Annotated in this window: 53 protein-coding genes and 1 pseudogene (1 of these 54 only partly in view); 27 read left to right on the top strand and 27 right to left on the bottom strand. The window is 65.7% G+C overall.

Translation table 11 applies throughout. The annotated features are described in order from the left end of the window. The 5 genes from ccoP to NFW05_RS16545 form a co-directional block, all read left to right on the top strand. Positions 1-423, top strand: the 3' end of a protein-coding gene (gene ccoP, locus NFW05_RS16565) for a cytochrome-c oxidase, cbb3-type subunit III (protein ID WP_295309531.1). Its footprint begins 510 nt before the window's first position; 423 of the gene's 933 nt are visible here — the last part of the coding sequence; the start codon falls outside the window, past its left edge; it ends in the stop codon at positions 421-423. A gap of 196 nt (positions 424-619) precedes the next feature. Next, entirely contained in the window at positions 620-2,032 is a 1,413-nt protein-coding gene (gene ccoG, locus NFW05_RS16560; RefSeq protein ID WP_295309528.1) for a cytochrome c oxidase accessory protein CcoG, read from the top strand. After that, complete coding sequence (locus tag NFW05_RS16555) at positions 2,029-2,580, top strand: FixH family protein (protein WP_295309525.1); 552 nt, start codon at positions 2,029-2,031, stop codon at positions 2,578-2,580. The genes ccoG and NFW05_RS16555 overlap by 4 nt, the downstream gene beginning before the upstream one ends. A 5-nt stretch (positions 2,581-2,585) precedes the next feature. Continuing rightward, positions 2,586-2,726, top strand: a complete 141-nt coding sequence (locus tag NFW05_RS16550) for a DUF3149 domain-containing protein (RefSeq protein WP_295309523.1) — start codon at positions 2,586-2,588, stop codon at positions 2,724-2,726. 38 nt (positions 2,727-2,764) lie between these two features. Further along, positions 2,765-3,475, top strand: a complete 711-nt coding sequence (locus NFW05_RS16545; protein ID WP_295309520.1) for a TonB family protein — start codon at positions 2,765-2,767, stop codon at positions 3,473-3,475. On the opposite strand, the gene NFW05_RS16540 is transcribed toward NFW05_RS16545, so the two are convergent. Further along, entirely contained in the window at positions 3,453-4,016 is a 564-nt protein-coding gene (locus NFW05_RS16540) for an NUDIX hydrolase (RefSeq protein WP_295309517.1), read from the bottom strand. The genes NFW05_RS16545 and NFW05_RS16540 overlap by 23 nt on opposite strands. Before the next feature lie 122 nt (positions 4,017-4,138). Between NFW05_RS16540 and motA the strand changes: the two genes are divergently transcribed. Beyond that, on the top strand, positions 4,139-4,996 hold the full coding sequence (motA, locus tag NFW05_RS16535) for a flagellar motor stator protein MotA (protein ID WP_295309514.1): 858 nt from the start codon (positions 4,139-4,141) through the stop codon (positions 4,994-4,996). Positions 4,997-5,019: 23 nt separating this feature from the next. Continuing rightward, the gene (gene motB, locus NFW05_RS16530) at positions 5,020-5,982 is read left to right on the top strand and encodes a flagellar motor protein MotB (RefSeq protein WP_295309511.1); all 963 of its coding nucleotides are present in this window, start codon (positions 5,020-5,022) and stop codon (positions 5,980-5,982) included. 30 nt (positions 5,983-6,012) lie between these two features. Here the strand turns inward: motB and NFW05_RS16525 are convergent, their stop codons facing one another. Beyond that, positions 6,013-6,621 (bottom strand): glutathione S-transferase, encoded by a 609-nt coding sequence (locus NFW05_RS16525; protein WP_295309508.1) that lies wholly within the window; start codon positions 6,619-6,621, stop codon positions 6,013-6,015. 268 nt (positions 6,622-6,889) lie between these two features. Between NFW05_RS16525 and purB the strand changes: the two genes are divergently transcribed. From purB to NFW05_RS16505, 4 genes are all read left to right on the top strand, one after another. Then, positions 6,890-8,260 (top strand): adenylosuccinate lyase, encoded by a 1,371-nt coding sequence (gene purB / locus NFW05_RS16520; protein ID WP_295309504.1) that lies wholly within the window; start codon positions 6,890-6,892, stop codon positions 8,258-8,260. After that, positions 8,260-8,595: a hypothetical protein gene (locus tag NFW05_RS16515; RefSeq protein WP_295309501.1), complete on the top strand. Its 336-nt coding sequence runs from the start codon at positions 8,260-8,262 to the stop codon at positions 8,593-8,595. The genes purB and NFW05_RS16515 overlap by 1 nt, the downstream gene beginning before the upstream one ends. Positions 8,596-8,597: 2 nt before the next feature. Then, the gene (locus NFW05_RS16510; protein WP_295309498.1) at positions 8,598-8,918 is read left to right on the top strand and encodes a DUF2322 family protein; all 321 of its coding nucleotides are present in this window, start codon (positions 8,598-8,600) and stop codon (positions 8,916-8,918) included. A gap of 113 nt (positions 8,919-9,031) precedes the next feature. Further along, positions 9,032-9,487, top strand: a complete 456-nt coding sequence (locus NFW05_RS16505) for a cytochrome c (RefSeq protein WP_295309495.1) — start codon at positions 9,032-9,034, stop codon at positions 9,485-9,487. 103 nt (positions 9,488-9,590) lie between these two features. Here the strand turns inward: NFW05_RS16505 and NFW05_RS16500 are convergent, their stop codons facing one another. From NFW05_RS16500 to yajC, 4 genes are all read right to left on the bottom strand, one after another. Beyond that, positions 9,591-10,283, bottom strand: a complete 693-nt coding sequence (locus NFW05_RS16500) for a cytochrome b/b6 domain-containing protein (protein ID WP_295309492.1) — start codon at positions 10,281-10,283, stop codon at positions 9,591-9,593. Positions 10,284-10,336: 53 nt separating this feature from the next. Next, positions 10,337-11,281 (bottom strand): protein translocase subunit SecF, encoded by a 945-nt coding sequence (gene secF / locus NFW05_RS16495; protein WP_295309489.1) that lies wholly within the window; start codon positions 11,279-11,281, stop codon positions 10,337-10,339. Between the two features lie 77 nt (positions 11,282-11,358). Then, complete coding sequence (gene secD, locus NFW05_RS16490) at positions 11,359-13,236, bottom strand: protein translocase subunit SecD (protein ID WP_295309486.1); 1,878 nt, start codon at positions 13,234-13,236, stop codon at positions 11,359-11,361. A 61-nt stretch (positions 13,237-13,297) separates the two neighbouring features. Then, a complete protein-coding gene (yajC, locus tag NFW05_RS16485) occupies positions 13,298-13,621 on the bottom strand; it encodes a preprotein translocase subunit YajC (RefSeq protein ID WP_295309476.1) in 324 nt (107 codons plus the stop codon). Between the two features lie 277 nt (positions 13,622-13,898). Between yajC and NFW05_RS16480 the strand changes: the two genes are divergently transcribed. Further along, on the top strand, positions 13,899-15,464 hold the full coding sequence (locus NFW05_RS16480; protein ID WP_295309468.1) for a hypothetical protein: 1,566 nt from the start codon (positions 13,899-13,901) through the stop codon (positions 15,462-15,464). A gap of 15 nt (positions 15,465-15,479) precedes the next feature. Here NFW05_RS16480 and tgt read toward each other — a convergent pair whose 3' ends face one another. From tgt to NFW05_RS16440, 8 genes are all read right to left on the bottom strand, one after another. Continuing rightward, complete coding sequence (tgt, locus tag NFW05_RS16475) at positions 15,480-16,619, bottom strand: tRNA guanosine(34) transglycosylase Tgt (protein ID WP_295309464.1); 1,140 nt, start codon at positions 16,617-16,619, stop codon at positions 15,480-15,482. Positions 16,620-16,703: 84 nt separating this feature from the next. Next, the gene (ppdK, locus tag NFW05_RS16470) at positions 16,704-19,436 is read right to left on the bottom strand and encodes a pyruvate, phosphate dikinase (protein ID WP_295309461.1); all 2,733 of its coding nucleotides are present in this window, start codon (positions 19,434-19,436) and stop codon (positions 16,704-16,706) included. Positions 19,437-19,590: 154 nt separating this feature from the next. After that, positions 19,591-21,213, bottom strand: coding sequence for an NAD(P)-binding protein (locus tag NFW05_RS16465; RefSeq protein WP_295309458.1), 1,623 nt, complete (start codon positions 21,211-21,213; stop codon positions 19,591-19,593). Continuing rightward, complete coding sequence (locus tag NFW05_RS16460) at positions 21,213-22,226, bottom strand: thiamine pyrophosphate-dependent enzyme (protein WP_295309455.1); 1,014 nt, start codon at positions 22,224-22,226, stop codon at positions 21,213-21,215. The genes NFW05_RS16465 and NFW05_RS16460 overlap by 1 nt, the downstream gene beginning before the upstream one ends. Positions 22,227-22,237: 11 nt before the next feature. After that, positions 22,238-23,491: a pyruvate ferredoxin oxidoreductase gene (gene porA / locus NFW05_RS16455; RefSeq protein WP_295309452.1), complete on the bottom strand. Its 1,254-nt coding sequence runs from the start codon at positions 23,489-23,491 to the stop codon at positions 22,238-22,240. Then, the gene (locus NFW05_RS16450; protein ID WP_295309450.1) at positions 23,484-24,080 is read right to left on the bottom strand and encodes a 2-oxoacid:acceptor oxidoreductase family protein; all 597 of its coding nucleotides are present in this window, start codon (positions 24,078-24,080) and stop codon (positions 23,484-23,486) included. Before NFW05_RS16450 ends, porA begins: the two co-directional genes overlap by 8 nt. A 309-nt stretch (positions 24,081-24,389) precedes the next feature. Beyond that, positions 24,390-25,448, bottom strand: a complete 1,059-nt coding sequence (locus NFW05_RS16445) for a MaoC family dehydratase (protein WP_295309447.1) — start codon at positions 25,446-25,448, stop codon at positions 24,390-24,392. Positions 25,449-25,481: 33 nt separating this feature from the next. Beyond that, positions 25,482-26,525: a CoA ester lyase gene (locus NFW05_RS16440; protein ID WP_295309444.1), complete on the bottom strand. Its 1,044-nt coding sequence runs from the start codon at positions 26,523-26,525 to the stop codon at positions 25,482-25,484. 612 nt (positions 26,526-27,137) lie between these two features. On the opposite strand from NFW05_RS16440, the gene NFW05_RS16435 reads away from it, so the two are divergent. Then, positions 27,138-28,001: a MaoC family dehydratase N-terminal domain-containing protein gene (locus tag NFW05_RS16435; RefSeq protein WP_295309442.1), complete on the top strand. Its 864-nt coding sequence runs from the start codon at positions 27,138-27,140 to the stop codon at positions 27,999-28,001. On the opposite strand, the gene NFW05_RS16430 is transcribed toward NFW05_RS16435, so the two are convergent. After that, on the bottom strand, positions 27,979-28,977 hold the full coding sequence (locus NFW05_RS16430) for a patatin-like phospholipase family protein (protein WP_295309439.1): 999 nt from the start codon (positions 28,975-28,977) through the stop codon (positions 27,979-27,981). The genes NFW05_RS16435 and NFW05_RS16430 overlap by 23 nt on opposite strands. A gap of 199 nt (positions 28,978-29,176) precedes the next feature. On the opposite strand from NFW05_RS16430, the gene NFW05_RS16425 reads away from it, so the two are divergent. Then, positions 29,177-29,632 carry an HIT family protein gene (locus tag NFW05_RS16425; protein ID WP_295309432.1) on the top strand — a complete coding sequence of 152 codons (456 nt, stop codon included), beginning with the start codon at positions 29,177-29,179 and terminating at the stop codon, positions 29,630-29,632. A 94-nt stretch (positions 29,633-29,726) separates the two neighbouring features. Here NFW05_RS16425 and NFW05_RS16420 read toward each other — a convergent pair whose 3' ends face one another. The 4 genes from NFW05_RS16420 to NFW05_RS16405 form a co-directional block, all read right to left on the bottom strand. Beyond that, entirely contained in the window at positions 29,727-29,894 is a 168-nt protein-coding gene (locus tag NFW05_RS16420; protein ID WP_295309422.1) for a hypothetical protein, read from the bottom strand. A gap of 94 nt (positions 29,895-29,988) precedes the next feature. Next, on the bottom strand, positions 29,989-30,855 hold the full coding sequence (locus tag NFW05_RS16415; protein WP_295309418.1) for an SPFH domain-containing protein: 867 nt from the start codon (positions 30,853-30,855) through the stop codon (positions 29,989-29,991). Then, on the bottom strand, positions 30,852-31,298 hold the full coding sequence (locus NFW05_RS16410; protein ID WP_295309567.1) for an NfeD family protein: 447 nt from the start codon (positions 31,296-31,298) through the stop codon (positions 30,852-30,854). Before NFW05_RS16410 ends, NFW05_RS16415 begins: the two co-directional genes overlap by 4 nt. A 227-nt stretch (positions 31,299-31,525) precedes the next feature. Beyond that, positions 31,526-31,825, bottom strand: a complete 300-nt coding sequence (locus NFW05_RS16405) for a hypothetical protein (protein ID WP_295309414.1) — start codon at positions 31,823-31,825, stop codon at positions 31,526-31,528. Between NFW05_RS16405 and NFW05_RS16400 the strand changes: the two genes are divergently transcribed. The 12 genes and pseudogenes from NFW05_RS16400 to NFW05_RS16345 all read left to right on the top strand — a co-directional run bounded on the left by NFW05_RS16400 (position 31,824) and on the right by NFW05_RS16345 (position 47,504). Further along, on the top strand, positions 31,824-33,740 hold the full coding sequence (locus NFW05_RS16400; RefSeq protein WP_295309411.1) for a hypothetical protein: 1,917 nt from the start codon (positions 31,824-31,826) through the stop codon (positions 33,738-33,740). The genes NFW05_RS16405 and NFW05_RS16400 overlap by 2 nt on opposite strands. Positions 33,741-34,012: 272 nt before the next feature. Next, complete coding sequence (locus NFW05_RS16395; protein WP_295309408.1) at positions 34,013-35,395, top strand: TIGR03013 family XrtA/PEP-CTERM system glycosyltransferase; 1,383 nt, start codon at positions 34,013-34,015, stop codon at positions 35,393-35,395. Positions 35,396-35,457: 62 nt separating this feature from the next. Continuing rightward, positions 35,458-37,569 carry an XrtA/PEP-CTERM system histidine kinase PrsK gene (gene prsK, locus NFW05_RS16390; protein ID WP_295309405.1) on the top strand — a complete coding sequence of 704 codons (2,112 nt, stop codon included), beginning with the start codon at positions 35,458-35,460 and terminating at the stop codon, positions 37,567-37,569. Next, the gene (gene prsR / locus NFW05_RS16385) at positions 37,566-38,924 is read left to right on the top strand and encodes a PEP-CTERM-box response regulator transcription factor (protein WP_295309403.1); all 1,359 of its coding nucleotides are present in this window, start codon (positions 37,566-37,568) and stop codon (positions 38,922-38,924) included. The genes prsK and prsR overlap by 4 nt, the downstream gene beginning before the upstream one ends. A 52-nt stretch (positions 38,925-38,976) precedes the next feature. Continuing rightward, positions 38,977-41,760 (top strand): XrtA/PEP-CTERM system TPR-repeat protein PrsT, encoded by a 2,784-nt coding sequence (gene prsT / locus NFW05_RS16380; RefSeq protein ID WP_295309401.1) that lies wholly within the window; start codon positions 38,977-38,979, stop codon positions 41,758-41,760. A 50-nt stretch (positions 41,761-41,810) separates the two neighbouring features. Beyond that, complete coding sequence (locus NFW05_RS16375) at positions 41,811-43,091, top strand: nucleotide sugar dehydrogenase (RefSeq protein ID WP_295309398.1); 1,281 nt, start codon at positions 41,811-41,813, stop codon at positions 43,089-43,091. Beyond that, a complete protein-coding gene (locus NFW05_RS16370) occupies positions 43,088-44,149 on the top strand; it encodes an SDR family oxidoreductase (protein ID WP_295309564.1) in 1,062 nt (353 codons plus the stop codon). The genes NFW05_RS16375 and NFW05_RS16370 overlap by 4 nt, the downstream gene beginning before the upstream one ends. Then, entirely contained in the window at positions 44,149-45,069 is a 921-nt protein-coding gene (locus NFW05_RS16365; protein ID WP_295309395.1) for a transglycosylase SLT domain-containing protein, read from the top strand. Before NFW05_RS16370 ends, NFW05_RS16365 begins: the two co-directional genes overlap by 1 nt. 83 nt (positions 45,070-45,152) lie before the next feature. Next, positions 45,153-46,004, top strand: coding sequence for a serine protease (locus NFW05_RS16360; protein WP_295309392.1), 852 nt, complete (start codon positions 45,153-45,155; stop codon positions 46,002-46,004). Between the two features lie 182 nt (positions 46,005-46,186). After that, positions 46,187-46,351, top strand: a pseudogene (locus NFW05_RS16355) (NADPH-dependent F420 reductase); the annotation flags it as partial. Between the two features lie 17 nt (positions 46,352-46,368). Next, entirely contained in the window at positions 46,369-46,710 is a 342-nt protein-coding gene (locus NFW05_RS16350; RefSeq protein ID WP_366918271.1) for a DoxX family protein, read from the top strand. Next, entirely contained in the window at positions 46,710-47,504 is a 795-nt protein-coding gene (locus tag NFW05_RS16345) for a class III extradiol ring-cleavage dioxygenase (protein ID WP_295309389.1), read from the top strand. Before NFW05_RS16350 ends, NFW05_RS16345 begins: the two co-directional genes overlap by 1 nt. Positions 47,505-47,534: 30 nt before the next feature. Here NFW05_RS16345 and NFW05_RS16340 read toward each other — a convergent pair whose 3' ends face one another. The 3 genes from NFW05_RS16340 to NFW05_RS16330 all read right to left on the bottom strand — a co-directional run bounded on the left by NFW05_RS16340 (position 47,535) and on the right by NFW05_RS16330 (position 50,536). After that, positions 47,535-48,605 (bottom strand): toll/interleukin-1 receptor domain-containing protein, encoded by a 1,071-nt coding sequence (locus NFW05_RS16340; RefSeq protein WP_295309387.1) that lies wholly within the window; start codon positions 48,603-48,605, stop codon positions 47,535-47,537. A 328-nt stretch (positions 48,606-48,933) separates the two neighbouring features. Then, a complete protein-coding gene (locus NFW05_RS16335; protein WP_295309384.1) occupies positions 48,934-49,992 on the bottom strand; it encodes an ADP-ribosylglycohydrolase family protein in 1,059 nt (352 codons plus the stop codon). Positions 49,993-50,062: 70 nt separating this feature from the next. Next, positions 50,063-50,536: a PH domain-containing protein gene (locus NFW05_RS16330; RefSeq protein WP_295309381.1), complete on the bottom strand. Its 474-nt coding sequence runs from the start codon at positions 50,534-50,536 to the stop codon at positions 50,063-50,065. A gap of 453 nt (positions 50,537-50,989) precedes the next feature. Between NFW05_RS16330 and NFW05_RS16325 the strand changes: the two genes are divergently transcribed. Next, positions 50,990-51,562: an MEKHLA domain-containing protein gene (locus NFW05_RS16325; protein ID WP_295309379.1), complete on the top strand. Its 573-nt coding sequence runs from the start codon at positions 50,990-50,992 to the stop codon at positions 51,560-51,562. A gap of 240 nt (positions 51,563-51,802) precedes the next feature. Here NFW05_RS16325 and groL read toward each other — a convergent pair whose 3' ends face one another. From groL to NFW05_RS16300, 5 genes are all read right to left on the bottom strand, one after another. Next, positions 51,803-53,455 carry a chaperonin GroEL gene (gene groL / locus NFW05_RS16320; protein ID WP_295309376.1) on the bottom strand — a complete coding sequence of 551 codons (1,653 nt, stop codon included), beginning with the start codon at positions 53,453-53,455 and terminating at the stop codon, positions 51,803-51,805. Between the two features lie 90 nt (positions 53,456-53,545). Beyond that, a complete protein-coding gene (locus tag NFW05_RS16315) occupies positions 53,546-53,836 on the bottom strand; it encodes a co-chaperone GroES (RefSeq protein ID WP_295309374.1) in 291 nt (96 codons plus the stop codon). Between the two features lie 219 nt (positions 53,837-54,055). Next, entirely contained in the window at positions 54,056-55,003 is a 948-nt protein-coding gene (locus tag NFW05_RS16310) for a DMT family transporter (protein WP_295309371.1), read from the bottom strand. Between the two features lie 52 nt (positions 55,004-55,055). Next, positions 55,056-55,778, bottom strand: a complete 723-nt coding sequence (locus NFW05_RS16305; RefSeq protein WP_295309560.1) for an ABC transporter ATP-binding protein — start codon at positions 55,776-55,778, stop codon at positions 55,056-55,058. Beyond that, positions 55,778-56,475 (bottom strand): ATP-binding cassette domain-containing protein (locus tag NFW05_RS16300; protein WP_295309368.1); only part of this gene is annotated, 698 nt, incomplete at its 5' end. The genes NFW05_RS16305 and NFW05_RS16300, both read right to left, overlap by 1 nt.

Below are 56,475 nucleotides of genomic sequence, written 5' to 3'. Positions count from 1 at the left end.
TGGCTCTGGGGGGGCGAGCCCGCGGTCATCGTCGAGACGATCAGCAACGGGCGCAACGGGATGATGCCGCCACATGCCCAGCTGGGTTCGGAGACGATCAAGGATCTGGCAAACTACGTGCGCTCGCTCTCGGGCCTGCCGGCTGACTCGGTGCGTGTGGCCAAGGGTCAGGAAGCCTTCAACAGCGCCGGCTGCTCGGGCTGCCACGGTCCCGACGGCAAGGGCATGCACGCCGTCGGCGCGCCGAACCTGACCGACAAGACCTGGCTTTACGGCAGTTCCGAGGCGACGATCATCGAGACGATCACCAAGGGCCGCAACAACCGGATGCCGGCCTGGAAGGACTTCCTCGGCGAGCCGAAGGTGCATGTCCTCGCGGCCTACGTGATCAGCCTCAGCGAAGGCGGAGCGGGCGGCAAGTAAGCCGGTCGAGGGTCGACTCCGGCGGAGCGGGACTCCTTCCCGGGGGAACGCTCCGCTTTTCATGTGTACGCGGTCCGCGGCGGTCCGCCGCCGCGGACCTTTCGCATCCTCTCTGACGCATATCAAGATCGCGCCGCCTCGAAAGCGTAATATTAGAGTTTGGTGTAATTCTGAAATGGATCGGAGAGCCGAGGTCATGGATCAGCTAGCCGGGAGCAGGCCGAGCGCCGTTCCCGTCAAGGTCGATAGTCTTTACGAAAAGCACAGGACGGTCTACGCGCGCAGCGTCACCGGCACTTTCAACAACTGGCGCTGGGCGATGGTCTTTCTGACCCAGGCGCTGTTCTATGGACTCTGCTGGCTCGACTGGGGCGATCGCCAGGCCGTGCTCTTTCACCTCGTCGAGCGCAAGTTCTACATCTTCGGGCTGATCTTCTGGCCGCAGGACGTCATTTACCTCGCCGTGCTGCTGGTCATCTCGGCGTATTCACTGTTTCTGGTGACCGCCCTCGGCGGGCGCCTGTTCTGCGGCTACGCGTGCCCGCAGACGGTTTACACCGAGATCCTGATGTGGATCGAGCGGAAGATCGAAGGCGATCGGCCGGCGCGGATGAAGCTCGACGCGCAGCCGATGAACGCCCGCAAGCTGCGCCTGAAGGTCACCAAGCATGCACTCTGGCTGACCATCGCGCTGTGGACCGGGATCACCTTCGTCGGCTATTTCACGCCGATCAGGGAACTGCTCGGCGAGATCGTCAGCTTCTCGCTGGGGCCCTGGGAGACCTTCTGGATATTCTTTTACGCCGCCTTCCTGTACATGATGGCCGGTTTCCTGCGCGAGCAGGTGTGCAAGTACATGTGTCCGTATGCGCGCTTCCAGGGCGTGATGTTCGACCCCGACACGCTGATCATCGGCTACGATCCCGAACGTGGCGAACCGCGCGGCGCACGGCGCAAGAAGACGGCGGCAGGCCAGGCGCTCGGCGACTGCGTCGACTGCAGCATCTGTGTTCAGGTTTGCCCGACGGGTATCGACATCCGCAACGGCCTGCAACTCGAATGCATCGCCTGCGCGGCGTGCATCGACGCCTGCGATCAGGTGATGGACAAGGTCGGTCTCCCGCGAGGGCTGATTCGCTATTCGACCGAAAATGCCCTGGCCAGACGCTATACTCGCCGTGAAACCTTCGCCCAGCTGCTGCGCCCGCGGACGCTGCTCTACACCAGCATCCTGCTGGCGATCATCGCGGCCACCGCGTGGAGCCTGGGTCAGCGCGTGCCACTCAAGGTCGACGTGCTGCGCGACCGCTCGACGCTGTCCCGCGAGGCCGACGACGGAAGGATCGAGAACGTCTATCGCCTGCACGTATCGAATACCGACGACCGGGCGCATCGCTATCTGATCGGCGTCAGCGGTCTCGCAGGCATCGAGATTGCTGGCCCCACGGTGGTCGAAGTGCCGGCGGCTTCATCGCGCACCGTGGCGCTCGCGGCGCGCGTCGAACCCGAAGCGGGGACGAGGGGCTCGCACCCGGTGTTCTTCGAACTGCGCGCCGACGATCAGGAGAAGATCGCGGTGCGCGAGAAGACGAGTTTCTTCCTGCCATGAGCACACTGCCTGGCGCACGGAGCACGCCATGGTATCGCGAGCCTTGGCCGTGGCTGCTGATGGCCGGTCCTGCGGTGGTCATCGTCGCCGGGGTGATCACCGCGTGCCTGGCCATAATCAGCAACGACGGGCTCGTCGAAGACGACTATTACCGGCAGGGGCTGGCGATCAATCAGATCACCGCGCGAGACCAGCGGGCAAGCGATCTCGGACTCAAGGCCGAACTGGTCAGTGGTGGTCAGGGCGAACGGATTCGCGCGCACCTGCGCAGTGCGCCGGGGGCTCCTGAGGCGGATTCGCTGGTCCTCTTGCTCACCCATCCGACGCGCTCGGGTCTCGACCAGAAAGTCATCCTGCGCCCGGATGGAGCCAGCCTTTACGCCGGCAGCCTGACGCCGGTGCATGGTCGCTGGCACGTCGTGCTCGAGGATGGCAGGGGGGTGTGGCGGCTCACCGGTGACTGGCTGCCCGACACGCAACCGGTGCTGCGCCTGACGCCTTCAGCCGGTCGGGCGACGTCCGCGAGGGCTGATTCAGAGAGGAAATAGGCAAGATGGCTTGGGATCTGCTTCTGTCGAGTGACTATGGGCTGGCGAGCCTGTTGGTGATCGTTTTCGTGATCTTCATCGCCGCCTGGTTTGCGTGGTTCTTCAGCAGGAAGATCCGCGAGGATCAGGCGCGGAGCGGGCGCTAGGCGCCGTCGCCAGGTAGACGGCTGGCGACCGGGCGTCGATGGCCGAGGAGCCACGCCGCCAGCTGTTGCTCGCCCTGACGGCGTCTGCGCTGGTGCACGTCGTCGTGCTGCTGCCGGCGGTCAGGCTTCTGCCGCTGCGCCTCGAGTTCGCCGCGAGACCGATCGAGGCCGAGATTCAGCGCCCGGCCAGCCCGACGGCGGTGGTCGAACAGCCAACTCCCGCACCTCGGCACAGTGTTGCCCAGCGCCCGGCCGCGGCCCGTCCGTTGGCCGCGCCCGCCGACAAGCGGCGCCTGGCTGTAGCACGAGCGGAGCCGACGGTCCGCGAGGCGCAGGTCGAACCAGCCGAGCAAGCGCCGCTGCCGGGTCCGGCGTCCGATCGTCCACCGGTCGCCGGTGGCCAGGCGCCGGCGGGTGGTCCAGTGCCAGCCCGGGACGGTGTCAGCGCCGACGATCTGCGGCAGTACCGGATCGCCCTCGCGGTGGCGGCGCGTCGCTTCAAGCGCTACCCGGCGCTGGCCCGCGAGCGCGGCATCGAGGGGCGGGTCGAGGTCGCCGTCGATGTCCGTTCGTGGCCGCACGGCCCGGAGCTTTCGCTCGCCCGCTCGAGCGGCAGTGCGCTTCTCGACCGGCAGGCGATCTGGATGATCGAGCAGGCTTCGGCGAGTACGACGCTGCCCGAAGGACTCCGCGGGAGGAACTTCAGCGTGCTGTTGCCCGTCGAGTTCAGTCTCGAGGACGACCGTTAGCAGCCCGGGGAGCGCGCACGATGCTGTCCTCGTGGAAAGTGAAGCGGCCGGAGAGGCGATCGGCGAAGTAGGCGCGCAGGCACATCGTGACGCTCTGGAAGGCGAGTTCGTGCCAGGGCAGCGCGTCTTCGGAGAAGAGCGCGGTTTCGAGGGTCTCGGCCCCGGCGGCGAAGCGTGTGTCGAGCAGTCGCGCGCGGTAGAAGAGGTGCACCTGGTTGATGTGTGGAACGTTGATCAGGCAGAACGCCGGGCCGAGTTCGACCCGCGCGCAAGCTTCCTCGAGCGTTTCGCGCAGCGCCGCCTGACTCGTCGATTCGCCGTTTTCCATGAACCCTGCGGGTAGCGTCCAGAGCCCGTAGCGCGGATCGATCGACCGCCGGCAGAGCAGGATCTGCTCGCGCCATTCGGCGAGACAGCCGACGACGAGTTTCGGATTCTGGTAGTGGATCGTCCCGCAGGCCTGGCACACGTGACGCGGCAGGCTGTCTCCCTCGGGAACGAGCAGGGTCACCCGGCCGCCGCACTGACTGCAGAACTGCATGCTTCGAGCTCCCTGGGTGGCTGTTGGTCGATGATCCAGAAAGTCTATACGATTAGAATGCGCGACAATACGGGCTTTCGAAGAGCGCGGCGGCTTCCCCGCGCGAGGACTGGGGAGAGCGGATGTTCTTGATCGTCGGATACGTGGTCATTCTCGCTTCGGCGTTGGGGACCTATGCCATTCATGGCAGTCTGGCCGCTCTCTGGGTGCCGCTCGAGTATGCGGCCATCGTCGGCCTGACGGTCGGAGGCTTCGTCGCCTCGAACGACATCCGGATCATCAAGGCGACCGTCGGCGCATTGCCCGGGATCTTCAAGGGATCGCGGTTCACCAAGGCGCTGTACGTCGATCTCCTGGCGATGCTCTTCGAGGTCCTGGCCAAGGTGCGCAAGGAAGGTCTGATGTCGATCGAGAACGACGTCGAGAATCCCGAAGAGAGCCCGATCTTCAGCAAGTACCCGGTCCTCTCCGGAGATCATCACGTGATGGAGTTCATCACCGACTACCTGCGAATGATGGTCGGTGGCAACCTGAACGCAATCGAGATCGAGAACCTCATGGACATCGAGATCGAGACCCACCACCAGGAGGTCGAGACGCCGGGCCACGTGATGTCCCGGGTTGGTGATGCGGTTCCGGCATTCGGTATCGTCGTCGCCGTCATGGGCGTCGTCAATGTCATGGGCTCGGTCGGCGAACCGCCCGCGGTTCTCGGCAAGATGATCGGCGGCGCGCTGGTCGGGACCTTCCTCGGGATTCTGATCGCCTACGGCTTCGTCGCGCCGCTGGCCAGCCTGCTGCAGCAGAAGGCCGAGGAAGGCGGGAAGATCTATCAGGTGATCAAGGTCGTCCTGCTCGCCTCGATGTCCGGGTACGCGCCGCAGGTGGCCGTGGAATTCGGGCGCAAGACGCTCGCCGGTCGGGTTCGTCCGAGCTTTCGCGAACTCGAGGAAGAACTCAAGAGCCGTAGGGGCAAGTAGCCCCGTCCCGCCTGGGAAAACGAATGAGCGAAGAGGTCCGGCCGATAGTCATCAAGCGGGTCAGAAAGGTCGCCGGTGGCCATCACGGCGGCGCGTGGAAGATCGCCTACGCCGACTTCGTGACCGCGATGATGGCCTTCTTCCTGCTGATGTGGCTGCTCGGGTCGACGGCGAGCGGCGACCTCAAGGGAATCGCCGAGTACTTCCAGAATCCGCTGAAGATCGCTTCCTCGGGCGGCTCGGGCACCGGAGACAGCTCGAGTGTACTGAAGGGCGGGGGCAAGGACCTGACCCGTTCTGCCGGGCAGGTCAAGGGCGGCGACGTCGACGCGCGCAACAAGACGATGAGCCTCAAGGAAACGAATGCCGAGGCGGCGCGCAAGGAGTTCGAGGAACGCGAGAAGGCGATGCTCGGAGAACTCAAGGAGAGCATCGAGAAGCTGATCGAGAGCAATCCGGCGCTCAGGCAGTTCAGGAGCCAGCTGCTCGTCGACATCACCAGTGAAGGGCTGAGAATCCAGATCGTCGATGAGCAGAACCGCCCGATGTTCGACACCAGCAGCGCCGAACTCAAGCCCTACACGCGGACGATCCTGCGCGAGATCGGCAAGGCGCTGAACTCGGTGCCGAACAAGCTCAGCCTGTCCGGGCATACCGACGCAGCGCAGTACGGTGGCGGGGAGAGGGGATTCTCGAACTGGGAACTCTCGGCGAACCGCGCGAATGCCTCGCGGCGCGAGCTGATCGCCGGGGGAATGGACGAGCACAAGGTGCTGCGGGTGGTCGGGCTGGCCTCGACACTCCTTTTCGACCGGAACGATCCGCTGAGTTCGGTCAACCGCCGGATCAGCATCATCGTGCTCAATCGGCGATCGGAGGAGTCGCTGCTCCAGGAGGACGGCAAGGGCGACGCCGTCGAGGTCGGTGGCGAGGCCGTCGACGGTCGACGGCTCGCCCCGTCGGCCCAGTCGGCGACCAAAGGCTGACCGGGTCGCTGCGCCTTTCGCCGGCCGGCGTCAGCCCTGCGGCACGGTTTCGGCGAAGCCCGGACGCCGGATCAGCTTCGCGTAGAGTCGAGCCAGGTTGGGATGCCTTTCCTGCCAGTCGATTTCCGGGAAGCGGAAGACGAGGTAACCGAGCGCGCAGCCGACGGCGACGTCGGCGAGCGAAAAGTGCGTGCCGGCGCACCACGGATGCTCGGCGAGTTCGCTGGCCATGAATTCGAGGCTGCGGAGGATCTTGTCCTGCTGGCGGGCGGTCCACTCGCTGCTCTGCTGTTCGATCGGGCGCTTGCGCTCGAGGAAGATCAGCGCCGCCGAATCGCATACACCATCGGCCAGGGCTTCCCAGCGCCTCACTTCGGCACGTTCGCGATTCGGCGCCGGCATCAGCTTGTTGTTCGGCGCGACGTTGTCGAGGTACTCGACGATCACGCGCGAGTCGAAGAGCGTGGTGTTGTCGTCGAGGACGAGCACGGGGATTTTGCCCAGCGGATTGACCTCGGCGACCGTGTTCCCGGCCAACCAGGGCGAGTCCAGCTCAAAGTCGTAATCGATCTTCTTTTCGGCGAGGACCACCCGCACCTTGCGGACGTAAGGACTGGTCAATGATCCGACGAGTTTCATCTGCATTTCAACCGTGACTACCTGCGGACGATTATAGCATCGCGCTGCACGGCGTTTACGAGCAGGCCGCGCAGGCGGGTACAATACGCAGCTGACTGGCCCCGCCGTGACGCGGAGGCGACGAAAGAGTCTGCCGGGTCACCGGCCTGTGGCATTGCTCACCCGGTTCACCGTCACCTGCTCGACGTGTCTCGTCGTTCTCCCGCTCGCGCCGGGCGCTGCGGTTCATGTGCACCGATTGCTTACCGACCTCCCAGGGGTTGCCTCGATGTCTGCTGGTACCGAGCTCACCGCGCTTTGCCCGCTCGACGGCCGCTATGCCCGTAAACTCGACGCGCTGCGGCCGCAGTTCTCGGAATACGGACTGATCCGGCGGCGCCTCCAGGTGGAAATCGAATGGCTCAAGGCGCTGGCTGCCGACCCGGAGCTTGCCGACCTTCCTGCGTTTTCGGCACAGACGCTGGCCGACCTCGATGCGCTGGTCAGTGGCTTCGGGCCGGCCGAGGCAGCGGAAGTCAAGGGCATCGAGGCGGTGACCAACCACGACGTGAAAGCCCTCGAGTACTGGATACGGCGCCGCCTGGCCGGCAACCCCGAGGTCACGCGGGTTGCCGAGTTCATCCATTTCGCGTGCACTTCCGAGGACATCAACAATCTCGCGCATGCGCTGATGCTCCGCGAGGCGCGTGACGAGACGATGCTGCCGGGGCTTGACCGGGTCGTCGGATGCCTGCGCGACCTGGCCCATCGCTTCGCCGATCTGCCGATGATGGCGCGCACTCACGGACAGCCGGCGACGCCGACGACGCTGGGCAAGGAAATGGCCAACTTCGCCAGTCGCCTGCTTCGCGCGCGGTCGAGGATCGCCGGTGTCAGGCTGCTCGGCAAGATCAACGGTGCCGTCGGCAACTACAACGCGCATCTCGCGGCCTACCCGGACCACGACTGGGAATCCTTCGCCAGGCGTTTCGTCGATGCACTCGGTCTGGAGTTCAACGCCTACACGATCCAGATCGAGCCGCACGACGCGCTCGCCGAACTTTTCGACGCCTTTGCGGCCGCGAACCAGGTTCTGGTCGATCTGAATCGCGACCTCTGGGCGTACATCTCGCTGGGCTATTTCAGGCAGAAGCCGAAGGCCGGCGAGATCGGCTCGTCCACGATGCCGCACAAGGTCAATCCGATCGATTTCGAGAACTCCGAGGGCAACCTCGGGCTGGCCAACGCGCTGCTCCGGCATCTTGCCGAGAAGCTTCCGGTCTCGCGGCTGCAGCGCGATCTCACCGATTCGACGGTACTGCGCAACATGGGCGTCGCTCTGGGCTACACGCTGCTCGCCTACGACTCGCTGCTGCGCGGTCTCGGCAAGCTCGAAGCCGATCCCGAGCGTCTCGATGCCGACCTCGATGCCAACTGGGAACTCCTCGCCGAGGCTGTGCAGACGGTGATGCGTCGCTACGGCGTGGCCAATCCTTACGAGAGGCTGAAGGATCTGACTCGCGGCAGGCGAGTGTCGCGCGACGACATGCACGAGTTCATCGCCGGTCTGGAAATTCCGCCGGAGGCAAGGCAGGCGCTGCTCGCGCTGACGCCGGGACGCTACGTTGGCCTGGCTTCGAAGCTGGCCAGGAGGATCTGATGATGCAGGAGACGGAAAGCTCGCTGCAGGAAGGGGCCCCGGGCTCCGCTGCGGGCGGTCCGCGGGCGATCGTCTGCCCGGCCTGCGAGCGCCTGCTGCCGGCCGGTTCGACCTATTGCCCGTCGTGCTGCGGCGAGGACGGGCGGCGTGGGGCGCTGCTGCGCGGAGCGATGTTTGGCTGGATAGCCGGCTTTCTGTTCGGCGGTCTGGCCAGCGCCGCCTGGTCGTCGTATGTCGGGCCGGAGCAGACCGCCTGGGCGCCGGTGCTGACGACGACCTTGGGCTGCGCGGTGTTCGGCGTGTTGATCGGCATGATCGTCAATCGGAAAGGCTAGGCGTGGTTTCGTCGTCCGACCGACCCCGGAAGCTGCCCGGGACCTCTCACCTCGCGGCGATCCGTCTGCTCGATGAGGGCGGGGAGATCGTCGCGACGATCGACAACCGGCCCGGCAGTCAGCTGTCGCTGGCGGTCTACAATCACCTGGCCCAGACCTTCGGGGCGATCACTCCCGAGGCAGCGAGGAAAGGGCTCGAACTGTTCGGCGAACACGTCGAGGAGGCGAGGGCCAATCCCGGGAAACATCCGAACATCGATCGACTGCTGGAAATCGCCGATGGCCGGAGGACCTTGCGCGCCAAGCATGTTTTTGCACTCTGAACGCCGTCCAGGCGATCGGCAGGTGTGGGGCGGCGGGTTCGCGCGCGGCGTCCGGGCCGCGAGGCCAGCCCGGACGGGGCGAATGTGTTTTCAACCGTGACGGAGATGTACTGATGAAGAAGTTCGTGACCACCCTCGTCCTTGCCGGTCTTGCCGGCAGCGTTATGGCCCAGCAGGCGCTGAAGCCGGAGGAGATGATCAAGTATCGCAAGGCGGGCTACAACTTCATGGCCTGGAACATGGGCAAGATCAAGGCCAACCTCGAAGGCACGTACAACAAGGATCAGGTCGTCGCGGCGGCGAATGTGATCGCAGCGACGGCGAACTCGGGCATGGGCGCCCTGTTTGGGCCGGGCACCGACAAGGAGGTTGGCGGGCAGACGACGCGTGTCAAGCCGGAGTTCTTCAAGGAGCCGGACAAGGTCAAGGAACTGGCGATGGCCTACATCAAGGAAACCAACGAACTGCAGAAGGTCGCCGCGACTGGCGACGCAGCGGCGGTCAAGGTCCAGTTCGGCAAGACCGGAGAAAGCTGCAAGGCCTGCCACGACAAGTTCCGCAAGGACTGAGCACGCGGCAAGGGCAGGGTCGCCAGCCGGGCGCGAGCGCCGGGGCCGACGGCCAGGCAGGAAGCCGGTGACCAGGTGGGGTCGCAGGTTTGCCGAAAGGTCGCTACCAGGCCGGCGCCGAGGCCGGCGCCGGCGGAGGTGGCGGCAGCCAGCTTCCCGAGCCGAGGTAGACCGCTGCCAGCGCGAGCAGCAGGGCTAGGAGCAGAGCCAGCGGCCCGCCGCCGCTGGCTGGCGCGCCCTGTGCCGGGTCGGCGTCCTTCCAGCCAGTGATCATCGGCTTGACCAGATTGTCCTTCTTCACGTGCGCGTAGAAGCCGATCGCGCCGAGGTGCAGGACGACCAGGACGACGAGCAGGTCCGACGACAGGCGATGGAAGCCGCTCAGCGTGTCGCTGAGATCGCCGTTGATCAGCGGGTACAGCGGGCCCTGGAAGGCGATGTCGTCGTTGGCAAAGAGGCCCGTGCCGACCTGGAAAGCGAGCAGGCCGAGCAGCCCGAAGACCGAAAACGCGCCCAGCGGGTTGTGGCCGAGACCGCGCCACTCGCCGCGCAGATAGGCGGTGAGCGAAGCCGGGGTCGGAAAGAAGCTGGCGAAGCGCGCGTAGGTCGAGCCGACGACTCCCCAGACGAGGCGAAACGCCAGCAGACCGACAATGGCGAGTCCGCAGCGGCCATGCCAGACCATCAGATTCCCGCCGATCTGACCGCTGACGAAAGAAGCGGTGACCAGTGCGACCAGCAGCCAGTGGAAGAGTCGGGTCGGCAGATCCCAGATGCGGAGACGTTGCTGACTCATCGGATGGCTCTCCTCGTCAGGGTGGGAAGGGCGTTCGGGCGTCGATGCTGCCGTCAGACGACGGCCCCATCCCGGTTGGCGCCTTCGATCTGCTTCTTCGGCCGCACGAACTGCTCGCGCGAGACGCCCAGCCACATGACCAGCGGGCTGGCGACGAGCACCGAAGAGTAGATTCCGAAACAGATGCCGATGGTCAGGGCCAGCGAGAAATAGTAGAGCGTCTCACCGCCGAAGACGAGCATCGAGAGGACCATCATCTGCGTGGATCCGTGGGTGATGATCGTCCTCGAAATCGTGCTGGTGATCGCATGGTCGAGCACCTGCGGCGTGGTCAGGCCACGAGTCTTCCTGAACGTCTCGCGGACGCGGTCGAAGACGACGACCGATTCGTTCACCGAATAGCCGAGGACGGCGAGCACCGCAGCCAGGACCGACAGCGAAAACTCCCACTGGAAGAAGGCAAAGAAGCCGAGGATGATCACCACGTCGTGCAGGTTGGCGATGATCGCCGAGACGGAGAAACGCCACTCGAAGCGGAAAGCGAGATAGACGACGATGCCGATCACCACGAGCAACAGGGCGAGTGCGCCATTCTCGGCGAGTTCCCGGCCCACCTGCGGGCCGACGAATTCGACCCGGCGCAGGCTGGCGCCGGGCGCTTCGCTGGCCAGCGCCCCGCTCACCAGTTCGCCGATCCGGGCCGTGTTCTGTTCGTTCCTGAGCGGCAGGCGGATCAGCACGTCGTGACTCGAACCGAAGTTCTGAACCGAGAAGTCGGAAAACCCGGCCTTGCCGAGCCCGTCGCGGATCTTTTCGAGGTTGGCCGCCTGCGCGTAGTTGAGCTCGATCAGCGTGCCACCGGTGAACTCGACCGACAGATGCAGGCCACGGCTCAGCAGGAAGAAGACCGAAAGCAGGAAGGTCAGCAGTGAAATGACGTTGAACCACAGCGCGTGGCGCATGAAGGGGATGTCTTTGCTGATCCGGAAGAACTCCATGGTCCTGCTGTCCCTCAGACGTTGAACACGAATCTATTGTGCGACCGGTCGGCTCGCGCCGGTCTCTCGCCGGTCGCTCATCGGACCGCTGGAGCGCCGGTGTTGCCCGGCTTCCAGACCTGACCGATGGCCAGCGACTCGAGCTTCCGCCGGCGGCCGTAGATCAGGTTGATCATCGCTCGCGAGACGACGACCGCAGAGAAGAGCGATGTCAGGATGCCGAGGCAGTGCACGACTGCGAAGCCGCGCACCGGGCCCGAGCCGAAGACGAGCAGCGCGATGCCGGCGATCAGGGTCGTGATGTTCGAATCGAGAATCGTGCCGAAGGCCCGCTCGTAGCCAGTGTGGATCGCTGCGTGGGGAGTCGATCCGTTGCGCAGCTCTTCGCGAATCCGTTCGTTGATCAGCACGTTCGCGTCGATCGCCATGCCCAGCGTGAGGGCGATCGCGGCGATTCCCGGCAGTGTCAGTGTCGCCTGGAGCAGCGACAGAAGCGCGACCAGGAACAGCAGGTTGGAGGCCAGGGCCATCACCGAGACGAGACCGAACAAGGCATAGTAGGCGATCATGAACGCGGCGATCGCGGCGAAGCCCCACATCGTCGACTGGAAGCCCTTGCGGATGTTCTCCGCACCGAGGCTCGGCCCGATCGTTCGCTCCTCGATGATCTCCATCGGGGCGGCGAGCGACCCGGCGCGCAGCAGCAGGGCGACGTCGTTGGCTTCGACGGTACTCATCCGGCCCGAGATCTGCACGCGGCCCCCGCCGATCTCGGTGCGGATGACCGGCGCGGTGACCACTTCGCCCTTGCCCTTCTCGATCAGCAGGATGGCCATCCGCTTGCCGACGTTGTCCCGCGTGACGTCCTTGAAGATGCGTGCGCCGGCCGAATCGAGCGTCAGATGGACGGCCGGTTCGTGCGTCTGGTTGTCGAAACCTGGCTGGGCGTCGGTCAGGCGGTCACCGGTCAGCACGACCTGCTTCCTGACCAGCAGCGGCAGGCCCCCGCGCTCGACGTAGAGTTCGGTGCCGAAAGGAGGCTGGCCGGCCTGCGCGGCTTCGAGTGCGCCCGGCGTATCATCGACCATGCGGATTTCGAGCGTCGCCGTACGCCCGAGAATGTCCTTCGCCTTGGCCGTATCCTGGACGCCCGGCAATTGCACGACGATCCGGTCGCCGCCCTGCTGGGCGATCACCGGCTCGGCGACACCGAGCTCGTTGATCCGGTTGTGCAGCGTCGTCATGTTCTGCTTGATCGCGAATTCCTGGAGCCGCTTGATCGCCTCGGGTCTGAGCGTGGCGACGAGACGCAGTTCATCGCCTTCGCCCTGCTCGGCGAGCAGCAGGTCGGACTGGTTGTCCTCGACTACCGTACGCGCCCGGCTGCGCGTGTCGGCATCCCGGAAGCGGATGACGAGGCGCTCACCTTCACGGCTGATTCCGGCGTGACGGACGTTCTTGTCGCGCAGCAGCGTCCGCAGGTCGCCGCCGACGGCGTCGAGACGCTTCGTCACCGCTCCCTTCATGTCGACCTGGAGCAGGAAGTGGACGCCGCCGCGAAGATCGAGGCCGAGATACATCGGCAGCGCGCGCAGGCTGGTCAGCCAGCGGGGCGAACTCGACAGCAGGTTCAGGGCGACGACGTACTGCGCGTCCGATGGATCGGGATTGAACTGCCTCTCGAGCACGTCCCGGGCCTGGATCTGCGCGTCGGCCGTGCGCAGGCGCACCTTGACGCCGTTGGTATCGAGGAAGACGCCGCTGTTTTCGATTCCCACAGCTTCGAGAGCGCCGATCACCCGCTCGCGGGTCTTTTCGTCGATCCGGATCGTCGCCTTGGCGCTCGACACCTGCACCGCAGGCGACTCGCCGAAAAAGTTCGGCAACGTATAGATCAGGCCGACGAAGAGCGCGACGGCGACGGTGACGTACTTCCAGAGCGGGTAGCGGTTCATGGGGTCGGGGTGGCAGGGGGCGTGCGGACGGCGCCGGACGGCGGGCCGTCCGGCAGGACGGTCAGAGCGATCTCAGCGTGCCCTTGGGCAGGACCACCTGGACGGCCTGCCTCTGGACGTGGATCTCGACGGCGTCGGCAACTTCGAGACCGATGAACGTGTCTCCGACCTTGGTGATCCGCCCGGCGATGCCGCCGCCGGTGATCACTTCGTCCCCCTTGGCGAGCGCTTCGACGAGCGCCTTGTGTTCCTTCTGCCGCTTCATCTGCGGACGAATCATCAGGAAATAGAGGACGACGAACATCAGAACGATCGGCAGCAACTGCATCAAGCCGCTGGTCGGGTCGGTGGTCGCCGTCTGGGCGTATGCGGTACTGATCAGCACGACAGTCTCCTGGCTCAGGCTGTGGTCAACAAGCGGGCGATTGTAACACTACCGCTGGTACGCCTGCCGCATGCTGTTGGCCGGTTACCCGTCGGGCAGCTTGCCAGGGAAGATGAAGCGGAGCCGGCAGTGCAGGAATTCCTTCGTGTGCGCGTAATATGGTGGCCGTCGAGGAGCGCGGCTGGCCGCGTGTCCCGACATTGGCCCGGGGGGGCCATCGCCGCTGTGCGGCCGCTTCGCTGGACGGGCCGCGTGCAAACTTCATCGCAGGCAAGCCATGGCGACCGTTCGGACAGGGGAGTATGGCCAGAAACTCCGGCTACTGCGCAGCGCATTCTCGCTGCTCGCGGTGCTCGTCGCCTTCGTTCCCGTATTGGCCGTGCGGTACCCGCCGTTTCTCGACTACTACACGCACATCGTGCGTATCGCGATTGCCGCCGACCTCGCCAGTTACGCGGAATTCTACGAACTCAACGACCGGACATCGCCGAACCTCGGCGCCGAACTGATCATTGGCGGTCTCTATCGCCTCTGGCCCATCGAGACCGCTGGCTGGCTATTCGTGCTGCTGACGGTCCTCGTCCTGGTCACGGCTCCGTTCGCCCTGCACAGGGCACTGTCCGGCAGGGAGTCTTCTCCGCTCGGGCCCATGGTTGCCTGTGCCCTCGTTTATAACTTCGTTCTCCAGATGGGTTTCCTGAGCTACCTTCTCGGTCTCGGGCTTGCGCTCTGGGGACTCGCCGTCTGGCTCAGGGTTCGCGGGGGCTCTCCCCTGCGGTCGGTACCGGTGGCGACCATCATCGCCGTGGTCATCTACTTCACCCATCTCGTCGCCTTTGCCGTTTTCGCGCTGGCTCTGGTCGCGCTCGAGGCAGCGGTGGCCTGGGAACAGCGTTCGCTTCGCCGTCCACTTGCGGACTTCCTGCGCGTCATCGTGGCGCTTGTGCCTCCAGTGCTCTGGCAGTTGTTCTTCATTCACCAGTCAGGACAGGTGGTCGTCTGGCGCAACGAGCAGTTGCTGCTGCACAAGGCCCGCCAGGTATTCAACTTCATCGACTCTGGCGCCGTCTCGCCGGGAATCGTCCTGCTTGGTCTGGGTCTTTACCTCGTCCTGGTGCTCCTGCTGGCACGGGTCACGATCCATCGCTGGACGATTCCCGCACTTGGCCTGGCCAGTGCGGTGTTCATCGCCGCTCCGGAGAGCATCGGCGAGGGTTATTACCTGTCCCCTCGGCTTCCGCTGGCCATCGCCTTGCTCGGTCTCGCTTCCTTGGTCGTCTCTTTCGTCAGCATCCGGAGAGAGGCCGCTCTGCTCGGTGTCCTGCTCGCCTTGCTGGGCTGGCAGGCGAGCGAGACGGCCCGCGACTTTCTTCGCTTCGAAGAGCGCATGCAGGCCGTGGTCCGCGATATCGGCAGGGTTCCCGCTGGCAGCGTGGTCGTCGTCATGGTCGACACGAGTGCTCGCCAGTACGGTGCGGCGCCGGTGCAAACGCGGCTCTGGCACGTCGCGTCGCTTGCCTCGTTGCGCCCCGGTACCTTCGTCGCGACGCTTCCAGCCGTCGAGTCGCAGCACTCGATCGTCGTCAGACCCGATTACCGGCCGCTCTACATATGGCAGCGGAAGGTTCCCCGGAGGCTCGTCGCCAACGAGGTCGACAGCTTGCTGTCGGATCTCGAGGTCGCGGCGCCGCACCGGCTTCGCGAGGTCTACGCCGTCGTGCTCACGCCCGCCGGGTTGGCCGAGGAAGTCGCCATGCGTGGTGAACTGGTCAGCAGGAGCGACGACCTCTGGGTGATCCGGCTCCGCCGGCCTTTTGCCTGGGCGGACGGGGCTGCCCTCTGAAACTGCGGTATCCCGTCAGACGCCGTGTGCAGCGACGCTGCCGGCCGCGCCGCCGGCCGAGCGCTCGAAATGGAAACGCTCGATCATCGCTGGCAGCTGGCCGTCGGCGATCGCCGCGCGCATTTCGCGCATCAGCGTCTGGTAGTAATGGAGGTTGTGCAGCGTGCCGAGATGGGCGCCGAGGATTTCGCCGACGCGCTGCAGGTGGTGGAGGTAGGCGCGGGTGAAGTGCCGGCAGGTGTAGCAACTGCAATCCTCGTCGAGCGGCTGCAGGTCGTTCCGGTAGCGGGCGTTGCGGATGCGCACGTCGCCGTGACGGGTGAAGAAGTGGCCGTTGCGCGCGTTGCGCGTCGGCAGCACGCAGTCGAACAGGTCGATTCCCTGCTCGACCGCAGCGACGAGGTCCTCCGGCGTGCCGACTCCCATCAGGTAGCGCGGCCGGTCGGCGGGCAGGCGGGGCGTCGTGTGCGCGAGAATCCGCGCCATTTCGTGCTTCGGCTCGCCGACCGAGAGGCCGCCGATCGCATAGCCGTCGAAACCGATGTCGATCAGTCCGGCCAGCGACTCGTCGCGCAGATCCTCGAACATTCCGCCCTGGACGATGCCGAACAGGGCGTTCGGATTACCCAGTTGGTCGTGTTCGGCCCGTGAACGCTTCGCCCAGCGCAGCGAGAGGCGCATCGAGTCGGCGGTCGCGGCCGGTGTCGCCGGGTACGGCGTGCACTCGTCGAAGATCATCACGATGTCCGAGTCCAGGACACGCTGGATGCGCATCGATTCCTCGGGGGTCAGGAGCATTCGATCGCCGTTGACCGGTGACTGGAAGCGGACCCCTTCCTCGCTGATCCTGCGCAGCGCGCCGAGCGAGAAGACCTGAAATCCGCCCGAGTCGGTGAGGATCGGACGGTTCCAGCCCATCAGCCGGTGCAGCCCGCCATGGGCGGCGACGGTGGTCAGCCCGGGCCGCAGCCAGAGGTGGAAGGCATTGCCGAGGCAGATCTGCGCGCCGACTTCGGCGAGGTCGCGCGGACTCATCGCCTTGACCGTTCCGTAGGTACCGACCGGCATGAACGCCGGCGTGTCCACGGTGCCATGGGCGAGGTCGAGCCGGCCCAGACGAGCCATACCATCATCAGCAAGGACGCGGAACTTCACCGGAGTCTGGACGATCGGGATTGTCGGCCTCTACAGGCGCAAACGGGCACCCCGTCGTGGGGTGCCCGTCGCTTCAGGTGAGGCTCAGCTCGGGTTGTCGATCGCCGCCTGCGCCGCGGCGAGCCGCGCGATCGGCACGCGGAACGGCGAGCAGCTGACGTAGTCGAGGCCGACGCGATGGAAGAAGTCTACCGACGCAGGATCGCCGCCGTGTTCGCCGCAGACTCCGAGCTTGATTCCCGGGCGCACCGAACGGCCCTTGTCGACGGCCATGCGGACGAGGATGCCGACGCCTTTCTGGTCGATCGACTGGAAGGGATCGCGCTCGTACATGCCGTCCTTGAGGTAGCTCGGCAGGAACTTGCCGGCGTCGTCGCGCGAGAAGCCCATGGTCATCTGGGTCAGGTCGTTGGTGCCGAACGAGAAGAACTCGGCCTGGCTGCCGATGCTGTCGGCGACCAGTGCGGCGCGCGGGGTCTCGATCATCGTCCCGAGCAGGTAGTCGAGCTTCTCGCCGCGCTCGGCGAAGACCGCTTCGGCGGTGCGCCGGATCACCTTCGCCTGAGCGTTGAACTCGCGCACCGTGCCGACCAGCGGGATCATGATCTCGGCCTTGACGTCGTAACCCTTGGCCTTCATGTTCAGGCCGGCCTCGATGATCGCCCGCGTCTGCATCTCGGTGATCTCCGGGTAGGTGATGCCCAGGCGGCAGCCCCGGTGGCCCATCATCGGATTGAATTCGTGGAGATCGTCGACACGCATCTTGATCACCGCCAGTGGCACGTTCATCTCGTGGGCCATGATCCGCTGGTTTTCCTCGTCGTGCGGGACGAACTCGTGCAGCGGCGGGTCGAGCAGACGGATGGTCACCGGCAGGCCGCTCATTTCGCGGAAAAGGCCCTCGAAGTCGCCGCGTTGCATCGGCAGCAGCTTGGCCAGCGCACGCCGGCGGCCGGCCTCGTCCTCGGCGAGGATCATCTCGCGTACCGCCTTGATCCGGTCACCCTCGAAGAACATGTGTTCGGTGCGACACAGGCCGATTCCCTTGGCGCCGAAATTGCGCGCCGCCTTGGCGTCTTCGGGGGTGTCGGCGTTGGCCCGGACGCCAAGCCGCTTGTGGCGATCGGCGAGTTCCATCAGCGCGCCAAAGTCGCCGGTCAGCTCGGCTTCCTTGGTCGGCACCTGGCCTTCATAGACATCGCCGGTCGATCCGTCGAGCGAGATCCAGTCGCCTTCCTTGTAGATCTGGCCGCCGACCGACATCGTCCGCGCATGGTAGTCGACGTGCACGGCTCCGGCACCCGAAACGCAGCACTTGCCCATGCCGCGAGCGACGACCGCGGCGTGCGAGGTCATGCCGCCACGCGCGGTCAGGATCCCCCTGGCGACGTTCATCCCGCGCAGGTCTTCGGGCGAGGTTTCCTGACGGACGAGGATCACCGTCCGGCCCTTCCTGACCCATTCTTCTGCTTCGTCGGCGAAAAAGACGATCTGCCCGGTGGCCGCGCCCGGCGATGCCGGCAGCCCGTGGGCGATGACCCGCGCGCCCTTCACTGCGGCGGGGTCGAAGACCGGGTGCAGCAGCTCGTTGAGGCGCTCAGGGTTGACCCGGCGCAGCGCTTCCTTCTCGTCGATGATTCCCTGCTTGAGCATCTCCATCGCGATGCGCACCATCGCCGCACCGGTGCGCTTGCCGTTGCGCGTCTGGAGCATCCACAGGCGGCCTTCCTGGATCGTGAACTCGACGTCCTGCATGTCCTTGTAGTGACGCTCGAGCTTCGTCTCGGCCTGCAGCAGTTGCTGGTAGATCGCCGGCATCAGTTCCTCGAGCGAGGGGAACTTGCTGCGCCGGATGTCCTCGCTGACCATCGCCAGTTGTGCCCAGCGGCGCGATCCCTCGAGGGTGACCTGCTGCGGAGTGCGAATTCCGGCGACGACGTCCTCGCCCTGTGCGTTGATGAGAAATTCGCCGTTGAACAGGTCTTCACCGGTGCCGGCGTCGCGCGTGAAGGCGACGCCCGTGCCGCTGTTGTCGCCGAGGTTGCCGAAGACCATCGCCTGGACGTTGACCGCCGTTCCCCACGACTCCGGGATGTCGTTGAGTTCGCGATAGACTCGTGCCCGGTCGTTGTTCCAGCTCTGGAAAACGGCCATGATCGCGCCCCAGAGCTGCTCCCAGGGGTCGATCGGGAACTCGCGTCCGACGCGGGCGCGGATCAGCCCCTTGAAGCGGGTGACCAGTTCCTTGAGGTCGTTGGTGTCGAGGTCGGTGTCGAGCTGCACCCCCTTCTTTTCCTTGACCATGTCGATGACCACCTCGAAGGGGTCGTGTTCTTCCTTCGAGACCGGCTTGAGGCCCATGACCACGTCGCCGTACATCTGCACGAATCGCCGGTACGAATCCCAGGCGAAGCGCTCGTTGTTGGCCTTGCGGGCCAGGCCGGCGACGGCTTCGTCGTTGAGTCCGAGGTTGAGGATGGTGTCCATCATTCCGGGCATCGAGGCGCGCGAACCCGAGCGCACCGAGAGCAGCAGCGGGTCCGAGGGGTCGCCAAACTTCTTGCCCATTTCCTGTTCGACGAAGGCTATTCCGGCGCGGACGTCGGCTTCGATCAGCCCGATCACGGCGTCCGGACCCTGCTCGCTGTAGACGGCGCAGACCTCGGTACTGATCGTGAACCCCGGCGGCACGAGGATCCCCAGGCGGCACATTTCGGCAAGGTTGGCCCCCTTGCCGCCGAGGAGGTTCTTCATCGTCGCGTCGCCGTCGGTTCGGGCGGCGCCAAATACATACACGTTCTTCGTTTCAGTGGACATAGATACCTCGCGGGTCGGTAAACAAGGGCGGGACACTTCGGGCAGATTGCGCGAAGTGTCCCAAGACGTGATGACCCGGACTGGTCCGCCGGGCCAGGATGCTATTGCGCTGCAGGCCGGCGACGCCCTCCGACGCGCCGCTGCGACGTGGAACTCAGATCTCCTCGGCCTCCATCCGGATCGCGCCGCACGGGCATTCGGCGACACACATGCCGCAGCCCTTGCAGTAGTCGTAGTTGAACTCGAAGCGCTTGCCGGGACCGAGCTTGATCACCGCGTTGTCGGGACAGACCCCGTAGCAGTTGTCGCACTCGAAACAGTTGCCGCAGGAAAGACAGCGGCGTGCCTCGAACAATGCGTTGCTCTCGTCGAGTCCGCCCTGTACTTCGTCGAAGGTCGACTGCCGGCGGATGATGTCGAGCATCGGCCGCACCGTCTTGGGTGCGTCGGCGTAGTACCAGGTATTCAGATTCTCGAAGACGGCCACCTCGTGCTTCGGTGGCGGGACATACTGCTCGCCCCTGAGCCAGGCGTCGATGTTGCGCGCGGCCTTCTTGCCGTGGCCGATGGCCACGGTCACGTTGCGCTGGGCGGGGACCATGTCGCCGCCGGCAAAGATGCCCGCGTGGCCGGTCATCATGTTGCCGTCGACCTGGACGACGCCATCGCTGACCTCGAGGCCCGGAACCCCTTCGAGCAGCCGGAGGTCGACGTCCTGTCCCAGTGCGAGAACCAGCGAGTCGGCCTCGATGGTTTCGAACTCGCCGGTCGGCTGCGGGAAGCCCTTGCTGTCGAGAGCCATCTTCTCGATGGTCAGCGACGACTCTCCGGCCTGTTTGATCGTCGACAGCCACTTGACCATCACGCCTTCCTGGAGCGCCTCTTCGACCTCGAAGTCGTGCGCCGGCATCTTCTCGCGGGTGCGGCGGTAGACGATCAGCGGTTCGGCGCCCATCCGCTTCGCCGTACGCGCCACGTCGATCGCCGTGTTCCCGCCACCGTAGACGACGACACGCCGGCCGAGCAGCGGCTTCTCCTCGCCCTCCATGCTGCGCAGCAGCGAGATCGCGTCGATGATCCGCGCTGCGTCGCCCGCCGGGATCATCGCCCGCTTGCCGATGTGCGCGCCGACGGCCAGGAAGGCCGCGTCGAAGGCTCCCGCGTGCATCGTTTCGAGAATGTTCTCGACCTTGGTGTTCAGGACGACCCGGACGCCGAGGTCGGCGACGCGCTGCATCTCGGCCTCGAGCACGTCGCGCGGCAGCCGATACTTGGGAATCCCGAAGCGCATCATGCCGCCGAGCAGGGGTCCGGCTTCATGAACGGTGACCTGGTGCCCGAGCCGGCGCAGGTGGTACGCCGCCGACATTCCCGACGGACCGGCCCCGACGATCAGCACGTGCTTGCCGCTGTCGCTGGCCGGAGGACTCAGCTTCCAGCCGCGCTTGAGCGCCTCGTCGCCGAGGAAGCGCTCGACCGAGTTGATCCCGACCGGTTCGTCGAGCCGCCCCCGATTGCAGGCGTTCTCACAGGTGTGGTAACAGACCCGGCCCATGATCGCCGGGAAGGGGTTGTCCCTGGTCAGGTGCCGCCAGGCACTCTCGTAGTCTCCCGACTCGGCATGGAACAGCCAGCCCTGGATGTCTTCGCCGGCCGGACACTGGCTGTTGCAGGGCGGCAGGCGGTCGACATAGACCGGCCGTGAAGTCCGCCAGGAGCCTGTCCGGTTGGCCAGCGACGAGCCGGGATCCAGGGTGATTGCAAAGGGTTTGTCCATCAGTTCGCCTCCCGGTCGAGCAATCCGTACTTGCGGATGTTCTTGTCCGCCAGCGCCTGCAGGCGGGCGATCGTCTCCACGGCCGGCTTCTTCCCGAACAGGTGCGCGTAGCGCTTCTGCAGCTTGAGGTACTCCTCGACGGGCTGCGGCCGGCGGATCTTGAGCACGCCGGTGACATCACCGTGCTCGGCCTCGAAGACCGGGAAGATCCCGGTTTCCTTGGCCAGCCTCGCCAGCCGGATCGTATCGTGTGAAGCCGCGCCCCAGCCGAGCGGGCAAGGCACGAGGATATGGATGTAGCGCGCGCCGCGCATGCCCATCGCCTTGGTGACCTTGTTTTCGAGGTCGCGAAGGTCGGCAACGGTCGCCGTCGCGACGTAGGGGATTTCGTGGGCCATGGCGATCGCCGGAACGAACTTGCCCTGACCGAAGACGTTGCCGGGCTCGGGGCCAACGGGCATCGTCGTCGCCGTGCGTGCCGCCGGGGGTGTCGCCGAGCTGCGCTGGACGCCGGTATTCATGTAGCCGCCGTTGTCGTAACAGATGTAGAGCACGTCGTCGTTGCGCTCGAACATCCCCGAAAGACAGCCGAAACCGATGTCGGTCGTTCCGCCGTCGCCACCCTGGGCGACGACCCGCACGTCGTCGGCCTGACCCTTCTGGCGCTTGACCTTGATCGCTGCAGCGATGCCGCTGGCCACCGCGGCGGTGTTGCCGAACAGCGAGTGAATCCACGGGATTTGCCACGAGGTTTCGGGATACGGCGTCGAGAAGACCTCGAGGCAGCCGGTGGCGTTGGCGGCGATCAGGCGTCCGCGGGCGGCGTTCATCGCCGCGTCGATCGCATAGCGAGCGCCGAGCGCCTCGCCACAACCCTGGCACGCGCGGTGCCCCGAGTTCAGCGAGTTGGTGCGCTGCATGTTCGCCTGGACGCTACGCTCCTCGGGCGCGAGCAGGCGGTTGCCGACGGTGAAGGTGCCGGTCTGGTAAAAGTGAACGGGCTGGATGCTCATCGTGATCCTCCTCAGCCAATTCGGGCGGCAATGACGCCCACGTCACGCAGCATGCTTTCGGCTGCGGGGCCCGAACGCCGCTTGGTCCGCTCGCGCTCGAGCTGCTTGTTGACGACGTTCCAGTCGAGATCCAGGAAGGTCAGGTGCCCGAGCTCGCCGCGGACCCCCTTGCTGAACAGTTCGCGCAGCGACCGGCGAGTGATCGCGCGCCCGCCGAGCCCGGCAACGACCGTGTGGCCGCGCAGACCGAGCCCCGATACGGCCATGCGCACGTCGGTGGACAGGATGCCGCCTATACCCACGGCGAGGCTCTTCTCGAGCACGACGACGCGATGGGCCCGTTTCAGCTCCGCGCGGACGTTGTCGAGCGGGAAGGGGCGGTACGACGTGATGCCGAGCACGCCGATGCGCGTTCCCTCGCTGCGCATCTCGTCCACGGTGTCCTTGATCGTCCCGAGCACCGAACCCATCGCCACGACGATCGTCTCGGCGTCTTCGGTCAGATAGGAGTGGGTCAGTCCTCCACTGTCGCGCCCGAAGATCGCCTTGAACTGCTCGGCCATCTGCGGGATCCGTTCGAGGGCCTGCATCTGCTTGGCGTGAGCGAGGTAGCGGACTTCGGCGAAGGCTTCCGGGCCGACCATCGCGCCGATCGAGACCGGTTCGCGCGGGTCGAGCACCTGGCGCGGCTCGTACGGGGGCAGGAACGCATCGACCTGCTCCTGAGTCGGTACGTCGACGCGTTCGTAGGCGTGCGTCAGGATGAAGCCGTCCATGCACACCATCACCGGCAGGCTGACTTCCTCGGCGAGCTTGAACGCCTGGATGTGCAGGTCGAGCGCCTCCTGGTTGGTCTCGGCGAACAGCTGGATCCAGCCGCAGTCGCGTTGCGACAGTGAATCGGAGTGGTCGTTCCAGATGTTGATCGGCGCACCGATTGCGCGGTTGGCGACGGTCATGACGATCGGCAAGCCCAGGCCGGAGGCGTTATAGACCGCTTCGACCATGAACAGCAGGCCCTGGGAGGCGGTCGCCGTGTAGGTCCGGGCTCCGGCTGCCGAGGAACCGATCGACACGCTCATCGCCGCGAACTCCGATTCGACGTTGATGAACTCGCAGTTGGCGATCTCCCCGGCCTTGACCATCTCGCCGAGCCCCTCGACGATGTGCGTCTGCGGCGAAATCGGATAGGCGCAGATCACCTCGGGACGGCACAGCGCGACCGCCTCGGCGACCGCGTGGGAACCTTCGGTCTGTTTAAGCATGTGCAGTCTCCTGGTGGCGCGCGTCGGCAATTTCGCGGACCACGAACTGATACGCCTCGGTCGCTGCAGCGATGTTGCCGGTGGCCACCTTGTCCGAGAACTTGGTGTTGATCGCCTCGATCACCGATTCGAGCCGGATGATCCCGGAAGCCGCGGCAAAGCCTCCGAGCAGCGGAACGTTGGGCATCGGGCGGCCGACGTGCTTGCGTCCGAGGTCGGTGCCCGGAACGGTGCAGAGCCTTTCCCTCGGCCAGTCGCGGACGTAATCTCCGATCCCGAGTTCGTCGAAACTGCGACTGGTGTTGATCAGGATGTAGCCACCCTTTTTCAGGCCGGCGAAGACATCGACCTGATAGAGCAGAGTAGGATCCTGGATGATCAGCGCGTCGGGTTCCATGATCGGCTCGCGCAGGCGAATCTCGGCGTCGGAAATTCGGCAGAAGGCCACCACCGGGGCCCCGGTGCGCTCCGAACCGAAACTCGGAAAGGCCTGAGCGTGGCGGCCTTCCTCGAACGCAGCAATCGACAACATCTCGGCGGCCGTCACCACGCCCTGGCCTCCGCGACCGTGTATCCGGACCTGAAACATGTTTCCTCCAGAGGTTCGTGTTCTCTCGTCTCCTCGACGTTCGCGCAGCATAGCGGAGTTCAAAAGCAATGAAAACAACGATACTGCAGCGTATGGGCGAACGCCGCGCGGGAGTCGTTTCGACTGCTTCCCCTGCCGCTTGCGGCCGCATGCAGGGCTCGCCCGGTGGACGCCCGGGCGGTCGTCGCCGGTGAGCACGGGCTTGCCGGAGCACACGGTTCGCGTCCGTCGATCGGTTGCCTCGAACCGCTGGCGTGGTGCCGATCGGCAGGCCGTTGGCGCGGCCTGTGCAGGCCTCGCCAGACGCCGTCAGCCCCGTCTCGGGATGAGCACGCTGTAGTCGAAGTCGAGGACGACGCCTGACTGGTAGTGACCTTCGGCGTTCTTGTGCGGAAAATCGTTGCAGGGTCTGTCCTTGGTCGCCACAGTGCGCAGGCGAAGTGCGCCGACGTTGCTGCGTCCCGGGATGGTCAGCCGGTCGATCACTTCGCTCCAGGCATAGAGCGTGTCGCCGGCAAAGGTCGGCGCGACGTGGCGTCCGCCATTGATCGCTGCGACACTGAAGCCGTTGGCCAGGCCGTTGAACGACAACGCGCGCGCCAGGCTGATGACATGGCCGCCGTAGACGATCCGGCGTCCGAACCGCCCAGAGCGCTCGGCGTGCTGGTTGAAGTGGACCCGGGCAGTGTTCTGGTAGAGGCGCGTGGCCATCATGTGCTCGCTTTCCTCGATGGTCATCCCATCCACGTGATCGATGCGCTCGCCGACCTGATAGTCCTCCCAGAAATCGTCACTGCCTGACAGAGTCGTGTCGTACTGTTCGATGCGGATTCCCGGCGGGACGATCAGCTCGGCGGTAGGCACGGCCTCGGGGAGTTCGGGGATCACCGGCTCGGTTTCCGGCGACGAGGGATCGCGTTTGCGGACCATCACCCAGCGGCAGAAATCGACGACGATCTGGCCGCGCTGATTGACTCCGCACGAGCGGATGTACACGACCCCGCTTCGCCCGTCGCTGTTTTCCTTCAGACCGATGATCGTCGAGTCGGCGGCCAGCGTATCTCCGGGAAATACCGCGTGCCCGAAGCGGCCGGCTGCGTAACCGAGATTGGCGACGGCATTGATCGAGAAGTCGGGTACCGTCTTGCCGAAGACGATGTTGAACGTCAGCAGGCTGTCCAGCGGCGCGCTCGGGAAGCCGAGCGTCTGCGCGAAGGTGTCGGCCGAGTTCAGTGCGAATCGCGAACCGGTCAACGCGGTGTATAGCGCGATGTCGCCCTCGCTGACCGTCCTCGGCGTTGCGTGCGCAAGCTTCTGGCCAACCGAGAAATCCTCGAAAAAGTTGCCCAGGCTGGTCTTCCCGCTCACTGGCGTTCCCTCGTCTGCTGATTGGTGAGTGCGTCAAAGCCCATAGGCTGCGGCCAGTTCCGGGTCTCGCCTGGCGATCAGTCGCGCCAGATCGACGATCACCCGCGCCTGTTTCCACGTCGCATCGTCCTGCATCTTGCCGTCAATCGTCGCCACCCCGCTGCCATCGGGCATCGCTTCAAGGATACGCTTCGCGAACAGGACTTCCTTGACTTCCGGGCTGAAAACGCGTCGGGCGATACCAATCTGATTCGGTGCGAGCGACCAGGCGCCCGTGCAGCCCATCAGGAAGGCGTTGCGGAACTGGGCCTCGCAGGCTTCTTCGTCCTTGAGGTCGCCGAACGGGCCGTAGAAGGCGCGCAGGCCATGGCTCACCGCGGCATCGACGATCCGCGCGAGCGTGTAGTGCCAGAGGTCCTGCTGGGAAAAGGCCCGCTGGGCCTGACCGGCGATCGGGTCGGCGAGCACGCCGTAGCCCGGGTGGCCTCCGCCGACGCGGGTCGTCTTCATTCCCCGCGAAGCGGCCAGGTCGGCCGGGCCGAGGCTAAGGCCATGCATTCGCGGGCTGGCCCCGCAGATGGCCTCGACGTTGGTCACTCCCTGGGCCGTTTCGATCAGCGCATGGAGCAGGATCGGCCTCTTGATCGAGTGTCTCGCCTCGAGCAGGGCCACGTACTGGTCGACGAAATGGATGTCCCATGGTCCCTCGACTTTCGGGATCATGATCACGTCAACCCGGTTGCCGACCTGGCTGATGATCTCGCCGAGATCATCGAGCAGCCAGGGGCTGTTCAGCGCATTGACACGCACCCAGACGGCCGTGTCGCCGAAGTCGTGGCCGGCGACCAGTTCGATGAAGCCTCTGCGGGCTGCGCCCTTGGCGTCGATCGGAATCGCGTCCTCGAGATTGCCGCAGACGACGTCACACTGCCGGGCGATTTCCGGCGTCCTGGCGCGGATCTTGTCGATGTGCGGGGGGAAGAAGTGGATCATCCGCTCGGGCCGCACGGGAAGATCATGCAGCGGCTGGGGTGCGCCGATGGCCAGTGGCTTGTAGAAGTGGATCGGCAGCTTCATGGCAGTCTCCCTGATCAGGAACGTGATGGGTGGCCGGGGGCAAAGGCCTGGGTGCGCCCGCCAGATCCCGCGGCTGGCGAATCGCTGTGACGGCCGGCCACCGCGCAGCGTTGCCGCCACGCCTTTGGCCAGGACCGGAGCCGACCGGATGCGCCGCCCCCGTGGCGCTTCGCCTGCGGCGCGAGGCTCCAGAAGGGCCTCCTGCCGGTCGATCGGACGTGCATCGTCGTCGGCTCGTTCGCGCCGGTTATCCCGTCCGTGCTGGCGGCGATTCGTTCAACGCCCGCCGGTCGGGACAGGGGACGGCGCAGGGATCCGCTCGGCTGTGCTGGATGCCCGCCCGGAGAGGCCCGACAGGTCTTGCCATGCGCCTGGCGCCTGGGTCATGCTTGCACCTCACTGCTGCGCCGCCGAGAATGCGGGGTCTGAGCCGCGGCGGCGGCTCGTTGCCCGACGGCATGAGCGAAGTATATGCGCAAATCTCGGGTCCGGGCGGAACGATCGCCCGATTGCGGGAGGCCGCCCCGGTGGAGTTGCCCTCGGCCGCTTTCCCGGGCGAGCCAGCGGGGCGCGCAGAGAATTCGCCTCATCCACCCTGAAAGGAGAACCATCATGGCGACGGCAGGTGATCAGTACGCGGCGTGGGTCGGACGTCGGGAGCTGACCGAGGACGACCTTTGCCTGGCTCCGGCGCTGGCCGCAGCGGCGATGCTCGACGACACGACGACGCCGATCGACAGGGGCAGTTGCCTGCCGCCGCTCTGGCACTGGTTCTATTTCGTTCCGCGTGTCGCGCAGGCGCGGCTTGGCGCAGACGGACATCCCGAGCGTGGCGGATTCATGCCACCGATCCCTTTCCCGAGGCGAATGTTCGCCGGTGCACGGCTGCGTTTTCATCGGCCGCTGATCATCGGTCGCTCGGCAACGCGCGAATCGGAAATTCGCGCGGTCAGCGTCAAGGTCGGCCGGTCGGGACCGCTGGCCTTCGTCTCGGTGGTCCATCGCTTCTTCCAGAACGGTGATCTGCACCTCGAAGAGGAGCAGGACATCGTCTATCGCGAGCCGGGTCCTGCCGTTCCCCGTCCGCGGGTCGCCGGCTGGTCGCCGCCCGCGAGCGGCATGCGCACGCGGCTGGTCACGCCTGATCCGCGGTTGCTCTTCCGTTTCTCGGCATTGACCTTCAACGCCCACCGGATCCACTACGATCGCCCCTACGCGATGGCCGAGGAGGGGTATCCGGGGCTGGTCGTGCACGGTCCGTTGACTGCGCTGCTCCTCTGTGAATTCGCCCGGGCAGAGGCTGAACGGCCGATTGGCGAATTCAGCTTCCGCGCGCTGGCGCCGCTCTTCGATCTTGCGCCGTTCCGGCTGTTGTGTTCGCCCGAGGAAGGCGGCCTTGCTCTCGAAGCGCAGGGGCCCGACGGGAGCGAGGCGATGCGCGCCAGCGCGCGGTTCAGCACGCCGCAGACGGGTTGAGCGAAGGGTTTTCGCCGAACAGAGCTGCAGCCTCCTGCTGACCGAGTTCGAAGTAGCGCTTCTGGGCGCTGCTGTCCTTGAGCGATATCGTCATGCTTTCGAGATCCTTCGGTCGCAGCACGTGCAGCGGTTTGCGGTAATAGCGCCTGCCGCTGACCTCGGCGCTCTCCTTGCCGATCATTCCGAGCATCTCGTTGATCAGCCTTGCCTGCTCGAAGATTCGCGTGTTGGGCAGCGTCAGCTGCATGTCGCTGACCAGCAGATGCGTGTCGATGCTGTTGAACGGCAGGATGAACGAGGTTGACCGGTAGAGCTTGTCGAGTTCGCGGTGATAGTCGTAGTCGGTGAAATCGACGGCGACGATCTCATCGACTTCGTCATCGGCAAACAGCGTGCGCAAAGGCGTGTTGTCGAGATAGCCTCCTTCGATGTAGTAATCACCGCCGAGGGTGATCGCGCGGAAGTAGGGTAGGGTGGTGATCCCGGCGAGGAAGACGTCCATGAACGCGTCGAGCGTCGAGTCGTCGATGGTCCCGAGAATTTCGTTGACGCTGAATGACCGCGCCTGGCGCTGACTCAGGTTTGTCGTCCGGATGTCCCAGCGGGTCGACCGCAGATGCTCGGCGAGCAGCTCGCGGCGCTGCGGGTCGTCGAGGAGCAGCGACTTGCGGCACGTCTTCTTGTCGACGGTGAACAAGTGTGTCCCTGTCGGCAGGAGCTGCGGGCGCAGGCCCAGGAAATTGGAGAAGATGTGGAAGATGTCGGTGACGTTGAGCCTGACCGTGCGCGTCAGGACCGGGGGCAGTTCCTCGCGCTGCCAGTCCCAGAGCAGATAATCGACGACGATGTTGTTTCCGGAACTGGTCGAGCTGATATGCACGACCGGCAGACCGTTCCTCTTCATCCAGACGAGCACACCCTCGCTGTAGAAGCTCCGGTAGCCCCCACCCGAAGCGACGAAACCGTATCGCGTCATGTCCTTTCTCCTCTGGCAGGCGGTTCGGACGATCGTCCGATTTCCGCCGGCGAGTTCGCAGTGTGACACAGTTTGGTCGTCTGACCCAGGCGTCGGGAACCCGGGTGGCCGGCGCGGCCACCGCGCCGGATGTTCGCTCTGCCCGGCACGCCGCGAGTTCTGTTAAGGTGGCCACTTTGTCAGACGTGCAGGGATCGAAATGATCGACGAATCGGCAATCCTGTCAGCGTTTCGCGCCAAGTTCGAGGTCGCGGAACTGCTGATCCGGGCGAACGACTCATGGACCTGGTCGGTGAGGCCGGCGCAGGCAACGCTCGGCTGCGGGGTTCTTTCCCTCAATCGCCACGCTGCCCGGTTTTCGGAGGTCAGCCGCGATGAGATGTCCGACCTGTCCGAACTGGTGCGCTGCGCGGAGAAGACCGTCGCGGCGACCTTCGGTTTCCAGGCCATCAACTACCTGATGCTGATGATGGTCGATCATCACGTCCATTTCCACGTGATCCCTCGTTACCAGGCGAGCCGGCAGTTTGCCGGGCTGGACTGGGTTGATCCGGGCTGGCCGGCGCTGCCGTTGCTCGGCGAACAGCAGCACGCGGATCAGCCCGGCGTGCTGCTGCAGATTCGCGACGTCTTGCGCGAGGCAGCGATCGACTGAGGCGCTGGGCAAGCGTCCTGGCGAGCCGGCCCCGATTGCCCACGCGCGAGAGGCCGCGTCATGGCGGCTTCGGCGACTGGCGCGGGCGATGCTGTCAGCGCTCGTCCCGCCAGCCGCGCAGCGTTTCGTGCTGTCGTCCGCGCGGCTCCTGGCGCGGCGGCAGCGGCGTGCGACGTTCGCTGCCGCGCTCCTTGAGCAGCGGGATGGCTGCGGCCAGGATGAAGATCACGCAGGCGCCGAAAACGAACCAGCCGACGTTCATCGACGATTCCCCTGCGCGCAGTCCGGTCCAGCTTCGCCGCCGAGGCGGCGAGCGCCCGCGGGCGGGTGATCGGCGCGGCGGCGCTGCGCGAGGCTCACTGATCGCTCCGCGTGGCGCGCTGGAGGAGACCGCGCAGGCTGCTCTGGAGGTCGGCCGGCAGGAGCACGATCTTGCTGTTTGCCGATTCGGCGAGCCGGGTCAGGCTGGCGACGTACTTCTCGCCGAGCAGGTAGAGCATCGGCAGCTCGTTCTCGCCGAAGGCCCGGTTGATCTTGCCGATCGCCTGTGCCGACGCCTCGGCCAGCGTGACCTGCGCCGCGGCATCGCGTTTCGCCGACTCGAGGCGGGCTTCGGCGTTGAGGATCATCGATTGCTTCTCGCCTTCGGCGCGGGTGACCATCGCCTTGCGCTCGCGTTCGGCCGAGGCCTGCATTTCCATCGCCCGCTGCATCGACGCCGAGGGCTTGATGTCCTGGATTTCGACCGACTTGACCGTCAGACCCCAGTCGAGCGCTTCGTCGGCGACACCGGCCTTCAGCCGGGCCTTGATCGTGTCGCGCGAAGACAGCGCCTGGTCGAGCTCCATCTCGCCGACGATCGAGCGCAGCGTGGTCATGATCATGTTGCGGATCGCTTCGGCAAAGTCCTGCACACCGTAGACCGCCTTCACCGGGTCGGTGACCTTGATGAAGGCGATCGCGTTGACCACGATCACCGCGTTGTCCCGGGTGATCACCTCCTGCTCCTGGACATCGAGAATGATGTCCTTGGTCGTCACCTTGTAAGCGACCGCGTCGACGTACGGGATGATGAAGCGCAGGCCGGGAAGCAGCGTCGTCCGGTACTTCCCGAGTCGCTGAACGATCCACTCCTCACCCTGGGCGACGATGCGCACTCCCTTGGCGACGGTCACCGCGACAAAGACGAGGAGGACGATGGAAACGACGGTCATTCCGGTCATCTTGCACGCTCCACCTTGATGTAGCTTCCTTCGACGACGACGATGCGTACGCGCTCGCCGGCCCTGATCGCCGTATCGGCGTAACATTCCCAGGCGTCGGCACCGAGGATCGGCTTCTGGAAACGAACCTGACCGCGCGTTTCCGGCGTCAGGTCGGTTGCCAGAACGCCGACTTCGCCGGCGACGTGCGCCGCCGACGTGCCCACCGCGCTCACCGTGCGTGGCCTGAGGTAGCGGAACCAGATACCGACGAGGGCTGCCGACAGCCCGGCCCAGAGGAGAATCTGCAACCACGGCGCGAGGTCGGGAACGACGAGCAGGATGATTCCCAAGCCGATCGCGCCGAGGCCGAACCAGACCACGAAGAACGCCGGCAAAGCCAGTTCGGCGATCATCAGGATCAGCCCGAGGACGATCCAGTGCCACCATTCCAGGAAAAACATCACTTGTCTCTCCGTGCCGCACGCGAGAATCCCGGCGGATCGCCGGCGCCGGCCTGCCTCTGGTCGGGCCCGTCGCCAGACCACGGCTGCCGATTAGAAGGCATAACGCGCCTGCTGGCAAGCCGTGGGCGTCTTGCCGGCCTGGCCGCCCACTTCATGTTGACCGAGCGGCCGGTGCGCCGGTCTGCCAGAGCCGACTTCAGCAGAGCGCGGACGCCCGCCGTCGATCACGTCGCGCGCATGATCCACGGCACAGCCGAGTGTGCAGCCGCCGCTCTGCCGATGACCAGACATTCGCCGGTTCGCCCGGTGACGAAGAGACGACAGGTATGGCCACGCCTTCCGCCCGAAAAAGGATCGTGCTGATCGCCAGTGGCGCGCAGGCGCTTCCGGCTGCCGGTGTCACCGTACCGGCCGGCTGCCGGTTGGCGCACGCGGTTGCCGATGTGCTCCGGCCATAGGGCAGGCCTGGCCGAGCCGGTTGCGCGGGCCGGGCACGGCGCGGTTGCCATCCTGGCGGCAGCCATGGGTCTGTTCGTCGCCGCTCACCACCCCTTGTGGGCCGCGCAACTGCCGTCGCTGTTCATCGCTTGGGCGCTGCTGGCCGGCCTGTTTCCGGCGCTCTGGCTGGCCGTCGTGCCGGCACTGCTGCCGCTGGCCAGCCTTTCGCCGTGGACGGGCTGGATCGGCGGTGATGAATTTGACCTGCTCGTGCTGGGCGCCCTGGCTGGCACTCGCCTGCGCCTGCTCTTCGAGGCGCCCGGCGAGGCTCCTTCACGACGAGTCCGCCTGGCCTGGAGCGGCCTCGTCGGACTGGCCTGCCTCTACCTGCTGGCGCTCGGCAGAGGGCTGATCGATGCGGGGAGCACGCGCTTCGACTGGTTTCAGGGATACGAGGAGCCGCTGAACAGTCTGCGCGTGGCCAAGAGCTTCCTGCTCGCCTTCCTTCTGGCCCCGGCCCTGCGTGCTGTCCTGCGAACCCGGCCCGCACTCGCCCGCCGATGCCTGATCCTGGGCATGGTCTGCGGCCTCGCGGTCACCTGTGCGGCGATCGTCTGGGAGCGTGGTGGCTATCCCGGGCTGTTCGACTTCTCGACACCCTACCGGACGACTGCGCTGTTCTGGGAAATGCACGTCGGCGGCGCTGCGCTCGACGCCTATCTGGTTCTCGCCACTCCTTTTGCCGTCTACGCCGTCGCTCATGCCAGGGACTTCCGGCACTGGGTAATCGCTTCGCTGCTGGCGCTGCTCGCCGGCTATGCCTGCCTGACGACTTTCTCGCGAGGCGTCTACCTCGGGGCCGCTCTGGCCGTTCTCTGCGCGCTGGTGGGCGAGCGGTGGTCGGTGCAGAGACGGATGCTGCTGGCGATTCCTGCCACACCCGACGCGGCAGTACCGCGCTGGCGGGTCTGGGGCAACCGTCTGCTGATCCTCGCGCTGGGCCTCGAGCTTGCGGTGATCGTGGGAATCGGCGAATTCATGGGCACCCGTCTTGCCGCTGGTGAACGTGATCTTGGCGGGCGCCTGCGCCACTGGTCGGAGAGCCTCGGTCTGCTCGCGGACACGGCCGACGCCCTGTTCGGCATCGGGCTTGGCCGTTACCCGGCGGTCTATTCGCAGAGCGTGCCCGGGCGGGAGCTACCAGGGCGCCTGAGCCTGGTCGGCGAAGGCGGGGCGAGACCTCTGCGCCTTCTGGCTGCGCCAGGCAACCCGCGACTGCGCGGGAAGTTCGCGTTGCTGCAGCGCGTTCCCGACCCGTCGCCCGGGATGCATCTGCTGACCATCGAGCTTCGTGCCCCACGGCTGGCGATCGTCGACCTCGGTCTTTGCCGGACCCACCTGCTTTACGCCGAGACCTGTCTGCGCCGCCAGCTCGTCGTGCCGGCGGGAGGCGAGCAGTGGCATTCGTTCCGTGTTCCTTTGCCCGTCGACGAGCGGCTCTTCCCGCGCTCGGCCTGGCCGAGACTCGCCTTCCTCGACCTGCGATTGTACGGGCTCGCCGACTTCGTCGACATCGACGAGCTGGACCTCGTCGGTCCCGAGAAGCGGCACCTGCTGGCCAACGGCGACTTCTCCGATGGGCTGGCGCGCTGGTTCTTTGCCGGTCACCACTATTTCCTGCCCTGGCACGTGGACAACCTGTTCCTCGAGATCGTCATCGAGCAGGGAGCGATTGCGCTGTTCGTGCAACTCACCCTGGTGGGTCTCGCCCTGCGCAATCTGTGGACCGCACAAGCGCACGACGACTCCCTCGCTCCCTATCTGCTCGGCGGGCTGGTTGGCTGTCTGGCGCTGGGCATCGTCTCGAGCGTACTGGACATGCCACGTCCGGCTTTCCTGTTCCATCTGCTGGTCTGCTACGCTCTGCTCCTCGACCCACGGCGATCGCCAGGGGCCCCGCGATCGGCCACTGAAACGACGGAAACAGCCGACATTGTATAATGCCAGCATACGCGTTCCAGTCAAGAAGCACAATCTTCCATTATATCGCGACATTGCGAAAGCTTTGCAAGGCATTCGCTGAGTTCGTTCGGAGGTCTCCCCGGTTGGCTGCGATGGGCATCGTGCCCGCCGTGTGCACTAGATCACGGTCGGCGCTCCCTCGCGGTGATAGCCTTGCTCTCGTAGCGTTCGCCGAGCTTTCCTGATTCGCGGGACAGTCACTCGGTGCGTCGGCGGGAAGTGTCCGGGGTCGTGCTTGCAGGGGGTCTATCGTGATCAAGGTTTTCAATCTCTGGTTTCATCGGAAGACTGTCGCTCAGGTGGCCATCGACCTGATGTTCCCGGTCGTCTGCGTCATGCTCGCCGCTCTCTGGGCTGGCGGTGGCGGGCACCTCGAACTCGAGAAGGTCGCCTTCTACGCGGTCATCTTTGCCCTGACGATGATCGTCCTCAACGCCTGGCTGGGCATCTACCAGCGATCGCACACGCGGACGCGAGAGGAGACCCGCGCGCGTGCGGTCCTCTCGCTTTACCTGGCCATCCCGATGGCCTACCTGATGTTTTCGCTGCTTTCGGTTGCCGAAGTCGACCAGAACTTCCTGCTGCTTTCCGGATTGGCGGCGATCTTCGCGACGCTGGCGCGCCGGGTGCACTCGGCGCACAGTCGTCCCGGGTCGCTGCTCAGCCACCGCGTGCTCGTCTTCGGTGTCGGCAAAGACGCCGAAAGCGTCGGCCGAGTGCTGCGCAAGTCCGACCCGGACATCGAGATCGTCGGCTTCTATCCGAGTTCCATGGACACCGAGATCGTCGTCCCGCCGCAGGTCGTTCTCTCGCAGGACATGTCGCTCTCCGATACGGCCCACTCGCTGAAGGTCGACGAGATCATCGTCGCCGTGCGCGAGCGCCGCGGGGGAGCGCTGCCGCTCCGCGAACTTCTCGACTGCAAGCTCTCCGGAGTACGGGTCCTCGACGTGGCCAGCTACTTCGAGCGGGCGCTCGGCCAGCTTCGCCTCGATTCGCTACGCGTCGGCTGGCTGATCTTCGGCGACGGTTTCAGACAGAGCTGGCGCCGGACGAGCGTCAAGCGGCTGTTCGACATTCTGGTGGCGCTTTTCCTGCTCGTCCTTGCGCTGCCGGTGATGCTCGTCACCGCTCTGCTGATCGTCCTCGAGGACGGTTTTCCGGTCTTCTACCGTCAGGAGAGGGTTGGTCTGGATGGCCGTCTGTTCAGAGTCACCAAGTTCCGCAGCATGCGCCATGACGCCGAGCGTGACGGCACGCCACGCTGGGCGACGGCCAACGACGACCGTATCACCCGGGTCGGGCGGATCCTCCGCAAGATGCGCATCGACGAGCTGCCGCAGTTGCTCAATGTGCTGAGTGGCGAAATGAGCCTGGTCGGGCCACGCCCCGAGCGGCCCTACTTCGTCGACCAGCTGACCCGCGAAATTCCCTTCTATGCCGTGCGTCACAGCGTCAAGCCGGGTCTGACGGGCTGGGCCCAGGTCAGCTATCACTACGGTTCCTCGGTCGATGACTCCGTCCAGAAGCTGCAGTACGACCTCTACTACGTCAAGAATCACACCTTGTTCCTTGATATAGTGATCCTCTTCCAGACGGTAGGCGTAGTGCTGACCGGCAAGGGTGCCCGCTAGGGGGCAGCGGCCAGCGGCTCGCTGCGTGCTTTGATGAGGACCGCGAAGGATTTGAGGTCGTGATGGACAGCAGAATGGCGGTTGTGGCGGCGTGGAGCTATGGTCTGGCGGGATTTCTCGCCTCGTTCCTGACGCTCTACCTCGTTTCCGGCAAGCGGACTGGCGAGCGTAGCCGGGCGATGTTCATCGCCGTCAGCCTGTGCGCGCTGTGGGGAATGCTCAGCCTCGCTTTTGCGTTGACCGGCAAGGCGCTTTTCCTGGCCGGCAGCTTGCTTGCCGACATACTGCGCTTCGGTGGCTGGTATTTCTTCCTGCTGGTGCTGATGAAGGCTGAGCCGACCGAGGGCCAGCCGGCATCGACGGGCTTCGGCTGGCTGCGGGCGTTGGCGGTGATCCTGGTGCTGGTCGGCTTTACCGCCCAGGTGATGGTCGTCTCGGGCATCGATCTGCCGGTTTCTTCGCAGCGCATCGCTCTCTTCGCGTCGCTGGCGATGAGCGTATTCGGGATGGTTCTCGTTGAACGGCTGTTCCGCAACGTTTCGCCGGACTTCCGCTGGAGCGTCAAGCCGCTGTGCCTGGGCTTGGGCGGCGTTTTCCTGTTCGATGTGTATCTCTACTCCGACGCCCTGCTGTTCAACCGCATCGACGTCGACGCCTTCAGCATTCGCGGGTTCGCACATGCCCTCGGCTTGCCACTGGTCGCGCTGGCGGCGCTGCGCAGCCACGACTGGAAGAGACGGCTGATCATGTCGCAACGCGCGGTGCTGCAGTCGGCGACCTTGCTGATCGTCGGGGCGTATCTGCTGTTCATGGCCGCTGCCGGCTATTACGTGCGCTTCTTCGGCGGCGAATGGGGGCGTGCGCTGCAGCTTGCGGTGCTTTTCGTCGCCCTGCTGATCCTCGCCGGGCTGACGATATCGGGCTCGATGCGCGCCAAGCTCCGCGTCCAGGTGGGCAAGCATTTCTTCACCTATCGCTACGACTATCGCGAGGAATGGCTGCGCTTCACCCAGACGCTATCTTCGCAGGGCGGTTTCGCCGCGATGGGCAAGCACGTCGTCCGCGGCCTTGCCGACATGGTCGAGAGTCCGGCCGGGGCCCTCTGGCTAAAGGATCCTTCGGGGCGTTTCTTCGCCCAGGCGGCCTGCTGGAACATGCCGGTTTCGGCGGCGACCGAGGACGTCGACGGCCCGCTGGGCACCTTCCTGCTCGAAAGCGGTTGGGTGATCAATCTCGAGGAGTATCGCTCGTTGCCCCGCCGCTACGACGGTCTCGATTTGCCGGCATGGATGGTCGAAGTCCCGAACGCCTGGCTCGTCGTTCCTCTGACCACCGGCAGCGAACTGATCGCTTTCGTCATTCTGGCGACGGCGCGGACGCGCATCGATGTGAACTGGGAAGTCAATGACCTGCTGAAGACCGCTGCCCGGCAGGCCGGAGCCTTTCTCGGGCAGATGCAGGCCAGCGAAGCGCTGCTCGAAGTCCGCAAGTTCGACTCCTTCAACCGCATGTCCGCTTTCGTCGTCCATGACCTCAAGAACATCGTCGCCCAGCTCTCGCTGATGCTCAAGAACGCCGAAAGGCATCGCGACAATCCGGAATTTCAGAAAGACATGCTGATGACCGTAGAGCATTCCGTGGAGCGTATGCGCCAGCTGATGATGCAGCTGCGCGAAGGAGCCACACCGCTGGACAGCCCGCGAGGCATTGATCTGTCCGATGTGGTGCGGCGCATCCAGATGGCCAAGTCGAGACAGGGCAGGGACGTGGAGCTGACGGTAGAGGAGAGACTGATTGCGCGCGGTCACGAGGACCGCATCGAACGGGTCGTCGGGCACCTCGTGCAAAACGCGATCGATGCCACGGAAGAGACCGGGCGCGTGTGGATCAGGGTCGCCAGACAGGGGAACTACGCGCTCGTCGAGGTCGGTGACACCGGGCACGGCATGAGTCCGGAATTCGTCCGCGAGCGGCTGTTCAAGCCTTTCCAGACGACCAAGCCGACCGGCATGGGCATCGGTGCCTACGAAAGCTTTCAGTACGTCCATGAACTTGGCGGCAAGCTCTCGGTCGACAGCGCGGTCGATGTCGGGACGCAGGTGGCGCTGCTTCTGCCGCTGTCCGAATCGGCGGCTGCCGCAAAATCAGTCGATCTTCCCGAGGACTCCGAATGAGCGCCGAGAAACTGCCCTATCTGCTCATCGTCGAGGACGACCGGGCACTGCAGAAGCAGCTGCGCTGGGCCTTCGACGAGTACGAGACGCTCACCGCTGACGACCGGGAGAGCGCGCTCAACCTGGTGCGCCGTCATCGTCCGCCGGTAGTGACCATGGACCTCGGCCTGCCGCCCGATCCGGACTCGGTCTCCGAGGGGTTCAGGCTGATCGAGGAGATCCTCACCCAGGAGCCGGACACCAAGATCATCGTCCTGACCGGTCAGAACGACCGGGCCAACGCGTTGCGCGCGATCGCGCTCGGTGCCTACGACTTCTTTCCGAAGCCGTTCGAGCCGGACATGCTCGGGCTGACCATCCAGCGCGCTTACCGGCTCTATGAACTGCAGCGCGAGAACGAGCGGCTGCAGGCAATGCAGCAGCCGGACGTGCTCTCCGGCCTGATCACCCGTGACCCCGAGATGTTGCGCGTCTGCCGGACGATCGAGCGGGTCGGCGTGACCGATGCGACCGTACTGCTGCTCGGCGAAAGCGGAACCGGCAAGGAACTGCTCGCCCGCGGTGTCCATGAGTCGTCGATGCGTCGCCGCGAGCGCTTCGTAGCCATCAACTGTGCGGCGATTCCCGACAACCTGCTGGAGAGCGAACTCTTCGGTTACGAGAAGGGCGCCTTCACGGGAGCAGTCAAGACCACGCCAGGCAAGATCGAAACCGCGAACAACGGAACGCTGATGCTCGACGAGATCGGCGATCTGCCGCATGCCCTGCAGGCCAAGCTGCTGCGCTTCCTGCAGGAGCGAGTCGTCGAGCGGATTGGCGGGAGGAACGAGATTCCGGTCAATGTGCGGATCGTCTGTGCGACGCACCAGAACCTCAGAAGCCTGATCAGCGAAGGCCGTTTCCGCGAGGACCTCTACTACCGGCTGGCCGAGATCATCATCAACATCCCGCCGCTGCGCGACCGCCTCGGCGACGCCGCGCTGCTCGCGCACGCTTTCGTCCGTCGCTTCGCCGCCGAGAACAACCGCGGGGCGATGACCCTGCGCGAGGACGCCCTGCGTGTCATCGAGACGCATGCTTGGCCAGGCAACGTGCGTGAGCTCGAGAACTGCATCAAGCGCTCGGTGATCATGGCCGAAGGCAACCAGATCACGGCCGCCGACATCGGCCTGAGCGACTCGCAGCAGAGCGAGACGGCGGCACTCGATCTGCGCCACGCTCGCGACGAGGCCGAGCGCAGGGTGGTCATCACGGCGCTGGCACGCGCCGACGGAAACGTCGTCAGGGCGGCCGAACTGCTCGGCGTGACTCGCCCGACCCTGTACGACATGATGCACCGATTCGGTTTGAAGTAGAGCCCCCTGGGCGATTTCCAGGGGTATTTTTCTGACGCTGCGGGGAACCCTCATGACTATTGGCAAACGGGCGCAGGTACTGCGCAAGGCGACTGCTTCGGCGTTGCTGGCTGCTCTTCTTCTCGCTGGATGCGGGGGCGAAAGTCCCGAAGCCCTGATGAACTCGGCCAAGGAGTCCCTGCAGAAACACGACCACAAGACGGCCGTGATCCAGCTGAAGAACGTCCTGCAGAAGGATCCGCAGAGTGGCGAAGCGCGATTCCTGCTGGCCAAGGCGCTGCTCGACGGCGGAGATCCCGCCGGGGCAGAGGTCGAACTGCGCAAGGCGCAGGATCTCAAGTACCCCGACGATCAGGTCATTCCGCTGCTCGCACGGACCTTGCTCACGATGGGCCAGGGGGACAAGGTGATCAACGACCTGGCGAAAGCCGAGCTGACCACGGCCGAGGCCAAGGCCGATCTGCAGACGACCATCGGTCAGGCCTACCTGCTGCAGGGCAAGCCCGATCTCGCCGAGGCGGCTTATGCGGCTTCGCTCTCCGCGCAGCCGGGCTATTCGCCGGCGTTGATCGGCGAAGCGCGGCTCAAGGCCAGCAAGGGAGACATGCCGGGCGCCGTCGCCCTGCTCGACCGGGGAATCGAAGCTTCACCCGGGCTGTACGATGCGTGGCAGCTCAAAGGCGACCTTCTCGCCGCACAGCAGGATCAGACCGGCGCGCTCGCCGCTTACCGCAAGTCGCTCGAGATCAAGCCCGACTACCTCGCCGCGCATGCGGCGATCGTCCGCCAGCTGCTCTCCGAGGGCAAGCTCGACGAGGCGAGCCAGCAGCTCGAGCAGATGAAGAAGGTTTCCGCCAATCACCCGCAGACCCTCTACCTGCGTGCTGCGCTGGCCTATCAACAGAAGGACTACGCCGCCGCTCGCGATGCCATCCAGCTGACGCTTCGCGTGGCTCCCGAGAATCCACTGGCGCTGCAGCTCGCCGGTCTGATCGAGTATCAGCTGCAGTCCTTTCCGCAGGCCGAAACGTACCTGCTCAAGGCTTTGCCGCAGACCCCGCCTCTGGGAATGGCCCGCCGGGCGCTGATCGCCAGCTACCTGCGTGATGGGCGGGCGGCGAAGGCGCTCGGCATTCTCGAGCCGATCCTCGACAAGATCGAAAAGGACCCCAACCTGCTCGCTCTGGCCGGTCAGGTCTACCTCCAGAACGGACAGGTCGACAAAGCCGGCAGCTATTTCGCCAAGGCCTCGGCGCTCGATCCGAAGGATCCGACCAAGCGGACGTCACTGGCGATGATCAGCCTGGCCAAGGGCGACAGCGAAGTCGCTTTCCGCGACCTCGAACAGGTCGCTGCCGGCGACACCGGAACCCGCGCCGACATGACGCTGATCACGGCTCACCTCCAGCGCCGCGAATTCGACCAGGCGCTGAAGGCGATCGCGGCACTCGAGAAGAAGCAGCCTGACAACCCGCTGACTCACAACCTGCGCGGCACTGCGCTGATCGGCAAGAAGGATCTCGCCGGTGCGCGGAAGAGTTTCGAGAAGGCCCTGTCGCTGAATCCCGCGTATTTCCCGGCCGCAGCCAATCTCGCCAACCTCGACCTCGCGGACAAAAAGCCGGAGGAAGCGAAGAAACGCTTCGAGTCCGTTCTGGCCAAGGATCCGAAGAACGTTCAGGCGCTCGTCGCGCTGGCCGACCTGCGAGTCAAACAGAACGCGGGCAGCGAAGAGATAGTCGCTTTGCTTACCCGCGCGGTCACCGCAGATCCGACGGCCAGCGCGCCGCGTCTGCGATTGATCGCCTGGTACCTGGCCAAGAAGGACAACAAGGCGGCGCTCTCGGCGGCCCAGGATGCCCTTGCGGCTTTGCCCGACCGGCCGGAAATCCTCGATGCCGCCGGACGCGTGCAGCAGGTTGCCGAGGATTACAACCAGGCCCTGGCGACTTACGGCAAGCTCGCGACACTCAGGCCCGATTCGGTCCTGCCCTACCTGCGCATGGCGGAGATCGAGGTCGCGGCGAAGAACAAGGACGCGGCGCTGAAGGACCTCCAGAAGGCACTGCAGATCAAGGCCGACTCGCTCGAAGCGCAGCGCGGGCTGATCATGCTCCACCTAGACGCCGGGCGGACCAAAGAAGCGATCGCCGTTGCCCGCGAGGTGCAGAGACAGCGGCCGAAGGAGGCCGTCGGCTATCTCTTCGAGGGCGACGCCCACGCCTCGCAGAAGGCCTGGAGCGACGCCGCTACGGCCTACCGCAACGGGCTCAAGGAAAGCGGGTCGAGCGAACTGGCGACCAAGCTGCACTGGGCGCTGTTCACCGGGGGTAACGGCAGCGAGGCCGACAAGTTCGCCGAGACCTGGCTCAAGGAGCATCCCAAGGACGTGCGCTTCCGCCTGTACCTCGCCGAGCTGGCGGGTTCGCACAAGGACTACGCCAGCGCGGCGAAGCATTACCGCGTGCTGCTCGAAGCGCAGCCGGACAATCCGATGATGCTCAACAACCTGGCCTGGGTGAGTGGGCAGATGAAGGACCCGAAAGCCATCGAATACGCCGAGAAGGCCAACAAGTTGGCACCGAATCAGCCAGCGGTGATGGATACTCTGGCTGGGCTGCTGGCCGAGAAGGGCGACACTTCCCGCGCTCTCGATCTGTTCAGGAAGGCGCTCGAGCTCGCTCCCGACGCTTCGGTGATCCGTTTGAACTATGCGCGGGCGCTGATCAAGGCGGGTCAGAAGGCTGAGGCGAAAGCCCAGCTCGACCAGCTGGCCAAGCTGGGTGACAAGTTCGCCGCACAGGCGGAGGTCGCACAGCTGCTGAAAGGTCTGTAAGCAGGCGCGGGGGCCTGAATTGAACAACACCGAGAGGAAGAACAGAGCAGATGACTATTGTCGCAGTGGTGGGGCTGGGTTACGTCGGGTTGCCTTTGGCAGTCGAGTTCGGCAAGAAACACCGGACAATCGGCTACGATCTGTCGCCGGACAAGGTCGCCCAGTATCGGCAATATGTCGATCCGACCGGCGAGGTGAGCAGTGCCGACCTGAAGGAGGCCATTCACCTCGAGGTCGGCAACGATCCGGCCGCACTCGCGGACGCGGACTTCGTGATCGTCGCGGTGCCGACGCCCGTCGACCAGGCACATCAGCCGGATTTTTCCCCGCTGATCGGAGCGTCGGAAGCGGTCGGCCGTAACCTCAAGCGCGGCGCGACGGTCGTCTTCGAGTCGACGGTCTATCCAGGGGCCACCGAAGAGGTCTGTATCCCGATCATCGAAAAGCATTCGGGGATGACCTGGAAGAAGGACTTCTTCGTCGGCTACTCCCCCGAGCGAATCAACCCGGGCGACAAGGAGCGGACGCTGACCCGGATCGTCAAGGTCGTCTCGGGTGATACTCCCGCGACGCTCGAGCGGGTGCGCGAAATGTACGCGAGCGTGATCACTGCCGGCGTGTACCCGGCATCGAGCATCAAGGTCGCCGAGGCGGCCAAAGTGATCGAGAACACGCAGCGTGACCTGAACATTGCACTGATGAACGAACTGGCGATCATCTTCGAGCGCATCGGCATCGATACGCTCGAGGTGCTCGAAGCCGCGGGCAGCAAATGGAACTTCCTGCCGTTCCGGCCGGGTCTCGTCGGCGGGCACTGCATCGGAGTCGATCCCTACTACCTGACCCACAAGGCCGAAATGCTCGGCTATCACCCGGAGGTGATCAACGCCGGGCGGAGGATCAACGACGGGATGGGCAAGTTCGTCGCCGAGCAGACGGTCAAGCAGCTGGTCCGTAACGGCTGGCAGGTCAGGAACGCTCCGATCATCATCCTCGGTCTGACCTTCAAGGAAGACTGTCCCGACCTGCGCAACTCGCGGGTCATCGACGTGATCCGCGAGCTCGAGTCATACGGCGCGAAGGTCGTGGTCCACGAACCGGTCGCCGACCCCGACGAAGCCCGCCACGAATACGGCGTCGAACCGGTCCCCTGGGAGGAACTGCCACGAGCGGCAGCAATCGTCGCCGCAGTTGCCCACCGCCAGTTCAGGGCGCGACCGGTCGCCGAGATCGTCGGCAAGCTCGAGCCGGGCGGCGTGCTCAGCGACGTCAAGAGCATGTTCAGCGAACGCGAACTGCGTGAGCACGGAGTGACGGTGTGGCGCCTCTGATTCCTGGCGCGCCGCCGGCGCTGGTCGCCGCCACCGAGCGATTGCGCGGCCAGCCCGCGTCGTGGCTGGTCACCGGCAGCGCCGGCTTCATCGGTTCGCACCTTGTCGAGAAGCTGCTCCGCCTCGGTCAGACGGTCGTCGGACTCGACAACTTCGCCACCGGCCACCAGCGCAACCTCGACGAAGTGCGTGATCTGGTCGGACCGGAACAGTGGCGCCGTCATCGCTTCATCGAGGCCGACCTCTGTGACCCGGCGGTTTGTCGCGAGGCCTGTCGCGGGGTCGACTTCGTGCTCCACCAGGCGGCGCTGGGCTCGGTACCGCGCTCGCTGGCCAATCCGCTGGCCACCAACGCGGCGAACGTCGATGCCTTCCTGAACCTTCTCGTTGCCGCCCGCGACGCCGGCGTCAGGCGCTTCGTCTACGCCGCGTCGAGTTCGACCTATGGCGACCACCAGGAGTTGCCGAAGGTCGAGGAGCGCATTGGCCGGCCGCTCTCTCCGTACGCGGTCAGCAAACTGGTCAATGAACTGTACGCCGAGGTCTTCGCACGTTGCTACGGCTTCGCCTCGATCGGCCTCCGCTACTTCAACGTCTTCGGCGCGAGGCAGGATCCCGAAGGGGCCTACGCCGCGGTGATACCGCGCTGGGCACGAGCGATGCTGCTCGGCGAAGCGGTGAGCATCAACGGTGACGGTGAAACGAGCCGCGACTTCTGCTTCGTGGACAACGCCGTTCAGGCGAACCTGCTGGCCGCGACGACCGCGAATCCGGAGGCCGTCAATCAGGTCTACAACGTCGCCGTCGATGACCGCACCTCGCTGAACCAGCTGTTCGAGATTCTCCGCGACGCCCTGGCCGGTGTCAGGCCCGGGCTGCGCGATCTGCGGCCCGTCTATCGCGACTTCCGGCCGGGCGACGTGCGGCATTCGCAGGCCGACATCGGCAAGGCCAGACGTCTGCTGGGTTACCTGCCGACGCATCGGCTCGCAGAAGGCATTCGCGCCGCGATGCCCTGGTACCTGGCGCGCTTTGCGGTGACCGAGGGAGTGTGCTGATGTCGCCCGATTGCGTGCGCTGCTCCGCTCTCGTGCGCAAGGGCGCGCTGGTTTTCTGTGGCCTGCTCGGCCTCGTCGTGCAGTGTGCTCCTCTGGCGCTGGCCAGAGAGGCACCCCGTGACGCAGACGGTGAGCGCCTGCTCGCGCTGCGCAGGGAGGCCGTCGCCTTCGAGCACGGCGAGGGCGTACCGAGGGATTACGCACGGGCTGCCAGGGTGTACTGCGAAGGGGCTCGCCTCGGCGACGCCGAGGCGCAGTTCAGCCTCGGCTGGATGTACGCCAACGGCCGTGGCGTCGAGCGCGACGACGCCCGCGCCGCGTACTTCTTCGCCATGGCGGCGAAGCAGGGTCACGTCCAGTCGCAACGGATGCAGCGCTTCGTCGGCGAACCGACGTCGCAGACTCCGCCGTGCCTGCGCGGAGTCGTTCCCTTCGAGGACGCCAGGGACGTATTGATCCCCAACGGCGAGGCACAAAAGGTGGTCGTCGGCCTGGTGAACCAGTTGGCGCCCGAGTACGGGGTCAGTCCGCGGCTTGCGTTGGCGGTGATTCGCGCCGAGTCGAACTTCAATCCGCAGGCCGTCTCGAACAAGAACGCGCAGGGGCTGATGCAGCTGATTCCGGACACCTCGGCGCGGTTCAACGTCAGCAAGCCCTTCGATCCCGAGCAGAACCTGCGGGGCGGGCTCGCCTACCTGCGCTGGTTGCTCGCCTATTTCGAGGGCGACGTCAGTCTCGTCGCCGCCGCCTACAACGCCGGAGAGGGCGCAGTGAATCGCTATCGGGGCGTACCGCCGTACGCCGAGACGCGCGGCTACGTGAAGAGAATCCTGAGTCTGTTCAGGGGTGAGGAACACCCTTACGACGCGCGCGTAACGGCGCCTTCTCCGGAGTTGCCGAAAATTCGGGAGGCGAAGTAGGGGGCTGCTACCGGATATCGCCGCAAGCCTGCCGAATCGCTGCGCGGCGAGCGTGTCCGCGGCGATGCCGACCGGTTCACGAAATGAGGAATAGATTGCTCGTCCTGCTGCTTCCGCTCGCGGCCCGCGCGCTGCGCCATGCGTTTCTCGCGATGCCTCGATCGAGGTCCGGCTTCTTCGCTCGGGTGCTGATCGCCGTGGTCCTGGCCGGTCCGGGGATCGTTCGCGCCGACCTTCCGGAAATCATCGACCGGGTGAAACCGTCGGTCGTCGTCGTCGGAACGCATCAGCTGACACGCAGCCCGCCGTTCGTCATGCGCGGCACAGGCTTCGCGGTCGGCGATGGCCGGCTGGTGGCGACCAACCACCACGTGATCCAGGCTGCGATCGACGAGGCTGGCGGAGAGCGGCTGGTGGTTGTCGCGCGCGTCACGGGCTCGACGATGCAGCAGCGCGCCGCACGGATCGTGGCGGTCGACAATGTGCATGACCTCGCACTGTTGAGGATCGACGGCCCGGCGCTGCCGGTTCTTTCGCTCGACGAGGCCGACGCCGTTCGCGAAGGCCAGTCGGTGGCCTTCACCGGCTTCCCGATCGGTGCCGTCCTGGGTCTTTCTCCGGTCACCCATCGCGGGATAATCTCCGCGATAACCCCGATCGCCGTGCCCGCAGCGAACGCCCGGCAGATCAACGCGCGTGTCGTGCAGCAGATCAGGAGCGGCGCCTTCGACATCTATCAGCTCGACGCCACCGCGTATCCGGGCAACAGCGGCGGGCCGCTCTTCGAGCTGAACCACGGACAGGTGATCGGCCTGCTCAACATGGTCTTCGTCAAGGAAAGCAAGGAGTCAATGCTCAGCAAGCCGTCGGGGATCAGCTTCGCGATCCCCGTGCGCTTCCTGCGCGAACTGATCGCCAGGGGTGCGAGCCCATGAGGAGTGTCACGCGAGCCGCCTCGCGCGTCCGAGGCGGCGGGATCTGGGTCACTTTGCCGGCGTACGGGCAAGCCACTCGCGGCACCTCGGCCGGTTGGTTCCACGGCCAATTGTCCAGGAATGCAGGTTGGCAAGTTCGTCACAGCTTCGTCGATCCATTTCCATTTGGCCAATGGAGTTGCGCCCAGCAGACCGCTTCAGCGCCGGCCCGGAGCATCGGCTTTGACGTGGTCGACGCTGGCGGTCTGAAGAACGCACGCGACCTCGAGCCGCTTGCCTCTCTGAGCATCTACCCCGGCCATGGCGCTGGTCTGGGCCCGGCGATCGCGCCGACCTGGATCCGCAGGCCTGAAGTACACACAACTTGTTTAGACATCACACGGGCAACTCATTCCTGCAACGCGTGCTGGCCACCGACGACGGCGCCGGAGCCGTGTCCCTGTGCTTTCCGGTCGGCATCATCTTCGCCGAGCGCGGCGCTCAGAAACGGTCCGGCTGGTTCGGCGGTTACGGCCTCCAAGGTGGCGGTCGGTTCATCGCCTCCATCGGTCTGAACCCGGGGCATCTGATGGCGCTGCTGGCTGGTCTCGCCGAATTCTTCGCGGGTCTGGCACTGGTCGTCGGTGCGCTCGTTCGGCCTGCTGCCGCGGCACTCGCCTGCGCCCGGCTGATCGCGGTCTTCGCAGCGCACTGGAGAGAGCGCTGATGTCACGCCTGCCCAGCCTGTTCGTCTCGCACGGCGCACCGACCTTCGCGCTCGAGCCCGGCCTGGTGGGGCCCCGGCTGACGGCGCTGGGCCGGACGCTGCCCCGACCGGAGGCGGCGCTGGTGGTCTCGCCGCACTGGATGACGCCCACGCCGCGCGTGAGCACCGCCGTGCAACCCGAGACCATGCACGACTTCGGCGGGTTTGCCCCGGCCCTCTACCAGCTGAACTACCCGGTCCGCGGTCACGCCGAGCTGGCGCAGCGGGCGGTGGCGTGCCTGCAGAACGCCGGTTGGCAAGCACAGGCTGACGAACGGCGCGGTTTGGACCATGGTGCCTGGGTACCGCTGCGCTACCTGTATCCGGAGGCCGACGTGCCGGTGTTCCAGGTGTCGCTGCCATCCCGGCTGGATGCGCAGGCAGCCTTGGCCTTCGGGCAGGCGCTCGCGCCGCTGGCCGATGAGGCTGTTCTGATCGTCGGCTCGGGCAGCCTGACGCACAACCTTTACGAGTTCCGCAGCGGGTACGGACCTGACGAAGCGTACGTGGTGAAGTTCGCGGCGTGGGTGCGCGAGGCCGTCGAGCAGGGAGACCGGGCGCGGCTGCTGCGCACACTGGACGATGCGCCGGACGCCCGGAGGGTCCACCCGACTGCTGAGCACTTCTGGCCGCTGCTCGTGGCTGTCGGTGCGGCAGACACGATTCTTCCGGTCAGTGCAATCGAGGGTGGCATCGCGCACGGCATGCTGGCCATGGATTCGTACGTGTTCGGCGCAGGCGGCGTTGCGGCGTGAAGGGAGTCCAGGCCGTGCACGACGATCGCATCATCGCACTGCCCGATCCCGCGACCGCCCGAACCCGTGAGCTGGTGCTGCGCTTCCACGGCGTGGGTTCTGGTGCCGAGGACCTGCCCCCGCCCGGTCGCCGGCCTGCAGGGCCTCGCAGGATAGGCGGCCAACGCTTCGAGAAGGCCGAGAACCGGGCTGTTGCCGAGCTGACCACTGACCATCGCCGGGCCTTCGAGTACGAGCGGGCCGATCGTCGCCAGCTTGGTGGTCTGTCGCGCGTGCCAGAGTGACCACGCCGTGACGCACAGCAGAACGACCAGAACGACCAGCAACACCCGCGATCCGATCAGCCAGCGCTGGAGTCTCCTCTGTTTCGCCGCATCCTGCTCGGCACGCCGGCGGGCCTCGCTCTCGCTGCGGGCCCGACGTTCGGCTTCTTCGAACTCGTGCTTTCGGCCCGATGGTGCCACCGTTCCGGGTGATCGCGACGGCGAGTTCATCCTGGTATTCGACGACCTTCGGCGTTGGATCGGCGATCCAGACGACGGGCGCGGCTGACGGTGGCGGTTCGAGGACTCTGGTGATCGGCACGCTGATCTGCGCGGCGATCTGGTAGGCGAGGAAATTGAGCTTCGCCCAGTACGGGTTGTGTTCGTCCGGGTCGACGGTGGGCCAGCCCAGTGTCCGCGGGATCCGGTCGTCGATACCGGCTTCCCAGAACTGGACCGGGACCAGTTCCTGGACGCGCGCGGGGAGCCTGTGGCGATCAACCGGATAGATCTCGACGACGAGGATTGCCTCACGACCGCCGACGGGCGGATGTTGCCCGAGGAAATTGTTCAGCTCGAACTCGCACCATGGCGAGTTCTGGTAGCCGAGAGAGAGGATCAGCACGAGCGAGCGGCTGTTGCGCACTTCGTCGAGCAGGGTGGCCGTGAGCGGCGCATTGGCGGCCAACTGCCAGTCCATCCAGGTGTCGGGGCGCCGGCCGAGCGGCCGCTCGAGCGCCTCGCACAGCCAGTGCTCGAAGGTCGTCACCCAGCCGTGGCCGCTTCCGGTCGGGCTTTCGTCATCGACCCGAGCGTAGCTGACGAAGACGTCGTGCATAGCCGTCCGGTTCTCCCCAATTCCTGCAGCAGTTCTGCAGCAGCGTCCCGGGGTTCGACGCATTCCGTCACTCGCCTTGGGCGCTGGGGGTCCCGGATCGCAGGGTGTCTTTCGCCGGCAGCGCGAGTGCTTGGGCAGCGGACCTCGGCCTTTTATTCATGGACCATTTCTAGCGCTGGTGGATGGGTCTCCGGACGGGCTGTCCGGGTCGACACGCGCGCGACGGGCTTTACCGTGATCTTCGCGGATCCGCCTCACGGCGCCCGAGAGCGGCGCTCTTCGAGTGGCCGGTCCGGGTGCGGCGGCTGCCGGGTCGGCCCTTGCCGAGTCAGTAGGGCGGCAGAAGACGCCGGAATCCGTGCGCCAGTACGAGGACAAGGAAGAGCGCGTTGCGCGCCATCAGGCCGGCGACCGACACCGGATGGCTGTCGGTTGCTCCGTTGTGCGCTGCTCGAGCGGCCTTGCGGGCGAGGTCTTCGATCCACTCGACGGTACGCGGCCATTCGACGAGGTCGTCGAGCCAGCGATCGGGAATGCACTTGCTGCCCACGCCTGCTCCGACGATTCCGCCGACGATCGCCCCGGTTGTGTCGGTGTCACCGCCGCAGCGAATGACTGCGCTCACCGCAGCCGCGAAATCGCGCGGATGCGACTGCCAGGCATGCAGTGCGGCCGGGACGCTCCGGTAGATGTAGCCGGAGACGCCGTTCGTGCAACCCAGTCGGCGCATGAACGAGTCGGTCGGTTCGCCACGGACGACGCTGGCGCGCAGCGCCTGCAACAGGCCGACCAGTTCCAAGGCCGGCGAAGCGTTTCGCGCGCCGAGACGAGCGAGGTCGTCGACCAGCGCATCGAAGGTCTCGCCGCGCATCGAACAGCGCGCGGCGAGGGCAACGGCAAGCGCACCGCACTCGGCGCGCGGATCGGTGTGCGTCAGCCGCGTGCTGGCCTGGACGAGGCGAAGCATCCGGGCCTCATCGTCAGCGAAGCAGACCCCGAGCAGGGCACTGCGCATTGCTGGTCCGTTGCCTGCGGAGCGCACGCCGCGGAATCGGCGTGGCAGGAACAGCCAGAGCTTGAGCAGCGCGCGCAGTGTGGCGAAACCGATTCCCGCTGGCAGGCCGGCCAGCCACCAGCGCAGTCGCCGGGCGAGATCCTCTTCGAAGACCCACTCGTCTCCGCCCGAAGCGAGGATGGCTTGGGCGAGCAGGCAACTGTGTTCGGTATCGTCCGAGCACAGGCCCTTGCCGAAGAGCATCCGGTAGCCTTCGAGCGTCGGACACCAGCGCTTCTGTCGTCGTGCGGAAAGTCCCTCGCAGGGAAGTCCCAGGGCATCGCCGACAGCGGTGCCGAGCAGACAACCGACCGCGGCTTCTTCAATGCTCATCGGGGAGTCGAGGTCCGGCCCTCCGGCAGCGGGCGCAGCGTCGGGCGAAGCCGGTCGCGGGCTCAGCGGCTCAGGAAGTTGGCCCATGGGCTTCAGCTGTGGTGTTGCGGCCGCTGGCGGCCACGGCCGCGCAGATTGCCGACGCAAGAGCCTGCGGATCGGGAAGCGCCGCAAAGTTGCAGCACAGGAAGACTCCTTCCCGGACGTCTTCGACCGGCTGGACGAGCACGTCCACTGCGCCGGGACCCACGTGACGCTCCAGCGCCGTCTGCCGGACGCGCACACCCCTCACTCTCGGCAGATCGATCGAGCGTGGTCGCAGCCAGCGGCCTGCCGAGACGACCCGGCGGTCAGTCACGAAGACCACCGGTGCGTGCAGCAGGCGTCCGGCCGAGGCGCCGAGCAAAGGCAGCAACGGCAGGATGGCGAGGCGGAAGAATCCCGGGTCGACGATCATCGAGAACACGCCAAGCGCCAGGACGATCGCGCCGAGAGCGACGAGGAGTGCTGGTCTGGCGACCAGCGGCCGCGTCACGTAGAGCAAGCGCTCCCCGACTGTGAGGAGTCGGACGGCGTGCCGAGGCATCCTGTGAGTGGCCCTCCATCCGGCCAAGATCATTCTCCGAAGTCTGCGAGCGTAGCCATCGGCTGCCGGCGGGCTCGCCACTCCTGTCCCGCCGCCGCAGGATCACGGGCCGGCCTCGACCGAAGAGCAGCGATGGTCGTCGACCCGACCCGCAGCAGCTGACCAGTCCAGCCTCGTCGCATTCGCGCATCTTGCCATGCTTGGGTGGGCCCGTCACGGCCGATGCTCGACACCCGCTGCCGAACGGGCAAGCTGCCTGCGTGCGCTCGCGGGGCAAGTCGGCGTCTGCGATGGTGCCTCGCTCTTCGCCCTCCCGTCGATCCTGCCGGGCGAGACTGGAGGTCGAAGGCCGCGCGGTTGTCGCGTATAGTCTGCCTGCGCGTTGCTCACCGATCGCGCGGGAAGAGGTCAATGAGCACACTCACGTCTTTCGATCGCGGCGAGCCGACCGAGGCCAATGACTTTCAGGCAGCAAGCGCGAACCTGATCCTGGCGAGCTACGAGAGCTTGTTGAGGCGATCGCTGCTCCCGGGTATCCCGCCAGGCGGGGATTCGGGCAGGCTTCTTTACGAGGCCCCGTTCGTGGTGCTCGCGCACGATGCTTCGCCCGACCCGACATTCTTTTATGCAAACCGTGCCGCGCAGCAGCTGTTCGAGATGTCGTGGTCGCAGATGGTCCACCTGCCTTCCCGACTGTCGGCGGAACCGCTCGAGCGCGACGAGAGGCAGCGCCTGCTCGACTGCGTCAGGGCACGGGGTTTCATCGACGACTACGCCGGGGTGCGCATCTCGGCGAGCGGCAAACGCTTCCTGATCACCGGAGCGACGGTCTGGAATCTGCCTGGACTCGAGGCCGTCACCGGCCAGGCTGCGGCGTTCGCGCACTGGAAGGTGCTGCCGGCTTACGCTGGCCGTGCGGACGCTGGTGGGCCGGCGGAGCTCACGTCCTGGTCGGGTGAAGAACGACAAGGCACGGTCCGGTAGCGTGGCCCGGTCTCAAGCTTCGACTTCGCCGCTCGTCGTGACACCGTGGCGCAGACGCCGCATGCCGTGCTCCGCAAAGACGCTGGCCGGCTAGGTCGGGCGGCCGGTTGCGTCGTGCCGCGTCGGAGAGCGCGTAGGGTGGTCGCCTCACGCGTGTCGAGGCACCACGTAAACGCAGCGGAGCCCCCTCTACGCTCACCGCTTTGTCGGGGGCTCCGCTTGCCGGGTTGCAGCGACAGATTACATATCCATGCCGCCCATGCCGCCCATGCCGCCCATGCCTCCGCCCATGCCGGGCCCGGCGGCCGGCTTGTCTTCGACGAGTTCGGCGACCATGCAGTCGGTGGTCAGCATCAGACCGGCGATCGACGCCGCGTTTTGCAGGGCCGTGCGGGTGACCTTGGTCGGATCGAGGACGCCCATCTCGACGAGGTCTCCGTATTCGCCGGTGGCCGCGTTGTAGCCAAAGTTTCCGGTCCCCTGGATGACCGCATTGACGACCACGGAGGGTTCGTCTCCCGCATTGGCGACGATCTCGCGCAGCGGCTGTTCCATCGCGCGCAGGACGATCTTGACGCCTGCATCCTGGTCATGGTTGTCACCCTTGAGCGAGTGGAGGCCGGCACGCGCGCGTAGCAGTGCGACCCCGCCACCCGCCACGATGCCTTCTTCGACTGCCGCCCGGGTCGCGTGCAGGGCGTCCTCGACGCGTGCCTTCTTCTCCTTCATTTCGACTTCGGTCGCCGCGCCCACCTTGATCAGCGCGACACCTCCGGCGAGCTTGGCGACACGCTCCTGCAGCTTCTCCTTGTCGTAGTCGCTGGTCGCGGTTTCGATCTGCGTACGGATCTGCTTCACACGCGCCTCGATCGCCGACGCAGCGCCACCGCCGTCGATGATCGTTGTGTTCTCCTTGCCGATCTCGATCCGCTTGGCCTGTCCCAGTTCGGCAAGCGTCGCCTTTTCGAGCGTCAGGCCCACTTCCTCGGCGATCACCTGCCCACCGGTGAGGATCGCGATGTCTTCGAGCATGGCCTTGCGGCGATCGCCGAAGCCCGGGGCCTTGACGGCGCAAGTCTTGAGGATGCCGCGAATGTTGTTGACCACCAGTGTGGCGAGCGCCTCGCCATCGACATCCTCGGCGACGATCAGCAGTGGCCGTCCCGACTTGGCGACCTGCTCGAGCACCGGCAGCAGATCGCGGATGTTCGAGATCTTCTTGTCGAAGATCAGCACGAACGGATTCTCGAGGATCGCATTCTGCTTTTCGTTGTTGTTGATGAAGTACGGGCTCAGGTAGCCGCGGTCGAACTGCATGCCCTCGACGACGTCGAGTTCGTTGTTCAGCGACTTGCCGTCTTCGACGGTGATCACGCCCTCCTTGCCGACCTTGTCCATCGCCTTGGCGATGATGTCGCCAATCGCGACGTCGGCGTTGGCCGATATCGAGCCGACCTGGGCGATTTCCTTGCTCGTCGAGCACGGCTTCGACAGCTTCTTCAATTCGTCGACGATCGCCACCACGGCCTTGTCGATCCCGCGCTTGAGGTCCATCGGATTCATTCCGGCGGCAACGTACTTCATGCCTTCGCGGACGATCGACTGCGCGAGAACCGTCGCCGTGGTCGTGCCGTCGCCGGCGATGTCGGAGGTCTTCGAGGCGACCTCCTTGAGCATCTGGGCGCCCATGTTGGCGAACTTGTCCTTGAGCTCGATTTCCTTGGCCACCGAAACGCCGTCCTTGGTCACCGTCGGCGCGCCGTAGGAGCGCTCGAGTACCACGTTGCGGCCCTTCGGGCCGAGAGTGATCTTGACCGCGTCGGCGAGAATGTTCACGCCTTCGACCATCCGCGCGCGAGCAACGTCACCGAACTTTACGTCTTTGGCTGTCATAGCGATAACTCCTGGAATTCCTTGATGATTCTGATCAGAAAGAGAGAGGCCGGGAAGGCCGGCCGGGGTGATTGCGCCAGAGCTCCGGGATCAGCCCTCGATGACCCCCATGATGTCTTCCTCACGCATGACGAGCAGCTCTTCGCCTTCGACCTTGACGGTCTGCCCGGCGTACTTGCCAAACAGCACGCGGTCGCCGACTCTCACCGCCAGAGGGCGAATGCTGCCATCTTCGAGCAGCTTGCCGGTGCCCACTGCGCGAATCTCGCCCTGATCGGGCTTCTCGGCAGCGGTGTCGGGGATGACGATGCCGGAGGCTGTCCGGCGTTCCTCTTCAAGACGCTTGACGATCACGCGGTCATGCAACGGACGAATCTTCATGCACTTTCTCCTTGGTAGAACAGGTTGACGGTAGCAGCAGTCCCCTGCTGCGGCCCGGTAGGCGCTGTCGCCGGGGCCAAGCTTGGTTATTAGCACTCGATGCTAGCGAGTGCTAATGATAGGGTCTGCTGGCGAAGATTTCAAGACGGGGGGAGGCCGCAGTCGGCTCGATGCACTGGCGCAACCAGCGTCGCGCTCGCGATGAGCATGGATCGCCGGTCACCGTCCTTCGCCGCGGGCGGCGAGGTAGATTCCGGCAAGCAGCAGGACGAACCCGACCGCCTGGGCCGGCGCGAACGACTCGCCGAAGAAAAGCCAGGCGAGGACGGCGCTGCCGACCGGTTCGCCGAGCGTGACGACGGCGACGAAGGTTGGCGAGACGTGCCTAAGCGACCAGTTGTACGAGGTATGGCCGAGCAGTTGCGGGCCGAGCGCCATACCCAGCGCGACGAGGTAGGCCGCGCCGCTGTAGCCGGCAAGCGCCGTGCCGCTCACCTGACAGCCGAGGACCAGGAACAACGCGGCGCTGCCGTAGGCGAGCCACACGTACGCCGGCAGCGGCAGGCTCGCGCGCAACCGGCGACCGATCAGCAGGTAGGCCGAGAAGCACCAGCTACCGGCGAGGGCGAGGAAATTGCCGAGCAGGGGGGCGCTGCCCGCGACACTCGCCCGGCTGTCGCTCCAGAAGATCAGCAGGCTGCCGGAGAGCGAGATGACGATGCCGACGAGCATCAGCGAGCCCGGCCGCTCGCCGAACAGGACGAACGAGGCGATGCCGATCCACAGCAGGTTGGTGGTCACCAGCGCGGTGCTGCTGGCCACCGACGTGTACTCGAGCGAGGTGATCCAGGTGGCGAAATGCACGGCGAGGAAGACGCCCGCGCCGCCGGTGAGCAGGACCTGTCGGCGGGTCAGCGCGCGCAACGTCCGGCCGGACTGCCAGAGCGCCAGCGGGGTGACGATCAGCGCGGCGAGGCCAAGGCGCAGCGTGGCGATGGCCAGCGACGGCAGGCCATTCGCCTGCGCGAAGCGCGCGAGGATCGCTCCGAAGGAGATCGCCAGCAGGCCGATGCCGAGGACGAGAAAGGGCAGCCAGCGCGGCGGCCTGCCGGTCTCGCGGCTGGTCACGATCTGCGCGGGCCGGGCTGCCCCGGGTAGCGCGTTCATCGCACTGGCGCGCGCCTCATCGCATCAGGGTGTGCCGGCCGCGCACCGGGGTTCAGGCGCCGCTGGCGCGGTCGCCGGCGAGGTAGGCGGCATGCACCTCCGGGTTGGCGAGCAGTTCACGGCCGCTGCCCGAGAGGACGATCTGGCCGTGCTGCATGACGTAGCCGCGGTGCGCAACGCGCAGCGCGTGGTGTGCGTTCTGTTCGACGAGCAGGATGGTCATCCCGTGGTCACGGTTGAGCTCACGGATCGTCTGAAAGATCTTCCTGATGTACAGTGGTGCGAGGCCGAGCGACGGTTCGTCGAGAAGCAGCAGCTGTGGGCGGCTCATCAGTGCGCGGGCAATGGCCAGCATCTGCTGTTCGCCGCCGGAGAGCGTTCCGGCGCGCTGCTCGCTGCGCTCGGCGAGGATCGGGAAAAGCGCGTACATCCGTTCGAGGTCGACGGCGAGGTTCGCCGGGTCGCCGAGCACGGCGCCCATCTGGAGGTTTTCGAGGACGGTCATCCGCGGGAAGATGCGCCTTCCCTCGGGGACCAGCGAGATGCCGCGGCGGGCGATGTCGTGCGTCGGCAGCGCGGTGACGTCCTCGCCGTCGAAGACGATCCGTCCGCTCGAGGCGCGGGGCTGGCCGAAGAGGGTCATCATCAGTGTCGACTTGCCGGCGCCATTGGCGCCGATCAGCGTGACGACCTCGCCGACCTGAACCGAGAGATCGACGCCGTGCAGCGCGTGGATGTGGCCGTAGTGGGCATGCACGCCGGACAGCTGGAGCATCATCGGACGGCCTCCGCAGGCAGTTCTTCGCCGGCGTCTTCCTCGCCGAGGTAGGCCTTGACCACGTTCGGGTCGCGCTGCACCTGCGCCGGCGTGCCTTCGGCGATCTTGCGGCCGTAGTTGAGCACGCAGACATGGTCGGAGACAGTCATCACCACGCTCATGTCGTGCTCGATCAGCAGAATGGAGATTCCCTCGTCGCGTGCAAGGTGGACCAGCAGTTCATTGAGTTCGCCGGACTCGCGCGGATTGAGTCCGGCGGCGGGCTCGTCGAGGCAGAGCAGCAGCGGCTCGACGCACAGCGCGCGGGCGATCTCGATGCGCCGCTGCATGCCGTAGGGCAACGCACCGGCGGCGGTGTCGGCCTTGTCGATCAGCTTCAGCCGCTCGAGCCAGCCGACCGCCCGGCCGATCGCCGCCGCTTCGGCGCGCCGGTATACGGGCAGGCCGAGGAGTCCGGCGAGCGAGAAGCGCGAGGCGTGTTGCAGCGTGTTGTGCTGGGCGACGACGAGGTTCTCGAGCACGGTCATCTTCGGGAACAGGCGGATGTTCTGGAAGGTGCGCACGACCTTCGCGGTGCGCGCGACCTGATGGCTGGCCATCGTCTCGAGGCGCATCGGTCCGCGCTGCGGGTGGTTGAGGCGGATGCTGCCGAGCGTCGGCTTGTAGAAGCCGGTCAGGCAGTTGAAGAAGGTCG

It is taken from the genome of Accumulibacter sp. (genome assembly GCF_023806625.1).
GTDB lineage: Bacteria > Pseudomonadota > Gammaproteobacteria > Burkholderiales > Rhodocyclaceae > Accumulibacter.
Note: the sequence above shows the minus strand (reverse complement) of the source record. Positions and strands in the feature narration are given on the sequence as shown.

Coding starts and splice junctions, on each gene's coding strand:
- ppdK (WP_295309461.1), bottom strand. CDS start 19,436: ATGTCCACTGAAACGAAGAACGTGTATGTATTTGGCGCCGCCCGAACC.
- NFW05_RS16525 (WP_295309508.1), bottom strand. CDS start 6,621: ATGAAACTCGTCGGATCATTGACCAGTCCTTACGTCCGCAAGGTGCGG.
- prsT (WP_295309401.1), top strand. CDS start 38,977: ATGACTATTGGCAAACGGGCGCAGGTACTGCGCAAGGCGACTGCTTCG.
- NFW05_RS16360 (WP_295309392.1), top strand. CDS start 45,153: ATGAGGAATAGATTGCTCGTCCTGCTGCTTCCGCTCGCGGCCCGCGCG.
- NFW05_RS16415 (WP_295309418.1), bottom strand. CDS start 30,855: ATGACCGGAATGACCGTCGTTTCCATCGTCCTCCTCGTCTTTGTCGCG.
- NFW05_RS16425 (WP_295309432.1), top strand. CDS start 29,177: ATGATCGACGAATCGGCAATCCTGTCAGCGTTTCGCGCCAAGTTCGAG.
- NFW05_RS16340 (WP_295309387.1), bottom strand. CDS start 48,605: ATGCACGACGTCTTCGTCAGCTACGCTCGGGTCGATGACGAAAGCCCG.
- NFW05_RS16325 (WP_295309379.1), top strand. CDS start 50,990: ATGAGCACACTCACGTCTTTCGATCGCGGCGAGCCGACCGAGGCCAAT.
- NFW05_RS16460 (WP_295309455.1), bottom strand. CDS start 22,226: ATGAGCATCCAGCCCGTTCACTTTTACCAGACCGGCACCTTCACCGTC.
- NFW05_RS16480 (WP_295309468.1), top strand. CDS start 13,899: ATGGCGACCGTTCGGACAGGGGAGTATGGCCAGAAACTCCGGCTACTG.
- NFW05_RS16315 (WP_295309374.1), bottom strand. CDS start 53,836: ATGAAGATTCGTCCGTTGCATGACCGCGTGATCGTCAAGCGTCTTGAA.
- NFW05_RS16345 (WP_295309389.1), top strand. CDS start 46,710: ATGTCACGCCTGCCCAGCCTGTTCGTCTCGCACGGCGCACCGACCTTC.
- NFW05_RS16515 (WP_295309501.1), top strand. CDS start 8,260: ATGATGCAGGAGACGGAAAGCTCGCTGCAGGAAGGGGCCCCGGGCTCC.
- prsK (WP_295309405.1), top strand. CDS start 35,458: ATGGACAGCAGAATGGCGGTTGTGGCGGCGTGGAGCTATGGTCTGGCG.
- NFW05_RS16335 (WP_295309384.1), bottom strand. CDS start 49,992: ATGAGCATTGAAGAAGCCGCGGTCGGTTGTCTGCTCGGCACCGCTGTC.
- NFW05_RS16545 (WP_295309520.1), top strand. CDS start 2,765: ATGGCCGAGGAGCCACGCCGCCAGCTGTTGCTCGCCCTGACGGCGTCT.
- NFW05_RS16310 (WP_295309371.1), bottom strand. CDS start 55,003: ATGAACGCGCTACCCGGGGCAGCCCGGCCCGCGCAGATCGTGACCAGC.
- NFW05_RS16465 (WP_295309458.1), bottom strand. CDS start 21,213: ATGGACAAACCCTTTGCAATCACCCTGGATCCCGGCTCGTCGCTGGCC.
- ccoG (WP_295309528.1), top strand. CDS start 620: ATGGATCAGCTAGCCGGGAGCAGGCCGAGCGCCGTTCCCGTCAAGGTC.
- NFW05_RS16365 (WP_295309395.1), top strand. CDS start 44,149: ATGTCGCCCGATTGCGTGCGCTGCTCCGCTCTCGTGCGCAAGGGCGCG.
- NFW05_RS16405 (WP_295309414.1), bottom strand. CDS start 31,825: ATGGCTGCCGCCAGGATGGCAACCGCGCCGTGCCCGGCCCGCGCAACC.
- NFW05_RS16305 (WP_295309560.1), bottom strand. CDS start 55,778: ATGCTCCAGCTGTCCGGCGTGCATGCCCACTACGGCCACATCCACGCG.
- motB (WP_295309511.1), top strand. CDS start 5,020: ATGAGCGAAGAGGTCCGGCCGATAGTCATCAAGCGGGTCAGAAAGGTC.
- NFW05_RS16540 (WP_295309517.1), bottom strand. CDS start 4,016: ATGCAGTTCTGCAGTCAGTGCGGCGGCCGGGTGACCCTGCTCGTTCCC.
- NFW05_RS16505 (WP_295309495.1), top strand. CDS start 9,032: ATGAAGAAGTTCGTGACCACCCTCGTCCTTGCCGGTCTTGCCGGCAGC.
- NFW05_RS16430 (WP_295309439.1), bottom strand. CDS start 28,977: ATGACGCGATACGGTTTCGTCGCTTCGGGTGGGGGCTACCGGAGCTTC.
- NFW05_RS16435 (WP_295309442.1), top strand. CDS start 27,138: ATGGCGACGGCAGGTGATCAGTACGCGGCGTGGGTCGGACGTCGGGAG.
- NFW05_RS16410 (WP_295309567.1), bottom strand. CDS start 31,298: ATGTTTTTCCTGGAATGGTGGCACTGGATCGTCCTCGGGCTGATCCTG.
- motA (WP_295309514.1), top strand. CDS start 4,139: ATGTTCTTGATCGTCGGATACGTGGTCATTCTCGCTTCGGCGTTGGGG.
- NFW05_RS16420 (WP_295309422.1), bottom strand. CDS start 29,894: ATGAACGTCGGCTGGTTCGTTTTCGGCGCCTGCGTGATCTTCATCCTG.
- purB (WP_295309504.1), top strand. CDS start 6,890: ATGTCTGCTGGTACCGAGCTCACCGCGCTTTGCCCGCTCGACGGCCGC.
- NFW05_RS16450 (WP_295309450.1), bottom strand. CDS start 24,080: ATGTTTCAGGTCCGGATACACGGTCGCGGAGGCCAGGGCGTGGTGACG.
- NFW05_RS16400 (WP_295309411.1), top strand. CDS start 31,824: ATGGGTCTGTTCGTCGCCGCTCACCACCCCTTGTGGGCCGCGCAACTG.
- groL (WP_295309376.1), bottom strand. CDS start 53,455: ATGACAGCCAAAGACGTAAAGTTCGGTGACGTTGCTCGCGCGCGGATG.
- NFW05_RS16500 (WP_295309492.1), bottom strand. CDS start 10,283: ATGAGTCAGCAACGTCTCCGCATCTGGGATCTGCCGACCCGACTCTTC.
- secD (WP_295309486.1), bottom strand. CDS start 13,236: ATGAACCGCTACCCGCTCTGGAAGTACGTCACCGTCGCCGTCGCGCTC.
- NFW05_RS16440 (WP_295309444.1), bottom strand. CDS start 26,525: ATGAAGCTGCCGATCCACTTCTACAAGCCACTGGCCATCGGCGCACCC.
- NFW05_RS16375 (WP_295309398.1), top strand. CDS start 41,811: ATGACTATTGTCGCAGTGGTGGGGCTGGGTTACGTCGGGTTGCCTTTG.
- NFW05_RS16550 (WP_295309523.1), top strand. CDS start 2,586: ATGGCTTGGGATCTGCTTCTGTCGAGTGACTATGGGCTGGCGAGCCTG.
- prsR (WP_295309403.1), top strand. CDS start 37,566: ATGAGCGCCGAGAAACTGCCCTATCTGCTCATCGTCGAGGACGACCGG.
- NFW05_RS16555 (WP_295309525.1), top strand. CDS start 2,029: ATGAGCACACTGCCTGGCGCACGGAGCACGCCATGGTATCGCGAGCCT.
- porA (WP_295309452.1), bottom strand. CDS start 23,491: ATGCTTAAACAGACCGAAGGTTCCCACGCGGTCGCCGAGGCGGTCGCG.
- secF (WP_295309489.1), bottom strand. CDS start 11,281: ATGGAGTTCTTCCGGATCAGCAAAGACATCCCCTTCATGCGCCACGCG.